Origin of the sequence: Variovorax raffinosi (genome assembly GCF_051216615.1) — a bacterium.
GTDB lineage: Bacteria > Pseudomonadota > Gammaproteobacteria > Burkholderiales > Burkholderiaceae_C > Variovorax.
Window position 1 is genome coordinate 169,008 of record NZ_JBPJZR010000001.1, and the last position, 56,350, is coordinate 225,357.

A 56,350-nucleotide genomic window follows, 5' to 3' on the forward strand; every position below is an offset into this window, starting at 1 on the left:
TTCGCTGCCCGCTGCGCTGGTGTTCATCGACCTGGATCACTTCAAGGCGGTCAACGACACCGCCGGCCATCTGTCGGGCGACGCGATGCTGCGCGCGGCGGCGGCGGCCATCATGTCGCGCGTGCGCTCGGGCGACCTGGCCGCGCGCATCGGCGGCGATGAATTCGCGCTGCTGCTGGAGCAGTGCGACCACGAGGCGGCGGTCGGCGTGGCCGAGGACATCGTGGCCTCGATCTCGGCGATTGCGCTGCCCTGGCTGTCGGGCAGCCTGCACATCGGCGCCAGCATCGGCGTGGCCTGCCTGACACCGGGGATCGACACCGTCGATGCCTGGGTCGATGCGGCCGACGCCGCGTGCTATGCGGCCAAGGCCGCGGGCCGTGGCGTGGTGCGCGTGGGCCGCGTGCCGCGCGCGCCGGTCGCACCTGCGGCACCTGTCGTACCTGCTGCGCCAGGTGCACCCGGCTCGCCGGACAGCATCGAAGACTGAGCACCACCGATTTCTTGCAGCCCTGCTGAATCCGGCGCGCGCCGCGCGTCGTATCCGCAGCATCGGCGCGCATGCGATCCGATGCTCGCGCGCGGGTCTTCCGAGCGAACCCGTCCCCGAATTCAGACAGTTCGAGCGCGATGCGTCATCGAAAAGTTCACATATGTTGTCAACCGTTAATTGATCCCACAAAATGCGTCGACATGGACAAAGCCGCGACGTTTATCGAGTACTACGAGAGGAAAGCGTGCAGCGCGCAATGGCTGGAATTCAATCGGGGCATGGCTACCGAATTGGGTACAGGATTGCCGCCTGAAGACCTGCGGCAGCTTTTCTTTCGCATCGGCCAGCGTCTTGCGCATGCCCTGCCGGTTGCGCCGTGCGACACGCTCGGCGATCTCCAGGCGCAGTTCAATGCGCGCTGGGACGGCATCGACTGGGGCTTCAGCACCTTGACCGAAGACGCGGACAGCGTCTTCATCACCCACGCATGCAGCCCGATCGCCACGGCCTTCGGGCCCGAGGCCACGAACTGGAGCGTCGGCTTCTTCGAAGGCGTCTACCAGGCCTGGTTCGATGCGCAGAACATGCCTTCGAGCCTGCGGGTGCAGGCGCTGCAGCCCGATGCGCATGCGGGCTCCCACATCGAGCTGCGCCTGTCGAAAGCGCTGCCATGACGCAGGACGACGACACCCCGGAAGACATCGCGGGCCTGTTCCGCAAGTTCGGCGGCGACGCCCACGGGTACAAGGAATTCGCGCCGCCGGAAGCCGAGGGCGAAGCGCCGAAGGCGTGGCCGCTGTTGTCGGGCGAGAAGATCGTGCGTGCGCCCGTTGCCGCGCCGGCACCGGTCGCGGCCCCCGCGCAGCCCGCTGCCGCCGTGCCGCCGGCCAGGGTCGAGCCCGTGCTGCGCCCACCGGCGCCGCTGGCCAGCGCCCTGCCCCCGCCCGCTCCGGCACCCGTGTTCGCACCAGCGCCAACACCGGCCCCCGCCTTCGTGCAACCGGCCCCGCTACCCGCAGCAGGCACCAGCCACCACGCGCCCACCCCGCTCGAACAACTGTTCGCTCGGCTGGCCGCGCCGCAGCCACCCGCCGCCGCGCCGGGCCCCATGTCGCGATGGCGAAGGCCGACGTGACGATGGTTGTCGTTCCCATCGTTTCATCCAAAGGCGGTGTCGGCAAGACAACGATCACCGCCAACCTGTGCGCCGAACTGGCACGCCGTGGCCGGCAAGTGCTGGCGATCGACCTCGATCCGCAGAATGCCCTGCGCTTTCACCTGGCCAACGATCCGGCCACCTGCGAAGCCGGGCTGGTCGAGGCCGCCACCGGCCTGATGCCCTGGGCGCGCGCGATGCAGCCCGCGCACGGCGGCGTGATCCTGCTGCCCTTTGGCACCGTCGACGATGAGCGCCAGGTCGCCTTCGAGCAGCAGTTGGCCCAGTACCCCGGCTGGCTCGGCGACACGCTGGCGCGCTTTGCGCTGCCGCCGGACACGCTGGTGCTGCTGGACACACCGCCTGGCCCGTCCGTCTACCTGCAGCAGGTCTTGCGCGCGGCGCATTTCAGCGTGGTCTCGGTGCTGTCCGATGCCGGCTCGTTCGCGACGCTGCCGATCATCGAGCGCATGGTCGACAAGTACTGCCGCCCGCGCGCCGACTACCTCGGCACCGGCTACGTGGTCAACCAGGTCGACCCCGGCAAGCGGCTGAACCATGACGTCTTCGAGATGCTGCGCACCCGGCTGCGCTCGGACCTGCTCGGCGTGCTGCACCTGGACCAGGCCGTGCCCGAAGCGCTGGCCTCGGCCGAGCCGGTGCAGCGCTATGCGCCGATGAGCCAGGCCACGCAAGATTTTTCTTCCTGTGCAGAGCGGCTGCTCGGCCGCATCGCGGCAGCGGGCCAGGCGCCATCTTCACCGCGGTCCTTGGAATTCACACGATGAACAGCGCTCCCTCCGGCCAGCAGCAGCAACAGCCCGCCGCGCAGCCCGCGCCGCCGCGCCCTGCGCCGGCCTTCCTGCGGCTGGCGCCGGTGCGCTTCATCGGCTGGATCCTGGCGCTGGCGATCCTGCCGGCCATCATCATCACGCCGATGACCTTCGAGCAACAGCTCGTGCTGTCGGTCGGCATCTTCGTCATTGCGCTGCTCACCAACCGCGTACGCGGGCGCTTCGCGAGCCTGGTGCTGATCTTCCTGTCGGTCGTGGTGTCTTCGCGCTACACCTACTGGCGCGTGACCGAGACCATGGTCATGGACAACGCGGTCGACCTGGTGCTGGGCGTCGGCTTGCTGATGGCCGAGCTGTACGCCTTCGTCGTGCTGCTGCTGGGCTACGTGCAGACCGCATGGCCGCTGGAGCGCAAGCCGGTGCCGCTGCCCGAAGACCCGGCCGAGTGGCCGACCATCGACCTTTTCATTCCGACCTACAACGAGGCGCTGTCGGTGGTGCGCTCCACCGTGCTGGCGGCGCAGTCGATCGACTGGCCGCGCGACAAGATCAAGATCTTCGTGCTCGACGACGGCCGGCGCGAAGAATTCCGCGTGTTCTGCGAAGAGATCGGCGTGGCCCACGTCACGCGCGACAACAACCGCCACGCCAAGGCCGGCAACATCAACGCCGCGCTGAAGAACACCACCGGCGAGTTCGTCGCCATCTTCGACTGCGACCACATTCCCACCCGCTCGTTCATGCAGATCGCCATGGGCTGGTTCGGGCGCGACGCCAAGCTGGGCATGGTGCAGCTGCCCCACTATTTCTTCTCGGCCGACCCGTTCGAGCGCAACCTCGACACCTTCGGCACCGTGCCCAATGAAGGCGAACTGTTCTACGGCCTGATCCAGGACGGCAACGACCTGTGGAACGCCACCTTCTTCTGCGGCTCCTGCGCGGTGCTGCGCCGGACCATCGTGGAAGAAGTCGGCGGCATCGCGGTCGAGACCGTGACCGAAGACGCCCACACCGCGCTGAAAATGCACCGCCGCGGCTACAACACCGCCTACCTCGCACTGCCGCAGGCGGCCGGCCTGGCCACCGAAAGCCTGTCGGGCCACGTGGGCCAGCGCATCCGCTGGGCGCGCGGCATGGCGCAGATCTTTCGCATCGACAACCCGCTGTTCGGGCGCGGCCTGCATTGGGCGCAGCGCCTGTGCTACGTCAACGCGATGCTGCACTTCCTGTACGGCCTGCCGCGCCTGATCTACCTGACGGCGCCGCTGGCCTACCTGTACTTCGGCGCGAGCGTGATCCACGCCTCGGCCTCGATGATCTTCGCCTTCGCGCTGCCGCACATCCTGCATGCCAACCTGACCAACAGCCGCATCCAGGGGCGCTTTCGCTACCTGCTGTGGAACGAGGTGTACGAGGCGGTGCTGGCCTGGTACATCTTCCGACCCACGCTGGTGGCGCTGATCAACCCCAAGCTGGGCAGCTTCAACGTGACGGCCAAGGGCGGGCTGATCCAGGAAGAGTATTTCGACAGCACCATCGCCAAGGCCAGCCTGGTGCTGCTGGCGCTCAACTTCCTGGGCGTGTGCCTGGGCATCTGGCGCCTGACCTGGGTGGACCCGCAGAACATCGCCACCGTGTGGCTGAACCTGGCGTGGACCATCTACAACCTGATGATCCTGGGCGCCTGCGTGGCGGCGGCCAACGAGTCGCGCCAGTTGCGCGGCTCGCACCGCGTGGCGCTCGAAGTGCCGGCCACGCTGTACTTTGCCGACGGCCGCTCGCTGCGTTGCAACACCTTCGACTTTTCCAGCGGCGGCCTGGGCGTGGAACTGCCCTCGGACATGGCGCTGCAGCCGGAAGAACCGGTCGAGGTGGCGCTGTACCGCAACGACACCGAATCGCGCTTTGCCGCCAACGTGCGCTTCAGCAACGGCCGGCGCATCGGCCTGAGCTTCGCGCCGATGAGCTTCGCGCAGGAACGCGCGCTGGTGCAGTGCACGACCGCGCGCGCCGACATCTGGGCCGCCCGCTGGGGCAACCACCCGCGCGTGCCGATCCACCGCGTGCTCGGCCACATCATCAGCATCAGCGGCACCGGGTTCCGCGACATGTTCAGCCATTACTACCGCGCAGCGACCTCCAGGCTGCGCCCCGCCAAAGCGAAGGAATCCACGTGACGATCTCCCTGTCCGCGCATCGTCGCGCCACGCCTTTTCCTTGCGGGTTGTCACCTGCGACCGCCGCCGTGCTGGCGATCGCGCTGGCCGCCGGCGGCGCATCGGCGCAGTCGCGACCGCCGGCGAGTCCGGCGTTGCCTGCAGCGGCGGCAGCCGCCTCCACTGCACCGGCCGCGCAAGCCCCGGCCGCCGGCGTGGTGCGCGAACTCAACCTCACGCAACTGGGCATCGACTACGCGGTGCAACTGCGCGGCATCAGCGGCACGGTCGGCATTCCGTTCAACGTGCGGGCCGACGAACTGGTCACGGCCGCTTCGCTCAAGCTGAACTACGCCTACTCGCCTTCGCTGATTCCCGAGCTGTCGCACCTGAAGATCACGGTCAACGACGTGCTGGTCGCCACCCTGCCGGTGCCGCATGCTGAAGCGGGCAAGCCGCAAAGCGTGGACATTCCGATCGACCGGCGCCTGATCACCGAGTTCAACCGCATCAACATCGAGCTGATCGGCCACTACACGCGCGACTGCGAAGACCCGATGCACACCAGCCTGTGGGCGCGCATCGACGCCTCCAGCACGCTGAAGCTGGCGGTGTCGCCACTCAAGCTGACGAACGACCTGGCGGCGCTGCCGCAGCCGTTCTTCGACCGCCGCGACGTGCGCCGCGCGCGCATTCCCTTCGTCTTCGGCAGCCCCGAGACGGCGCCGGTGCTCGAAGCGGCCGGCGTGGTGTCGTCGTGGTTCGGCGCGCTCGCGGACTACCGCGGCGCCACCTTCCCGGTCTCGCGCGGCGAGCTGCCGACGGGCCATGCGGTGGTGTTCGCCACGCCCGAATCGAGCATTCCCAACCTGCAGTTGCCGGCCATCCAGGGGCCGTCGCTGGCCGTGGTCGACAACCCGCAAGACCCCGCCGGCAAGCTGCTGCTGGTGATGGGCCGTACCCCCGACGAGCTGCGCACCGCCGCCGCCGCGCTGGCGCTGAACAGCAAGGCCCTGGCCGGCGCGCTGGCCTCGGTCACGGCCTTCCAGGAGCCGCCGGTGCGCAAGCCCTACGACGCGCCGCGCTGGGTGCCGAGTGACCGCCCGCTGCAGCTCGGCGAGCTGACGACGGCCACCGACCTGTCGGTGTCGGGCTACAACCCCGACGTGGTGCGCGTCAACCTGCAGTTGCCGCCCGACCTCTTTACCTGGCGCAGCCGTGGCTTTCCTCTGGACCTGCAATACCGCTACACGCCGCGCGTGCGGCCCGACCAGTCGACGCTGAACGTCAACGTCAACGACAACTTCGTCGGTGCCCTGCCGCTGCGCGCCGCCAACCCGGCCGGCGACAAGTGGTGGAACCCGCTGGCCGTGAAGCTGATGCCCGACGGCACGCTGGTCGAGCGCAAGGAAATCATCCTGCCGCCGCTGGCCATGGGCCCGCGCAGCCAGTTGCGGCTGCACTACTACTTCGAGCCCTTCGGCGGGCGCTGCATTCCGCAACTGGACAACGTGCGCGGCTCGATCGATCCGACCTCGAAGATCGACCTGTCGGGCTTTCCGCACTTCATCGCGATGCCCGAGCTGGCCGCCTATGCCAACGGCGGCTTTCCGTTCTCGCGCATGGCCGACCTGTCTGAAACCGCGGTCATCCTGCCGGACCAGGCCGACGGCACCGACACCGAAACCTACCTGGGCCTGCTGGGCCAGATCGGCCACGCCACCGGCTACCCCGCGCTGCGCGTGAAGGTCGGCCGCTCGGCCGAAGTGGCGCAATGGGCCGACAAGGACCTGCTGGTGATCGGCAACCTGCAGAACCAGCCGCTGTTCACCCAGTGGGCCGACAAGATGCCGCTCAAGCGCAACGGCACCTCGCCCGAGATCAAGCTCAACAGCTGGATCGACAACGCCATCGACTTCGTGATCGGCGCGCGCAAGCGCGAAGACCTGCCCGGCTCGATGCAGATCGCGGTGAGCAGCGACGGGCAGGATGCCGCGCTGGCCGGCTTCGAGTCGCCGCTGCGCAGCGGCCGCAGCGTGGTGGCCGCCATCACCAACCCGGCCTCGAAGGAAGCGCTGCTCAATGCGCTGATGACGCCCGACCTGCTCAAGCGCGTGCAGGGCAGCATGACCATCGTGCGCGACACGCAGGTCAACAGCGTGCTGGGCGGCGACACCTACTACGTCGGCCGCCTGCCGCCGATGGCCTGGCTGCAATGGAACCTGTCGCGCAGCCCGCTGATGCTGGCCGGGCTGATCGTGGTGCTGGCCCTGCTGGGCGCGGCCATCTCGTATGCGGGCCTCCAGCTGCGGGCGCGCCGCCGCCTGTCGGTCAAATAACCTGCCCATGCGACGCTCTTCGACTTCATCTCCCACCGACCTGCTGGCAGGCCGGCGCGCCTTGCTGGCGGCCACCGGACTGGCCTTCGCGATGCCCCGGCTGGCGGGCGCCGCATCGGCCTCGCCGTCGGCGCTGGCCGCGGCGGCCACGGTTGCGGCAGCGCCGCCCAAGTGCCATCCGGCGACCGACTGGACGGCCTTTGCGGCGCGCCACATCCAGCCCGACGGCCGGGTGATCGACTTCAACACGCCGCAGCAGCAGTCCACCTCCGAGGGGCAGTCCTACGGCCTGTTCTTCGCGCTGGTCCACAACGACCGCGATATCTTCGCGCGCGTGCTGGCCTGGACCGAAGCCAACCTCTCGGGCGGCAGCCTGGCCAAGCAACTGCCGGCCTGGCAATGGGGCCGCAAGCCCGAAGGCGGCTGGGGCGTGCTCGACCCCAACGCCGCGTCGGACGCCGACCTGTGGATCGCCTATGCATTGATGGAAGCCGGCCGCCTGTGGAACGACGCACGCTACCGCACGCTCGGGCGCAGCGTGCTCGCGCTGGTGGTGCGCGACGAAGTGGTCGCGCTGCCCGGCCTGGGCCGCATGCTGCTGCCCTGGCCCAAGTCGGTGGCGACCGCGCCGCTGTGGCGGCTCAACCCGAGCTATATGCCACTGCAGTTGCTGCGCTACTTCCAGCAGGCCGACCCGACCGGGCCCTGGCAGGAGGTGACCGACAACACGCTGCGCATGTTCGGCGCCGTCACGCCGCGCGGCTTTGCGCCCGACTGGTGCGCCTGGTCGCAGGACGCGCGCGCCTTCGTGGCCGATCCGCTCAAGGGCAACACGGGCAGCTATGACGCGATCCGCGTCTACCTCTGGGCGGGCATGCTGTCCGACAAGGACCCGGCCCGCAAGATGCTGCTGCTGGCCCTGCGCGGCCCGCGCCAGTTGCTGGCCGACCGCCAGCCGGTGCCCGAATCGGTCGACACCGCCAGCGGCGCGGTGCGCGGCATGGGGCCGGTCGGTTTTTCGGGCGCGATGTTGCCGTACCTGAAGGCGCTGGGCGACACCGATGCGCTGGCCACGCAAGTGGCACGCGTGCCCGGCGGCGGCGCCAACAACACCCCGACACCCCCGGCAACGCCCGCACCCGCGCCCTTGCCCTACTACGAACAGTGCCTGTTGGTCTTCGGCCAGGCATGGCTCGACGGCCGCTATGAATTCGGTCGCAACGGCCAGTTGCAAACCTCATGGAGAACGCTATGCCGTCCCAATCGACCGGCTTGAAGCCGAAGCGTCCCTCTTCCGTCTCTTTGCCCCGCGCCTCTCATTCCCAGCAATGGATCGCCTGCCTGGGCATGCTCGCCGCGCTGTGCACCAGCGGACAGGTGCATGCGCAGGCCGATGCCAGCGCCGCGCTGGTCGAGCAAGGCAACTACTGGCAGGCGCAAGGGCGCGCCGACCTGGCTGAAGAAAGCTGGAAGAAGCTGCTGCGCGTCGATCCGCAATCGGCCGACGCGATGTACGGCATGGCGCAGGTCGAGCTGTCGCGCGGCAATGCCGAGCCCGCGCGAAGCTGGGTGGCGCGGCTGCGAACCGCCCACCCCAACGACAGCCGTCTGGCCCGCCTGCAACAACAGGCGCAGCAACCCGGCCAGGGCAGCACCCTGCAGCGCGCACGGGCGGCGGCACGCGCCGGCCGCGCGGCCGAAGCGGTCGAGCTGTACCGGGCCCAGTTCGACAACAAGCCGCCACCCGAAGCGCTGGCGCTGGAGTACTACCAGGTGCTCGCCAGCACGCCGCAAGGCGCGGACGAAGGCCGCAAGGGTCTCGAACAACTGGTGAAAGACCGGCCGGACAACACCGGCTACCGCCTGGCATTGGCACAGCAGAAGACCTACAGCGAACCCACGCGCCGCGCGGGCATCCGCGAGCTGGTCGACCTGTCGAAGCAGCCCGCCGTGGCGACTGCCGCGCGGGCCGCATGGCGCCAGGCGCTGATCTGGCTTGATGCGCGCGCGCCCGACATTCCGCTGTACCAGGACTTTTTGGCCACCAACGGCGCGGACACCGCCGTGGCCGCGCGGCTGGAAACACTCACCACCGGCAAGACCGCCGCAGCCTCGGGGCCCGACGTGCCGACCGGCGAAGGCTTCAAGGCGCTGGACCGTGGCGACTCGGCCACCGCCGAGCAGCGCTTCCAGGCGGCCCTGCGCACCAAGGCCGACGACACCGAGGCGCTGGGCGGCCTGGGCCTCGTGCGGCTGCGCCAGGAGCGCTTCGGCGAAGCACAGGAGCTGCTGGAGCGCGCCGTGCGCGGCGGCGGCAGCAAATGGAATTCGGCGCTGCAAAGCGCCAACTACTGGGTGCTGGTCGGGCAGGCGCGGGCCGCGCAAAGCCGGAACGACCTGCGCAACGCGCAGTCGCTGTATGAGCGCGCCGTGCGCATCGACGGGCGCGAGCCTGTGGGCCAGATCGCGCTGGCCGACCTGCGCGCCGCCGCCGGCGACTATGCGCAGGCCGAGCAGGGCTACAAGCGCGTGCTCGAGGGCAAGCCGTCGAACGCGCAGGCGCTGCGCGGGCTGATCTCGGTGTACGGCCAGACCGGCCGCGCGGACGAAGCCTCCGAACTTGCCAAGCGGCTCACGCCCGAGCAGGCCGCGCAACTCGGCGGCCTGCGCAACATGCAGGTCGAGCAGGCGCGCAACCGCGCCCGTCAGCAGGCCGATGCCGGCGACGCAGCCGGCGCGCAACGCACGCTCGAAGACGCGATGCTCGCGGCACCCGACAGCCCGTGGGTGCGCCTGGACCTCGCCAACATCTACCGCAAGCAGGGCATGGTGTCCGAGGCGCGCGGCGTGATGGAAGGGCTGCTGATGTCGCAGCCCGACATGCCCGATGCGCTGTACGCCAGCGCCCTGCTCGCCTCCGAGACCGGCGACGCGGCCAGCGGCATCCAGTACCTCGAACGCATTCCCGCCGCATCGCGCACGCGCGACATGGCCGCGCTGCAACGCCGCCTGTGGGCGCAGTCGCAGGCCGCACGCGCGCTGGCGCTGGCGCGGCAAGGCCAGGTCGATGCCGCACGCGGCGTGCTGGCGCAGGCCGAGTCGTCGCTCAGCACCGACATGCCGGCCGAACTGTGGGGCCAACTGGCAGGCGCCTATGCCGAGATCGGCGATGCACCGCGCGCCTTGGCCATGAGCCGCCAGTTGCTCGCGCGCACGCCCAACCCGGGCATCGGCGACCGGCTGCTGTACGCATCGGTGCTGCTCAAGACCAAGCAGGACATCGAGCTGTCGGCCGTGCTGCGACAGCTTGCCGGCGTCAACATGACGGCCAGCCAGCGCAATGATTTCGACAGCCTGCGCATTGCCTTCGCGCTGCGCCAGACCGACGCGCTGCGCGAAGCCGGCAACCTCGAAGCCGCCTACAACGCGATGGCGCCGGTGCTGGCCGAGCGGCCGAACGATCCGCAGGCGATGGCCGCGCTGGCACGCCTGTATTCGGCCGCCCGCGACGAAGCCCAGGCGCTGGCGCTCTACCAGCGCATCCTGCAGCGCAGCCCGACCGACCTGGACACCTTGCTGGCCGCAGCCGCCAGCGCCAGCGCACAGCGCGAACACAGCGAGGCCGAGAACTACGTGATGGCCGCGCTGAAGCAGGCGCCCGACCAGTCGCGTGTGCTCGCCGCCGCGGGCCGTGTCTACCGCAATGCGGGCGACAGCCGCAAGGCCGAGCAGTACCTGCGCGCCGCCGTCGAAGCCGACCGGCAGGTGGCCACGGGCGGCGGTTTCGCGCCGGGTGGCGTGCCGTCGCAGATGCCCAATGCCAACCCCTTCGCCGGCATGACGGGCGGCGCGGCCAGTGCAGCCGTTCCCGCAGGCTACCCGCCGGCCAACGGCAACCCCTTTGCGCAGGCGCGCATGCAGCCGGTGGCTTATCCGGCGGCCCCCGCGTACCCGCCTGCGGCCTATCCGGTGAACCAGGCGTATCCCGCGAATCCAGCTTATCCGGCGTACCCGGTGGCTGCCGCGCCGAACGGCTATCCGCCAGGCGCCTTGCCCTGGGCCTCGAACGCGCCGGTCGCTGGATCGAACGCCAAGGGCCGCAAGGCGACGGCCGCCAATGCGTCGCGCACGGCACGCAACAACAGCAACAACAACGCGCCGCAGGCTGCGGCCTACATGGCGCCGTCGATGCAGCCGTATCCCGTGGCCGGCGCACAGCCGGTCTACATCCCGCAGGCGCAGCCTGCCGGCTATCCGCCACCGGGCTATCCGCAAGCCAATGCGGCTTATGCGCAGGCCAACACGCCGCTGCCGCGCCCCGGCGCGGAGCCGAGCTGGAACACGCCGCCACGCAGTGCGCCGGCCAATCCGCTGGTGTCGGAACTGCAGGAGCTGGAATCGCAACGCGCGATCAGCCTGACCGCAGGCACCGTCTACCGCAACCGCGCGGGCGAGGCCGGCCTGAGCCGGCTCAGCGACTTCCAGTTGCCGATCCAGGCGCGCTTTCCGGCCGGTGAAGGCAAGATCGTCGTGGGCGTCACGCCCACGGTGCTCGACGCCGGCTCGCCGGCCCTGAACTACTCGGCCCAGAGCCGTTTTGGCGGCGGCCCCGAGGCCGTGGCCCAGTCGCTGTTGATCAACAAGGAACCCGGCCAGCAGAACGCCTCCGGCGTCGGGCTGAACGTGGGCTACGAAGGCAAGAACTTCGAGGCCGGCATCGGCACCACGCCGTTGGGCTTTCCCACCACCAACGTGGTCGGCAACGTCACGTTCAAGGGCAGTTTCGGCGACTCGTGGAACTACAAGGCCGACATCTCCCGCCGCTCGGTGACCGACAGCGTGCTGTCGTTCGCCGGCGCGAAGGACGCGCGCACCGACGACCGCTGGGGCGGCGTGGTCGCCACCGGCGTGCGCGGCGACATCGGCTACGACGACGGCACCTACGGCGTGTACAGCTACCTGTCGGCGCACGGGCTCACCGGCAAGAACGTGGCCAGCAACTCGCGCCTGGAAACCGGCGGCGGCGCCTACCTGCACCTGATCAACAGCCCCGGCTCCAAGCTGACGCTCGGCATGAACCTCGGGCTCATGGGCTACGAGAAGAACCTGAGCTACTACACCTTCGGGCAAGGCGGCTACTTCAGCCCGCAGAGCTTCGTGAGCATCGCCTTCCCGGTCGACTGGACCGGCCGCGCCGACCGGCTGGCCTGGCGCGTGAACGCGTCGCTGGGCGTGCAGTCGTTCACCCAGAAATCGTCGCCCTACTTCCCCACCGACCCGTCGCGCAATGGCGGCGCGTCGGCGGCGGCGAACCTGGCAGCGCAACTGGGCTTCAGCAGCGGCGTGTACAACAACATGTACCCGAAGATGTCGAAGACCGGCCTGTCGTACAACTTCGGCGCGGTGATCGAATACCAGATGGCACCCCGCATGTTCCTGGGCGGTGCGCTGGCGCTGAACAACGCGCAGAACTACCGCCAGTTCACGGGCAGCCTGTACCTGCGCTATGTGTTCGGTGGCTCCAACAGCCTCGGCGTGCCGGGCTATGGCGTGGGCAGCGGGACTTCGTTGAGCCCGATGGTGTCGCCCTACACGCCGCTGTTGTAGGCGGCGCGGCCTTCGCAGGAAGGCTCAAAGGCTCGAATGTTCAGGCAGCAGGCGGTGGCGGGAGCGCCACGCCGGCTGCCGCGTCGCGGCCCCACAAGGGCGCCTTCTCGAATTCGGCCACCCACTTGAGCACGTCCTTGGCGGCCATCGGCATCGCGATGCCGTAGCCCTGCGCCAGCGTGCAGCCCAGGGCGAGCAGCGCCTCGCCCTGCCCCAGCGTTTCAACGCCCTCGGCCACGGCCGTGAGCCCGAGCGCCTGCAACAGCGCCAGGATGCCCTGCACGATCGCGCGGTCCTGTGCGTTGTCGAGCATGCCGCGCACGAAGGACTGGTCGATCTTCACCGCCGACACCGGCAGTTGCCGCAGATAGGTCAGCGACGAATAGCCGGTGCCGAAGTCGTCGATGGTCACGCCCACGCCGAGCGCCTTGCAGGCCTCCACGAAAAGCGCCACGTTGGCGAACTGGCTGATGGCCGTGGTCTCCAGGATTTCAAGCTCCAGCATGCCGGCGCCCAGGTTCGGAAACTGGGACAGGTGCCGTGCCAGCCGGTCGACGAAGTCCCACCGCATCATGTGGCGCGGCGCAACGTTCACGCTGACCGAAATCTGCAGGCCCGCCAGCCGCCACTGGTGCGCCTGCCAGAGCGCCGTGCCGATGGCCCAATCGCCGATCTGCTCGACCAGCACGTCGTCTTCGATCAGCGGCACGAACTGCACGGGCGGCAGCAGGCCGCGCTCGGGGTGCTGCCAGCGGATCAGCGCCTCGACGCCGACCACCACACCGCGCTGCATGTCGACCTTGGGCTGGTAGACCAGGAAGAACTCGTCACGCACCAGCCCTTCTTGGATGCGCTGGCGCTCGCGCACCACCTGCTCGTCGGCGCGGGCCTGCGGTGCATCGAAGTAATGGACCTTGCCGTCGGAAGCACGCTTGGCGAAGAAGGCCGCGTGCTGCGCCTGGCGCAATGCGGTCTCGGGCGGCGGGCCGTTGCTGTCGAGCAGCATCGCGCCGATGCTGGCATCGAGGCTGATGACCTGGTCGCGCCAGGTCCACGGCGCGGACAGCGCGGTCTGGATGCTTTCGAGCACCTGCGCGCATTGCGAGGTGCCCAGGCCGGCGAACACGGCCGCGAATTCGTCGCCGCCGACACGGGCCATCACGCTTTCGCGCGGCAACTGGGCCTGGATGCGCCGGCCCACCTCTTCGAGCGCGGCATTGCCGGCAACCATGCCCAGGCGGTCGTTGAGGTCGCGAAAGTGGTCGATGTCCAGGTAGCACACGGCCGCCAGGCGCTTGCCCCCTCGGGCCCAGTCGGCCATCAGCGGGCGCAACACCTCATCCGGCGGGAGGCGTGCCGAACCGTCGTAGTGCGACGGAAGTGAGGTGAGAGGTTGCTTGGTCGACAAAGAAAAGTGGCTCCGGAAAGTCGCGGACTATTGTTCTCCCAATTCAGGGCTTTCTGCGTTTTGCAACGTGGATTTGTTACAGGCGCGGTTTACGCACAACACTTGTGCATTGAATATGGCCTAACCGTGTAGCCGTGCGGGCTAACCGCAATACGCGCCGACGATGCGGCCGCTGGGTTCGACCTGCACATTGAGCCGCGTCGCATCCTGTGCCGGGTCCGGTGCGTCGGTCGACAGCACGGTGCGGCCCTGCCGGGCGCCGGCGCGCTGGCGCATCTCCTCCAGCAATTGCGGCGTGGCGCGAAGCCCCAGCCCGAAGCGCACAGCGGTGGCCATGCAGGTCTCGGGCGGCGGCGCAAAGCTCGGCGGCTCCGGCACTTCGGAGGTCAGCGGCCGGTCTTTGGGCGGCGACTGGCAGCCGGCGAGCACAAGGGTCAGGGCGAAAAGGCAAATCAGGTCCCGGCCATTCGTCGTCATGCGCATCCTTTCTTCCCCCTTTGAAATTGGGTCGAAGCTTATCCGAGGGGTATGCTGGACGCGAAGCGTTACTCGGGCGCACGCGCCTCATCTTTCATGACACAGCCTGCAAGCACCGTTTTCCTGATCGACGTCGACAACACGCTGCTCGACAACGACCGCGTCGTGGCCGACCTGCACACGCACCTCGACGAAGCCTTCGGCCCGGAAAGCGCCAGCCGCTACTGGGTGGCGCTCGAAGCGTTGCGCAAGGAGCTGGGCTATGTCGACTACCTGGGTGCGCTGCAGCGCTACCGCGCCGAGGAAAGCCAGCGCGGCATGAGCGATTCGCGCCTGCTGCTGATGTCGGGCTTTCTCATCGACTACCCCTTTGCCGACCGGCTGTATCCGGGCGCGCTGGCGGCGCTGCAGCATCTGCGCCGCCACGGGCCCACGGTGATCCTGTCGGACGGCGACGTGGTGTTCCAGCCGCGCAAGGTACAGCGCTCGGGCCTGTGGGACGCCACCGAAGGCCGCGTGCTGATCTACGTGCACAAGGAGCAGATGCTCGACGCCGTCGCACAGTGCCACCCGGCCGCGCACTACGTGATGGTCGACGACAAGCTGCGCATTCTCTCGGCCATGAAGGCCATCTGGGGCCCGCGCCTCACCACCGTCTTTGTGCGGCAGGGCCACTACGCGCTCGACACGCAGGCCATTGCCGCCTACGCGCCCGCCGACATCACCATCGAACGCATCGGCGATCTGGTCAACCTCGATTTTTCTTCGACATGAGCCAAGCAACCAATCCTCTCGCGGGCCAGCCCGCACCGCTCGACCTGCTGGTCAATGTGCCGCGCCTGATTTCGGCCTACTACACCGGGCAGCCCGATCCGACCGTGCCGGCCCAGCGCGTGGCCTTCGGCACCTCGGGCCATCGCGGCTCGTCGTTCGACAACGCCTTCAACGAATGGCATGTGCTGGCGATCAGCCAGGCCATCTGCGATTACCGCAAGCAGAAAGGCATCGACGGGCCGCTGTTCTTGGGCATCGACACGCATGCGCTGTCGACGCCCGCGTTCAACAGCGCGGTCGAGGTGCTGGCGGCCAACGGCGTCGAGCTGATGCTGTCGAAGGACGACGAATACACGCCGACACCGGCCGTGTCACATGCGATCCTGGTCTACAACCGCGGGCGCACGAGTGGGTTGGCCGATGGCATCGTCATCACGCCCTCGCACAACCCGCCCGAAAGCGGCGGCTTCAAGTACAACCCGCCCAACGGTGGCCCGGCCGGCACCGACATCACCTCCGCCGTCGAGGCCGCCGCCAACAGGATGCTGGCGAGCAAGCTCGACGGCGTGAAGCGCATGCCGCTCGCGCAGGCGCTGCGCGCCGCCACCACGCACCGGCACGACTACCTGAACACCTATGTCGAAGACCTGGCCCAGGTGCTCGACATGGACGCGATTCGCGGCGTGACGATCGACCTTGGCGTCGATCCGCTGGGCGGCGCGGGCGTGCATTACTGGCCGGCCATTGCCGAGCGCTACAAGCTCAAGCGCCTGGCCGTGCTCAACCAGGAGGTCGATCCGACCTTCCGCTTCATGTCGCTGGACTGGGACGGCCGCATCCGCATGGACCCGTCGTCGCCCGATGCGATGCACAAGCTGATCGCGCTGAAAGACCGCTTCGGCATCGCCTTTGCCTGCGACACCGATCATGACCGCCACGGCATCGTCACGCGCAGCGCGGGGCTGATGCAGCCCAACAGCTACCTCGCGGTGATGGTCGATTACCTCTACACGCACCGCCCGCAGTGGCCGACTCAGGCAGCCGTCGGCAAGACGGTGGTGAGCAGCCAGATGATCGACCGCGTCACCGCGCGGCTGGGCCGCAAGCTGTACGAGGTGCCTGTCGGCTTCAAGTGGTTCGTTGACGGACTGGTCGATGGCTCACTGGGCTTTGGCGGCGAAGAAAGCGCGGGCGCGACCTTCCTTCGGCTGGACGGATCGACCTGGACCACGGACAAGGACGGCCTTGTGCCCGCCCTGCTCTCCGCCGAGATCGCCGCGCGCACCGGGCGCGATCCTGGCGAGCGCTATGCCGAGCTGACGCAGGCGCTGGGCAAGCCTGTGTCCGACCGCGTGGATGCGGCGGCCACGGTCGAGCAGAAGAAACGGCTGTCGAGCCTGTCTCCGGAGCAGGTGCGCTCGACCGATCTCGCGGGCGAGAAGATCGTCAACGTGCTGAGCCATGCGCCGGGCAATGGCGCGGCGATTGGCGGCGTGAAGGTCATGACCGAGAACGGCTGGTTCGCCGCGCGGCCTTCGGGCACGGAGAACATCTACAAGATCTACGGCGAGAGCTTCCTGGGCAAGGAGCATTTGGCGCGCATCCTTGAAGAGGCGCAGCACGTGGTGGATGGCGCGCTCTCGGGCGCCTGAGCGCACGCGCACGACATGCAAACGACAGTGCTGCGATTGAACCCAGGCGACGACCTTCGGGCCGCACTCGACCTTGCGCTGAAGCAGAACGACGGCGAGGCCGCATTCGTGGTGTCGGGCATCGGCAGCCTCGCCGGCGCGAGCGTCCGTTTCGCGGGTGCCGAGGCACCGACACGGATCGAAGGCGCACTGGAAATCCTCACGCTCGCGGGCTCGCTGTCGCCGGATGGATCGCACCTGCACATCAGCGTGTCGGATGCCGAGGGGCGCGTCTTCGGCGGCCATGCGGCGCCGGGGTGCGTGGTGCGCACCACCGCCGAGATCCTCATCGCGCAGTTGCCCGAATGGCAGTTCTCGCGCGAGACGGACGCGGCTACCGGCTACGCCGAACTGGTGCCGCGCCGCCTGAGCTGAGCCTCAGGTTGTGCCGCTTTCAGTGCGGCTTGTCGTTCAGGTCGTATTTCATGATCCGGCCGTGGCGCCCTTCAAGGTCGCGCTCGACGGCGTACACGTCGCCGCTGGGCGCATTGCGCTGCGACAGCACCGCATCCAGCGCCCCAAGGTCAGCCGCGTCGAGCTGCAGGTCGAGCACCTTCAGGTGATCCGCAAGATGATCGCCGCGCCGCACGCCGACGATGACGGCCGCGACGGCCGGCTGCTGCAGCACCCAGCGCATGGCCACCGTCGGGATCGACACGCCATGCCGTTGCGCGACCTGCTTCAACTGCACCAGCAGTTGCTGGAACAGGTCCCAGCCGCCGAAATCGTCGATGACGAGCTTGTACTTGACCAGCGAGCGGTTCTCGAAGGCCTGGCCCGGATCGCTCTTGCCCAGCCAGCGCTCCGACAGGAAGCCACCGGCCACGCTGCCGTAGCACAGCAACTTCATGCCCGACTGCGCGCAGTACGGCGTCATCAGCGGCAAGGGCCGCTGGTCGAGCAGCGAGTACTGCACCTGCATGCTGAACAAGGGCACGCCCGCTTCTGCCAGCTCACGCGCATGCGGCGTGTCGAAATTGGTGCCGCCCACGCGGTCGATCTTGCCGGCGCGCTGCAACTCGGTGAGCCAGTGCGCGACTTCGAGGTAGCGCGGCACGCTGTAGTCCCACCAGTGGAACTGCACGAGGTCGAGCCGCTCCATGCGCAGCCGCTTGAGCGAGCGGTCGATGGTCTGCTCGACCTGGCGCTTGTCGATGGTCGGCAGGATCGCGAGGTCGGGCACGAACTTGGTGTGCACCCGCAGTTGCGAAAGGCTGTCGCTGCCGTGGCGCTGCAGATGGTCGGCGCGGAACTCGCCGATCATTTCCTCGACGCCCGTGTAGATGTCGGCGCAATCGAAGGTGGTGATGCCGGCGTTGTAGTAAGCCGCCATGTCGGCAATGGCGCTTGCGCGGTCGACGTCGCCATGGCCGCCGGCCAGTTGCCAGCCGCCTTTGAGCAAGCGGGAGATCGAGTAGCCGGGCGCGAGTTCGATGCGGTGCTGAGAGGAGGAAGAAGTCATGAGGGCTCGTTCGAAGGATGGACAACCGCCGTGGTGTCGGCGTGGAGAAAGGTGCGCGTCCCGATGCGGGTGATGCGAAAGCGCGACGGGCAATGCGGATCGGGGCACGCCACCTCGGCATCGGTGCTCATCCAGTCGTTCGCATCGGTGGGCCGCTGCTTGGCGGCCAACAGTGGGAGCAGCGCGCCGAGTGAGTAGATCGAAAAGCCCTGCCCTTCAGGCAGATGCAGCATCTCGCCGCGCAACTCGAAGAAGTCGCCGACCTTCGCGCCGCAATAGAGCCTGGCGCCTTCGGGGGCGACGACCTCGACGCGCAGGTCATGGAGCGTGAAACGGGTGTCGGTGGTCATCGGGGGCCTTGCGGGTTCAGGGGTTGGGCGGCGTCACCGACAGGATGATTTCGGTCGGCGCCTGCGACTGGTTCATGTAGCGGTGCGGCAGCCGCGAATCGAACGAGATGCTCTCGCCGGCCAGCACCGGGTAGTCGACGCCCGCGATCTGCGCCACCAGCACGCCGCCGACGACGTACACGCACTCCGTCGAGGCATGGCCGCGCGGCTCGTCCGCCGACACCTGCCCCGGTTGCAGCACGGCGCGCAGCACTTCGAGCTGTCCGTTGCCGGCCGTGAGGCGTTCGTAGCCGACCTGCCCTTTGGGCGCGGTGAGCAGCGAGCGTTCGCCCGGGCGGCTGATCCACACCGAGGGCGGCGCCGGCGCGGAAAACAGCGAGGACACCGATTCGCCGAACACGCCGGCCAGCCGGCGCATGGTTTCGAGGCTGGGGTCGGTGACCGAGCGCTCGATCTGGCTGAGCAAGGTGGCCGACACGCCCGCCTGGGTCGCCAGCTCGCGCAGCGACAGGCCGCGCACGGTGCGCAACTCCTTCAGTCGTTCACCGATCATGCGGGCATCCTGGTTTTGTGCAGTGTGGCTTCATTGGATGGCGATGGTATGTGCTGTGCAACTGCACGTCAACGGTGCGTATGCCCGAACCCGGTGCGCTATGGAAAATCCTCTTTATTAGGTTGGGTAGACCGAAAAATAGCGGAATACCATCTTGCGTTTTACGGCAACCTGGTTGCACACTCCGTCGAGTTTTGTGCAGTATCACTTTACAGGAGCAAAGATGGTCGACGCCCCCACCGCGCGCAACAGCAAGCCACGCCGCCTCGGCCATCGATGGCTGCTGGTCTTTCCCTTCGTCTGGCAAGCCTGCCTGGCGCCGGCAGTGAACGACATCGCCGCCACGCCCTTCGGGCTGCCCTTTCCGATGTTCTGGCAGATGGCCGGCATCGTGCTCACGAGCGTGGTGATTGCGCTCGTCTTCAGGCTCGACGCGCGGGCCGGCGTGGAAGCCGAAGAAGCCGAGTTCCTCGCAAGAAGCCTGCAGGCCGACAACGCAGGCAAGGAAGGCGCGCCATGAAGCTCGCGATCGTTCTCGCCATATTGCTGGCCACGGTTGCGGGCGCCATCGCCTACGGTCGCCGCACCCGCCACGGCAAGAGCTTTGCCGACTGGGCCGTCGGTGGCCGCAGCCTGGGCACGCTGGTGTTCTGGTTCATGAATGCGGGCGAGGTCTACACGACCTTCGCGGTGCTCGGCATCTCCGGCTACGCGTGGGCGCTGGGCGCACCCGCCTACCTCGCGTTCTGCTCGGTGTCGATGAGCTATGCGGTGGGCTACTGGCTCATGCCGAAGATCTGGCGCGCGGGCCGGCTCGGGCGACTGCTCACGCAGTCGGACTTTTTTGCCGCGCGCTACGACGCGCCCTGGCTCGGCGTGCTCACCGGCGTGGTGGGCATCGCCTCGCTGGTCGTGTACGTGCAGATCCAGTTGGTGAGCCTCGGGCTGATCGTGCAGCTCACGCTGGGCAGCAGCATCTCGAGCGAGGCCGCGACGATGGGCGCGGGCCTGCTGATGGTGGCCTTCGTCTTCGCGGCGGGCGTGCGTTCGGCCGCCTTCGCGGCCGGCGTGAAAGACGTGCTGATGGTCGTCGTCGTGGTGCTGCTGAGCGCGACGGTGGCCAGCAAGGTCGGCGCGGCTTCGCTGCTCGACCTGTTCTCGATGGCAGAGGCACAGCACCCGGGCATCGGCAAGTTCCCCGGCCTGGATGCCACTTCGCCGACCACCGCGATCTGGCTCATGACATCGGCCATCAACATCGCGCTGGGCAACTGGGTCTTTCCGCACTTGTTCCAGATGTCGTACACGGCGCACAGCGCAACGGCGATTCGCCGCAATGCGATCTGGCAGCCGCTGTATTCGCTGGCTTACTTCTTCATCATCCTGCTGGGCTTCGCGGCGCTGCTGGCCCACACGCAGCCGCCGGGCGGCAACCTGAACGCGGCGTTGCTTCAGTTCGTGTCTGACCGTTATCCGGCGTGGACGGTGGGCCTTCTCGCGGGCACGGGCTTCCTGCTGGCGCTCGCGCCGGGCTCGCTGTTGTTGCTGACGGCCGGCTCGATCTTCACGCGCAACGTGGTGCGGCCGTTCCGGCCCGGGCTGGGCGAGCGCGGGTCGCTGGCGCTGTCGCGCGGCTCGCTGGTGGTGTTCGCGGCCATCGCGGTGTGGCTGTCGGTCAGCCAGAAGGGCTCGCTGGTGAAGATCCTGCTCGACGCCTATTCGGCCATCGGCATGCTCGCGCCCGGCGTGTTCCTCGGCTTCTTGTGGAAGCGCACGAGCGCGATCGGCGTGCTGGCCGGGCTGGTGGCGGGGTTCGTCGCCCTGCTGGCGCCTTTCGCGGCGAAGTTCTGGGCCACCGCTGTGCCGCAGTGGGAGGCCGGGCTGATCGCGATGGCGATCAATGCGGCGGTGGTTGTTGTCGTCAGCCTGGCCACTGCAGCGCCGCGTCGCGAGGCGATCGCGTTGGGGCTGCACGATGAGCCGCTGCCCGATGCCGGCGCACCGGAGCTGCGCGCACGGACGGTCTGACGCGCTGGGGGCGTGTTCAGGCCTCCAGCGCTTCCACACGCAGCGTCACCACCGGGCCGGCCACTTCCGCCCTCGCCTGCAGCGCATGCACCGCCAAGTCCACCGTGCCCTGCAGCGCAGGCCCGGTCAGCACCAGCACCTGCGGACCGACACCGGGCCGCTCAGCCGCCAGCGCCACCTGCCGAACCGGTACGCGCTGCTCGGCGAGGCAGGCCGTCACCGCCTGGATCTGGCCGACCGAGTGCACCGGCACCCGCAGGTAATGCGCCGTATGCACGGCCGCGCGCGGCAGCACCGGCAACGCATTCGTCGCGTGGGCATGCACGCCCAGATGCGGCACGTGGTTCGCGGCATGGACCCCATCGAGCCGCGCCACGTCGACCAGGTCGGCAATCACGGCCGATGCGGTCTGCTCCGAGCCGGCACCCGCGCCGTAGTACATCGTCAGGCCGGCGGCATCGCTCTTGACCATGACCGCGTTCATCGACCCGTTCACATGCGCCATCAGGTGCTCGGCCGGCACCAGCGCGGGCTGCACGCGAAGCTCCACGCCGGTTGCCTGCCGGCGCGCCACGCCGAGCAGCTTGATGCGGTAGCCCAGTTGCTCTGCACAGGCCACGTCCAACCCTTGCAAGGCGGTGATGCCCTCCACCTGCGCATCGACAAAGCGCAGCGGCATGCCGAAGGCATTGGCAGCCAATAGCGTCAGCTTGTGGGCGGCATCGATGCCCTCGATGTCGAAGGTCGGGTCGGCTTCCGCGTAGCCGAGCGACTGGGCCTGCGCGAGTGCGCTCGCGAAGTCCAGCCCTTCGTCGCGCATCTTGCTCAGGATGAAGTTGGTGGTGCCGTTGATGATGCCGGCCACCCATTCGATGCGATTGGCCGCAAGGCCTTCGCGCAGCGCCTTGATGATGGGGATGCTCACGGCCACCGCGCCTTCGTAGGCGACGACCACGCCCTTCTCCCGCGCGGCGGCGAAGATTTCGGTGCCGTGCACCGCCAGCAAGGCCTTGTTGGCCGTGACCACGTGCTTGCCGTGCGCGATGGCGGCCAGCACCCAGTCGCGCGCGGGGCCGGTGCCGCCGGCGACTTCGACCACCACGTCGACGTCGGGGTGCGTGGCCACGTGCAGCGGGTCGGCGGTGAGCGGCACGCTGCCTTGAACGATCGTCGCCGCCCGTTCGAGATTGCGGGCCGCCACGATCACCAGCTCGATCGCCCTGCCAGCACGGGCGGCGATGTCGGTCCGGTTGCGGGCCAGCACGCGAAAGGTGCCTGAGCCCACGGTGCCGATGCCGATCATCCCCACGCGCAGGGGACGAATGGCCGCCCGATCGGTGTTCAGGCTGTGCAGGGGCTCGAGGGATTCAACGGGTTCGCGGTACATGGACATCTCCAGACGAAAAAACAAAACCCAGCTGCCAGAGCTGGGTTGATTCGTTCGGGGAGAGAGCGATACACCAGGTGGCTGCCGGAACGGCCACCTGTGCGTGCTCAGGTGGCCGCGGTGGTAATGGTGGTAATCATTCGAGCAACAACCATCGCCTGCACGGAGGCAGGCGGCATCATGCGAGCCATGGAGGCTGCGTTGGATGCGGGGGTGAAGTTGTGGCTCGACATGAGGGGCGGAGTGTACAGCAGGCTTTTGGGCTGACCGGATCAACCGGATCAGGGCGCGGCCGACAGGCGCTTTTCGAGCCACACGCTGTAGCGCGAGAGCCCGAAGCACAGTACCCAGTACACCGCCGCGATGAACAGGTAACCCTCGAGGTAGAACGGCCGCCAGGTCGGATCGCCACCAAGCGCAAGGCCCAGCGCGCCGGTCAACTCGAACAGGCCGACCACGGTGACCAGCGAGGTGTCTTTCAGCGTGCCGACCACGCTGTTGGTCAGCGCCGGCACCACGAGGCGCAGCGCCTGCGGCAGCACGATGTCGCGCTGCACCGGCCAGCGCCCGAAGCCGAGCGCCATCGCGACCTCGGTCTGCTCGCGCGGCACGGCCTGCAGGCCGCCACGGATGATCTCGGCCAGATAGGCCGCCACGAACAGCGTGAGGCCCGCGAGCACACGCACCAGCACATCGGGCTGCCAGCCCGCCGGCCACAGCAGCGGCAACAGGAAGGACGCCATGAACAGCACAGAGATCAACGGCACGCCGCGCACCAGCTCGATGTAGCTCGCGCTCAGCGTGCGCACCACGGGCCAGCCCGAGCGGCGCCCCAATGCCAGCAGCAGCGCGAGCGGAAAGGCCAGCGCCAGCCCGACCACGGCCAGCCCGATGGTCAGCGGCAAGCCGCCCCAGCGACTCGTCGGCACATGGCTCAGGCCGGCGACACCGCCACGCATCAGCAGCACGAACAGCAGCAGCGCACCGATCCACAGCGGCACCAGCCACCAGCGCCAGCTGCGCGGCCACGCACTGAGCACGGTGATGGCCGACAACACGACCACCGCGATGGCAGGACGCCATTGCTCTTCATAGGGAAAGCGGCCGAACAGCATCGGCCGCCACTTCTCGGCCACCACGCCCCAGCAGGCGCCGTGCTGCACTGCGCGGCAGGCTTCGGCATCGGGACGGAACACGGCGTGCACCACGCCCCACTCGACCACATGGAAACCACCCCACACGAGCAACGCAATCAACAGCACGGTCGCCAACGCGCGCAGCGGCGAACCCCAGAGTTCACTGCGCCACGCGATCGGGCCTTGCGCGACGTTCCTCATCGCCAGCCTCGCAGCGCGACACGCGCGTTGTAGCGGTTCATGCCGAAGGAGATCAGCAGCGACAGCAACAGGTAGACCGCCATGATGATCGCGATGCACTCGAAGGCTCGGCCATTCGAGCCGATGGTGGTGTTGGCCACCGACACCAATTCCGGGTAGCCCACGGCCACGGCGAGCGACGAATTCTTGGTGAGGCTCAGCAACTGGTTGGTGAGCGACGGCACGATCACCCGCAGCGCCTGCGGCAGGATCACGATGCGCAACTGCTGTACCGACGACAGCCCCAGCGCCTGCCCGGCGAGCACCTGCCCCTGCGAGACCGACAGGATGCCGGCGCGCACGATCTCGGCCACGAAAGCCGCCGAGTAGAAAGACAGCCCCGCCACGATGGTCACGTACTCGGGGCTCAGCGCGGCGCCACCGCTCACGCCGAAATCGCCGCGCTCGGGCCACTCGAAATGCGTGGGCCACCAACCGCCCTCACCCGCCACGGGCCAGGGCACGCTGAGTCCGCCCTTGCTGAGCCACACGCCGGGCATCAGGTGCACGGGCTCGGTCGGATCGGGCAACAGGTTGGCCATCGCGAAGGCCAGCATCAGCAACTGCACCAGCAGCGGCACGTTGCGCAGAAGCTCGACGTACGCGGTGCAGATGCCGCGCAGCAGCACGTGCGGCGCCAGCCGGCCGATGCCGATCAGCGTGCCGAGCACCACGGAAAAGATGGCCGCCGGCACCGCCGCGCGCACCGTGTTGATCAGGCCCGCGAGGAAGGCGCGCCAGAAAGGCTGGCTCGCGTCGAAGTCGAGCCAGCCTTCGCTGATCGAGAAGCCCGCAGGCTCGGTGAGAAAGTCGAAGCCGGAGCGCACGCCGCGCGCGCGCAGCACTTCGAGCGCGTGGTGCACCACCCAGACCGCGCCGGCCACGACGGCCAGCACCAGCAGCGCCTGGACGGCCCACGCCAGCCAGGCGCCGCGGCGCGAGGCCTCCCGGTTCATCGAACCGGTGGTGCGTAGATCAGGCCGCCCTTACTCCAGAGATTGTTGGAGCCGCGCGGCAGCTTCAGAACCGACTTCGGTCCGACGTTGCGCTCGAACATCTCGCCGTAATTGCCCACGGCCTTGATCGCGCGGAACGACCAGTCCTTGTCGAGGCCCAGCAGCTTGCCGAGGTCTTCACCGGTGCCGACCAGACGCTGCTGCGCCGGGTCCTTGCTGTTGGCCTTGAGTTCGTCGGCATTGGCCTGCGTGACGCCGAATTCCTCTGCTTCGATGAGCGCGTTGGGCACCCATTTGGCAATGGCGAACCACTCGTCGTCGCCACGGCGCACCAGCGGCGCGAGCGGTTCCTTGGAGATCAGCTCGGGCAGGATGATGTAGTCGTCGGGGTTCGGCGCTTCCTTGTTGCGCAGGCCGGCCAGCGCCGAGGCGTCGGTGGTGAAGGCCTGGCAGCGGCCCGAGAAGAAGGCCTTGAACGAAGCCTCGAAGCTCTCGAACACGACGGTCTTGACCGGGATGTTCTGCGCGCGGAAGTAGTCCGACACGTTCTTCTCGTTGGTGGTGCCCGACTGCGTGCAGATGGTGGCGTTCTTGAGCTGCTTGGCGCTGGTCACCTTGAGCTTCTTCGGCACCAGGAAGCCCTGGCCGTCGTAGTAGGTGATGGTGGTGAAGTTGAAGCCGAGCGACGCATCGCGCGTGAGCGTCCAGGTGGTGTTGCGCGCCAGGATGTCGATTTCACCGGCCTGCAGGGCCGAGAAGCGCTGCTGCGAGTTGAGCGGCACGAAGTCGACCTTCTTGCCGTCGCCGAGCACGGCGGCCGCGATGGCGCGGCAGGTGTCGACGTCCAGGCCCGACCAGTTGCCCTGGGTGTCGGGGGCGGAGAAGCCCGCCACGCCGTTGGTCACGCCGCACTTGACGGTGCCGCGCTGCTTGACCGCGTCGAGCGTCTTGCCGGCGAAGGCCGGGGCCGCAGAGGCAAAGGCCACGACGGACGCAGCAGCAAGCAGGGCCGGACGGAATCCGGCGAATCGGTTCTTCATCATTGGTGTTCTCCTCAACAGTAAGCAAAAGGCAGTGTACGGGGCGACACCGCACTCTGCCAAAGAACTCCGGGTTGGATGCATATGGGCCCGCACGCCGCGCAATCGGCCTCCCGCAAGCGCCGCCGGTTCACTACCATACGGCCCTCGAATCACTCTCAACTGGAAACAACACAATGGTCAAATCCGACGACACCGGCAAGTTCATCCTGCGCGTTTCGCTTGGCGTCCTGATCCTGCTGCACGGCATTGCCAAGCTGCAGGGCGGCGTCGGCTTCATCTCGGGCATGCTGGCCCAGCATGGGCTGCCGGGCGCGCTGGCCTACCTGGTCTACATCGGTGAAGTGGTCGCGCCCGTGCTGCTGATCATCGGGCTCTACACGCGGCCTGCTGCATGGATCGTCGCGATCAACATGCTGGTGGCCTTTGCGCTGGTCCACATGAAGGACCTGACGGCGCTCGGCAAGCAAGGCGGCTGGGCACTGGAACTGCAGGGCATGTTCCTGTTCGCGGCGCTCGCCCTCGCGTTCATGGGTGGCGGCCGCTTCGCCCTGAGCAGCAAGTACAACTGAGCCGAATCAGTCAGTCGTCATCGGCCGCATCGAGGCCTGGAAACAGGACCTCGGTGTAGCCGAAGCGGGAGAAATCGCGCACCCGCATCGGGTAGAGCTTGCCCAGCAGGTGGTCGACTTCGTGCTGCACCACGCGCGCATGAAAACCGCTCGCGACCCGGTCGATCGGGTCACCGTACAGGTCGAAGCCGGTATAGCGGACGTTGGCAAAGCGCGGCACCACGCCGCGCAGGCCCGGCACCGAAAGACATCCCTCCCAGCCCTCTTCCTCTTCATCGCCCAGCGGGGTGATGACGGGGTTGAGCAGCACCGTGCGGGGCACCGGCGGCGCATCTGGATAACGGGGGTTGACGATGTCGGTGCCGAAGATCACCAGTTGCTGGTCGACACCGATCTGCGGCGCCGCAAGGCCCGCGCCGTTGACGGCATGCATGGTCTCGAACATGTCGCGCACCAGCAGGTGCAGCTCGTCGGTGTCGAAGGCGGCGACCGGCTGCGCAATGCGCAGCAGCCGGGGGTCGCCCATCTTGAGGATTTCGCGGATGGCCATGGCGCGATTATCGCGGGGCTCCGCAGCCCTGACGGCCTCATGGCACCGTCAGGCCACGACGGTCACTGGTCGCGCGGCGGGTTCGTCGTGCTGCGGATCGGCGTACCCGGCACATTGGGCAGCTGCGGCGGCCGGCCGATCCCCTGCACGGGCAGAGGCGGATGAACCGCGACGCCCGGAGGACGCGGGTAGTTGCCCGGCCGCACGCCCGGATAGGGATACGCCGGCCTGTTGTTGTAGTAGGGGCGGCGATCGTAGTAAGGACGGTCGTAGTAGGGGCGCCCGCCGTAGTAGCCGCCCCCGTTGATATAGACCGGCGCCGGCTGCACCACCACTGGCGCGGGATCGGTGTAGTAGCCGCCCGAGGAATAACCTCCGCCAGCGTAGCCCCCGCCGTAATAGGGATCGCCTGGAACGGCGCAACCGGTCAGCAGCACGAGGCCGCCGAGGGCGATGGTGGCACCAAGAAAACGAATTTTTTGCATGAGGGGCTCTCCTTATTGGCCTTCAGTTTGCTTTCAACGCCAGGTTGTAGACCCTGTTGACTGCGGTTGGATGAAGTCGCGTAACGGCCGGTAAAGAGAGCCTGCCGCTACGGCTTCATTTTTCCGGAATACCGTTGGCCAGTATTTCCAGCATACGCGCCTCGTCGATCACCTCGACCCCGATGTCACGGGCCTTGTCGAGCTTGCTGCCGGCTTCTTCGCCGGCCACGAGGTAGTGGGTCTTCTTGCTGACGGAACCGGCGACCTTTGCACCGGCTGCCTCCAATTTATCCTTCGCTTCGTCGCGGCCCAGCGTAGGAAGGGTGCCGGTGATGACGAAGGTCAGGCCCGCCAAAGGCTTGGGCGCACGGGCGGCGGGCTCGCCCTCTTCCCATGTCAGGCCGCAGGCGCGCAACTGTTCGACCACCTCCCGGTTATGCGGCTGGTCGAAGAAGGTGCGCAGGCTCTGCGCCACCACCGGGCCCACGTCGTTGACTTCGAGCAGTTGCTCTTCGGTCGCGTCCATGATCGCGTCGAGCTTGCCGAAATGCTTGGCCAGGTCCTTCGCGGTGCTCTCGCCGACGTGCCGGATGCCGAGGCCGAACAGGAAGCGCGGCAGCGTGGTCTTCTTCGAGGCTTCGAGCGCATCGACGAGGTTCTTGGCCGACTTCTCGGCCATGCGGTCCAGCCCCGCCAGCGTGGTGAATCCGAGCTTGTAGAGATCGGGCAAGGTGCGGATGAGGTTGGCGTCGACCAGTTGCTCGACCAGCTTGTCGCCCAGCCCGTCCACATCGACCGCGCGCCGCGCCGCGAAGTGCAGGATCGCCTCCTTGCGCTGCGCCGCGCAGAACAGGCCGCCGGTGCAGCGGTAGTCGACCTCGTCCTCTTCGCGCACGGCCTCCGAGCCGCACACGGGGCACTGGTGCGGCATGGTGAACACCGGACCGCGCTGCTCGTCGGGCTTGGCGAGGCTCTCGGGCACCACGCCGACCACTTCGGGAATCACGTCGCCCGCGCGGCGCACGATGACCGTGTCGCCCACGCGCACATCCTTGCGGCGGGCCTCGTCCTCGTTGTGCAGCGTGGCGTTGGTCACCGTGACGCCGCCGACGAACACCGGCGCGAGCTTGGCCACCGGCGTGAGCTTGCCGGTGCGCCCGACCTGGATCTCGATGCCGAGCACCTCGGTCAGTTGCTCCTGCGCGGGGTACTTGTGCGCCACGGCCCAGCGCGGCTCGCGCGAGACAAAGCCCAGTTGCCGCTGCAGCTCCACGCTGTCGACCTTGTAGACCACGCCGTCGATGTCGTACGGCAAGGCATCGCGCTGGCGGCCGATGTTCTCGTGGAACGCTATGATTTCAATAGCACCCTTCGCACGTGCAGTCTGCGTTGCGACGGGAAATCCCCATGCATGAAACTGCTGCAGCCAATCGAACTGCGTCGAACAGTCAGGGCCGCCTTCGCTGGCCGGCGTCACTTCACCGAGCCCATAGGCAAAGAAGCTGAGCGGCCGCGCCGCCGCGATCGCCGGATCGAGCTGACGCACCGCGCCAGCGGCCGCATTGCGCGGATTGACGAACACCTTCTCGTTCTTCTGTCCCGCGGCGATCTTCTGGCGCTGGCGCTCGTTGAGCGCATCGAAATCGGCGCGCTTCATGTAGACCTCGCCGCGCACCTCGACCACGGGCGGCGCCTTGCCGGCGAGCTTCAGCGGAATCTCGCGCACGGTGCGGATGTTCTGCGTGACCTCTTCACCCACTTCGCCGTCGCCGCGCGTGGCCGCCCGCACCAGCACGCCGTGCTCGTAGCGCAGGTTCATGGCCAGGCCGTCGAACTTGAGTTCGCAGACGTATTCAACCTGCGGCCCGTCTTCGGCCAGGCCGAGCTCCTTGCGCACGCGTGCATCGAAGGCGCTGGCGCCGGCGGGAGTGATGTCGGTCTCGGTACGGATCGACAGCATCGGCACCTTGTGGCGCACCTTGGTGAAACCGTCGAGCACCTTGCCGCCCACGCGCTGCGTCGGCGAATCGGGCGTGCGCAGGTCGGGAAACTCCGTCTCCAGCGCCTGCAGGCGCTGGAACAGCTTGTCGTACTCGGCGTCGGGCAGTGCAGGCGCGTCGAGCACGTAGTAAAGATGGGCGTGCTTGTGAAGCTGTTCGCTCAGTGCGGCGGCTTCGCGAGCCGCTTCGTCGCGCGTCGTCATGGGGTTGTCTCCCGAAAGAATCGGATCAGCTGAAAAGGCGACGGGCCAACGGCGAGCCGGCCGCCAGGTCGCGCGCATCGAGCGTGTCGTAGAGCTGTTCGAGGTCGATGCCGATCACGTCCATCGTCTCGTCGCGCAGCAGTTGGCCGTCGCTGTCGGTCACCACGCCGTCCATTTCGCGGGCGAGCGTGGCGGCGGCTTCGCGCATGCGGCGGAACGGCTCTTCGCCGCGATCGACTTGCGGCACATCCAGGCTCAGGCTCAGCTCGCGGATGGCCGATTGGGCCGGATCGTCGGCCAGCGCGGCCTGGGTATCGAAAGCCAGCCCGAGGATCGGCGGCAGCCCGACTTCACCCGTCGGCAGCACCATGCGCCCCGGGATGATGCCGGCCACGAAACCAAGGCGCGCGGCGTTCTGCTGCACATAGCCCGGGCTCCAGGCTGCATGCAACGCGCGCAACACGAAGCCCAGTTGCGCATCGTGCGCGCTGGCGAACTGGTCGAGCTCGCGGGCACGCGCCACTTCGTCGAGCATCTCGGGAAACTCGGGCGAACCGTTGACCGAGTCAGCAAAGGCCTGCGCCTTCACCACGAACTCGGAGTACTCGATTTCATTGAGCGCGCCGGTGCGGTTGGCCAATTGCACACCCACCTGGAACGCGCTGTAGCGCTGGCCGGGCACGGGCGGCTCCCACTGGCCGTTGCGCTCGTTCAGGCCTTCGATGGCCACCGGCTTGCTGCCCGCGCGCCGCGTCGGCGGCATGGCGGCAATGGCGGCGTCGCCCGAGGCCAAGCCGTCCAGCGAGATCGGCGCGATCACGTCGATCAGCGGATCGAGCCCGCCGCGACGCTCGCCGGTCGCCACGGGCACACCGCTGGGCGCCGGCAGGTCGGGGTCGAACAGCGGCTCGTGGCGATCGGCGGTGCCCGACACCTGATGCGGGTCGACATGCAGCACCGGCTCCACGTCATCACCTGAAGACGACAGCGCGCGCTCGGCGTCGGCCAGCGCGGTGTCGACCGCATCGGGTTGGCGCGGCGCATTGCGGCGCGACATCATGGTTTCGTAGCCGACGACAGCCGCGAGAACGAGGCCACCGAAGATGGCCAGTGCAAGAGTGAGATTGCTCATGGGGCCGCCCGGTTCAAGCGGCTTCGACCATCGAGGCGGCCGATTCCATGTCGACCGCGACGATCCGCGACACGCCCTGTTCCTGCATCGTGACGCCGATCAGTTGCTCGGCCATTTCCATGGCGATCTTGTTGTGGCTGATGAAGAGGAACTGGGTTTCGCGGCTCATGGCGGTCACGAGTTTGGCATAGCGCTCGGTGTTCGCGTCGTCCAGCGGCGCGTCCACTTCGTCCAGCAGGCAGAAAGGCGCCGGGTTGAGCTGGAAGATCGCAAACACCAGCGCAATGGCCGTGAGCGCCTTCTCGCCGCCCGACAGCAGGTGGATGGTCTGGTTCTTCTTGCCGGGTGGCTGTGCCAGCACCTGCACGCCGGCATCGAGGATTTCGTCGCCCGTCATCACCAGCCGTGCATTGCCGCCGCCGAACAGCTCGGGGAACATGCGGCTGAAGTGCTCGTTGACGATCTTGAAGGTGCCGCCCAGCAGATCGCGGGTTTCGGCGTCGATCTTGCGGATGGCGTCTTCGAGCGTGCCGATGGCTTCGTTCAGGTCGGCCGACTGGGCATCGAGGAAGGTCTTGCGCTCGCTCGCAATGGCGAGTTCGTCGAGCGCGGCCAGGTTCACCGCACCCAGCGCGACGACTTCGCGGTTCAGGCGGTCGATTTCGCTTTGCAGGCCGGTCAGGCGCACCTTGTCGGTTTCGATCGACAGCGCCACGGCTTCGAGGTCGGCGCCGGCGTCGTCCAGCAGTTGCTGGTACTGCTCGACGCCCAGGCGCGCGGCCTGTTCCTTGAGCTGAAATTCGGTGATGCGTTGGCGCAGCGGATCGAGTTCGCGTTCGAGCTGCAGGCGGCGTTCGTCGCTCGCGCGCAGCTTGAGCGTGAGGTCGTCGTACTGGCTGCGCGAGGCCCCCAGCGAGGTTTCGCGTTCGAGCTTGAGCGACAGGGCGTCCTGCAGCCCGGCTTGCGCGGCGGCATCGGACAGGCGGCTCAGTTCGGCGCGGGCGCGCTCGTCTTCGTCGGTGAGCGCCACGACCTGTTGCGAGGCGGTTTCGATGGCGCGGTTGAGTTCGCCGCGGCGGGCTTCGAGCGTGCGTTGCGAGAAGGTGGCCTCTTGCGCCTGGCGTTCGAGGCTGCGGTGCTGCTCGCGGCTGGCCGTCAGCGCACGGCCGGCGTCGATCACGCGTTCGTCGAGCTGGGCATGCCGCTCCTGGCTATCGGCCAGTTGCATGTCGAGTTCTTCGAAGCGGCCTTCGGCGGCGATGCGCTTTTCTTGCAGCTCTTCGAGTTGCGCGTCGACTTCGCCGAGGTCGGTGGCCAGTTGCTCGCTGCGCGCACGGGTCTGCTCGGCGAGCTGCGTCATGCGCAGCGTCTCGACCTGCTGTTCATGAGCGCGCGACTGGGTGTCGGCCGCTTCGCGCCGCGCCGTCACCAGTCGCGAGGCGGCATCGCCATAGGCGGCTTCAGCACGAATGAGCGCGGTGCGCGCTTCTTCGTTGATGAGCGTCTGGGCTCGAAGCTGGCGCTCCAGGTTTTCCATTTCCTGCTGGCGGGCCAGCAGGCCGGCCTGTTCAGAATCGGGCGCGTAGAAATTGACGCTGTGCGAGGACACGGCATGGCCGCTCTGCACATAGATGACTTCGCCGGGCTGCAGCGTGGCGCGCTGGGCCAGTGCCTCTTCGAAACTGGCCGCGGTGTAGCAACCATGGAGCCAGTCATTCAGCAAGGCTTGCTGGCCGGCATCGTTCAGGCGCAAGAGGCTCGACAGGCGCGGCAGCGTGGCCGAACCCTGTGGCGCACCGGCGGCCGGCGGGCTGTAGAAGGCGAGCTTGGCGGGCGGCGCGTCGTTGCCGAAGGCGCGCACCATGTCGAGCCGGCTGACTTCGAGCGCACCCAGGCGCTCGCGCAATGCGGCTTCGAGCGCGCTTTCCCAGCCCTGCTCGATGTGGATGCGGCTCCACAGCCCTTGCAGGCCATCGAGCCCGTGCTTGGCGAGCCACGGGGCCAGCTTGCCGTCGGTCTTGACCTTTTCCTGCAAGGCGCGCAGCGCTTCAAGCCGGGCCGAGTACTCGGCGTGGCGCGCACCTTCGGTGTTCACCGCCTGCTGTTTCGTGCGGCGGTCGTCGTCGAGCTGCGGAACGGCTTCCTGCAGTTCCTGCAGGCGTGCATCGGCCTCGCTGGCAACTTCCTGGGCGGCGGCCAATTGCTCCTGCATTTCGAGCAGGCGGGCTTCGTCGGGCGCGGCCAATGCGTTCTGGTCGGCGCGCAGGCGTTCGCTGCGCTGCGTGAGCTGGCGGCTCTGGTCTTCGATGTTGCGCTGGTCGGCGGCCAGCACCTGGATCTGCTGCTGCACCTGCGACACGGTCGTGCGCTGGGTGTTGGCCTCGTCCTGCGCGCGCTGCACGGCTTCTTCGAGCTCGGGCATGCGCGCGTCGTGCTCTTCGAGCTGCGCGGCCAGCAGGATGGCCTGCTCTTCGGCATCGACGCCCTGCCCGGCCAGCGTTTCGATCTCGGCTTCGGCATCGGTGCGGCGGGTGCCCCACTGGCCCATCTGCTCGCGCAACTGCACCAGGCGCTGCTCGACGCGCTGGCGGCCTTCGACCACGAAGCGGATCTCGCCTTCGAGCCGGCCGACTTCGGCACTGGCTTCGTACAGCTTGCCCTGCGCCTGGTTGACCTGGTCGCCGGCCGCGTAATGGGCCTGGCGCACAGTTTCGAGTTCGGCTTCGATGCGGCGCAGGTCGGCGGTGCGCGATTCGAGGTCGTTGATGGCCTTTTCGGAATCGGCCTTGATCTTGGCCTGGTCGGCATCGCTCTCGCTGCGCTTGAGAAACCACAGCTGGTGCTGCTTCTTCGTGGCTTCGCCCTGCAGCATGTTGTAGCGCGCGGCCACCTCGGCCTGCTTCTCCAGCTTTTCAAGGTTGGCGTTGAGTTCGCGAAGAATGTCTTCGACCCGCACGAGGTTTTCGCGCGTGTCGCCCAGGCGGTTCTCGGTCTCGCGGCGGCGCTCCTTGTACTTGGAGACACCAGCGGCCTCTTCGAGGAACAGGCGCAGTTCTTCGGGCTTGGATTCGATGATCCGGCTGATCGTGCCCTGGCCGATGATGGCGTAGGCGCGCGGGCCCAGGCCGGTGCCCAGGAACACGTCCTGCACGTCGCGGCGGCGCACCGGCTGGTTGTTGATGTAGTAGCTGCTGGTGCCGTCGCGCGTGAGCACGCGCCGCACGGCGATTTCGCCGAACTGGTTCCACTGGCCGCCGGCGCGGTGGTCGGCGTTGTCGAACACCAGTTCCACGCTCGAGCGGCTGGCCTGCTTGCGGGTGGTCGTGCCGTTGAAGATCACGTCCTGCATCGACTCGCCGCGCAACTCCGATGCACGCGACTCGCCGAGCACCCAGCGCACCGCATCCATGATGTTCGACTTGCCGCAACCGTTGGGACCGACCACGCCGACCAGTTGACCCGGCAGCAGGAAGTTGGTGGGTTCGGCGAACGACTTGAAGCCCGAAAGCTTGATGGAATTAAGACGCACGACTTGTCGGCCTGCCTCGACGTAGCGCCAAGGTATTGATTTGTAAGGAAAATTGCACGGGCCTGCAGCTTGCAGCAGACCGCCGCCCCAGCCGTGGATGATAACGTCAGGGCATGAGCGATTCCCCGGTTTCACCCCCCCCTGCCGCACGACGCATCTGCCTGCTGGCAGGCACCGCCGCCCTGCTCGGTCTGGCCGGCTGCTCGTCGGTCCGTACCACCGATCGCGCCGAGCCCTACGCCGGCCAGGAATGGCTGCAGTCCGGCACCAACCGCATTGCCAACCTGTCGCTGCGCGACAACCTGCAATCGATCCGGCGCGTGCAGAACACCTTGTACCGGCGCAACCCGCGCGAATGGCGCAAATCGGCGCCCAGCATGGACGAAGCCACCCAGCGCACCTGGGATGCCGCACTGAAAGACGGCACGCTGCCCGAATTGCATGGCGCCACCGGCATCGATGCCGTCCGGCTGGCCTTCGAGACCGGACCGCAGGCCTACCAGGGCGATCGCGTCGCGGCGCTGGTCTACGGCTGGGTCACGATGCTCAAGCAGGCCAACGGCAACACATGGGACCAGACCATGATCGACGGCATCGACGCCGAAAACAGCTACCGGGTCGCCCGCAATTTCGACATCTCGCTCTGGCTGATCTCTTCCAAGACCGGCCCCGACGGCCAGCCGCTGCTGCTGGCCACCGAGATCAGCGACCGTGGCCGCAACCTCGTGGCCGACCGCGAACTGTCCAAGGTGATCGCGCGGCTCGACCTGCTGGCCGCGCAGGCCGACGAAAAGTACCGCCGGGCGGCACTCGACTTCGGCCAGAACTGGATCATGGGCGTGGTCATGCCGCTCTTCACGCTGGTGCCCAAGTAAGTCAGCAGACAAAACGGCCCCCTAGAATGAATCCGCCCTTCACCCCTCAACCCATTCGAGGCTGCAGCAACTCATGAGCTCCATCAATTTCATCGGCGGCGAAAAAGGCGGAGTCGGCAAGTCGGTCACGGCGCGCGTGCTGGCGCAGTACTTCATCGACCACAGCCGTCCGTTCACGGGCTTCGACACCGACCGCTCGCACAGCTCGTTCACCCGCTTCTACGAAGGCTTTGCCTCGCCCGTGGTGGTCGACAGCTTCGAAGGGCTCGACACGGTCGTGAACGGCTTCGAGACCAACCCGCAGCAAAGCGTGATCGTCGACCTCGCGGCCCAAACGCTGGCGCCGCTGTCGCGCTGGATCAAGGAATCGGACCTGTTCGACGTGTTCGCCGAGATCGGCGTCACGGTCAACTTCTGGCATGTGCTGGACGACGGCAAGGACTCGACCGACCTGCTCGGCTCGCTGATCGACACCTTCGGCAACCGGCCCAACTACATCGTGGTGCAGAACTACGGACGCGGCAGCGACTTCGGCATGCTGCTGGCTTCGCAGTCGCTCTCCAAGGCGACCGCCAATGGCGCCCGCGTGATTGCGTTGCCGCGTTTGCATGAAGCCAGCATGCGAAAGATCGATGCGCAGAACACCAGCTTCTGGAAGGCCGTTCATGACCGAGAAGGCGTGCATGCCCTGGGGCTGCTGGAGCGCCAGCGCGTGAAGTCGTGGCTGGCCACGGTCTATGCCGCGTTCGACACCTTGCCTTTGTAGTTCCTGAGGGGTGCACGCCGCTACGGAACGACGGCGCCCCCACCCAACGCCTTGTAGAGCGTCATCGTCGCGTTGAGCTGGTTCAATCGATTCTGGGCCAGCGACACCTCGGCGGTGCGGCGCCTGTCCTTGGCGTCGAGCACTGGTTGCAGCGCCGTCGCGCCAGCCTTGTAGCGCACTTCAGACAGCCTCTCTGCACGCTGCGCCTGCTGCAGCGCCAGCACCAGTTTTTCGCTCTCATCGCGCAATTGCGTGCGCGACGACAGTGCGTTCTCCACTTCGGACAACGACGTGTAGAGCGACTGGCGAAAGCCGAGCACCGCTTCTTCGTATTGCGTCTGCGAAACGGCTACGGTCATCCGCGCCGTGTTCCATTGCAGGAACGGCAACACCAACCCCGCGCCGAGCGTGCCGACCGGGTTCTTCAGCAGTTCCCCCAATGCAGTGCTCGACGTGCCCAGCGAGCCGGTAAGACTCAGCGTCGGATAGAAGCCGGTTCGGGTCGCATCGACATTCACCAGCGATCCGCGCAAACGCTGCTCGGCTGCCCGCAGGTCGGGGCGACGGCCCAACAGGCTTGCCGGCAGGCCAGCGTCGATGACCGGAAGCTCAAGGGTCGGCAACTGCGACGGCTCCACCGCCATCACCTCGGGCGGCTGATCGAACAGGATCGCCAGCGCATTGCGCGCTTCGACGCGCTGCTGCAGCAGTTGGGTGTGCGCCGCTTCCTGGCTCGCCAGGTTCTGGCCTGCCTGCGCCACGTCCAGCCCCGAAACCGCCCCGGCGGCGTACTTCACGCGCACCAGCGCAAGAATGCGCCGGCCGTCCTCGATGCCGGCTTCGCTCAACGCGATGCGCTGGTTCAGGTACCCCGTCTGCCAATAGAGCCCTGCCGTGGTGCCCACGAGCGCAAGCGCCGCGGCCTGCCGGTCGGACTCGGTGGCCTTCAGCTCCCAATCGGCTGCGCTGCGCAATGCAGAAAGCCGGCCCCACAGATCCAGCTCGTAGCTGAGCGTCACCACCGAGCTTGATGTGGAGGCGGCCGCGCCACCGCGCTTCAGGTCGTAGCTGCGGTTCGTATTGGCCTGCCCCACCACGCCGGGCGTGAGGTTCGTGTTGGCCAGGCCTGCCTGCAACTGCGCGCGCTGCACGAGAATGCCCGCTGCGGCAAGGTTGCTGTTGGTGCGCAGCGCGCTGTCGATCAAGGTGTCCAGCTGCGGGTCGTTGAAGGCGCTCCACCAACGGGTCGCCGGCATCGCAGCGGCATCCACCGCTGCGGACTGCGCCTGTTGTTGCTGCTGCCACGCCTGCGGCATCTCAATCGGCCGCTGCTCCCGCCGCTCCGGCTGGAACGCGGTGCACCCGCCGAGCGCCAACACCACGGCGACCGCGCTCAGTCGAAGGCAAAGACGCGCCCTACTCACGAGCCAGCGCCTCGATCGGGTCCAGCCGCGCTGCATTGCGTGCCGGCAGGTAGCCGAACAACACGCCGATCAGCGTCGCGCACAAGAAGGCCGACACCACGGCGCCTATCGAAAAGATCATTTGCCATTGCTTCACGAAAAGCGAAAACACAAAACTGATGCCGTAGGACAGCGTCACGCCGATGAACCCACCCACGAGGCACACCAGCACCGCCTCGGTCAGAAACTGCTGCAGCACGTCGCTCTGGCGCGCGCCCACGGCCATGCGAATGCCGATCTCGCGGGTGCGCTCGGTCACCGACACCAGCATGATGTTCATCACGCCGATGCCGCCCACCACCAGCGAGATCACCGCGATCAGCGACAGCAGCAGCGTGAGCGACTGGCTCGTGCGCTCGGCCGTCTTCACGATGCTGTCCATGTTGAAGGTGAAGAAATCCTTGCTGCCGTGCCGCATGGTGAGCAGCTTGACGATGCTGTCTTCCGCCGCCTTGGTCGGCTGGTCGTCGCGGATGCGCACGGTGATGTTGTCGAAGTACTGCTGCCCGAACAGCCGGCTGGCGCCCGTGCTGTAGGGCAGCCAGATGTTGAGCGACTTGTTCTCGCTGAACATGCTCTTCTTTTCCTGCGACACGCCGATCACCGTGCACGGCAGGCTGCCGACCAGGATGACCTTGCCGACCGGGTCGGTGCCGTCCGGGAACAGCTTGCGCCGCGTGTTCTGGTCGATCACCACCACCTGGGCCTGCTGCCGCACGTCGTTTGCGTTGAAGGCCGCGCCGCTGGCCATCTGGATGTCGCGCACGCGAAAGAAGCTGTCGCTGACGCCGTTCACGCTGCCGTTGATGTCGATGTTGCGGTAGCGCAGGCGCAGGCTGCGCGTGGTCGCAGGCGTCACGCTGTGCACATAGGGTTGCGCCGCAATCGCCTGCAGGTCGGTCGGCAGCAGCGTCCGGATGCTGGACGCCTTGTCGTCGCCGAAATCGTGGCCGGGGTAGATGTCCAGCGTGTTGGTGCCGATGGCCTTGATGTCCGACAGCACGAAGCGCTTGGCGCCCTCCCCGATGGCCACGATCGACACCACCGAGGTGATGCCGATGACGATGCCCAGCATGGTCAGCGCGGTGCGCATGCGGTGCGCCATCATCGAGCGCCATGCCATGCGGAAGGCCTCGGCAAAACGGGCCCAGCCCGTGCTGAAGCGCGCGATGCCCAGCTTGGGCGGGCTCACGGCGGGTGTTACCGCATCGGTCTCCACGGCCTGCGCGGGTGCCGCGACAGTGGGCACATTCGGCCGGTCGCCCACGATCACGCCGTCGGCAATCTCGATGATGCGTTCAGTGCAGCTCGCCACCTGCATGTCGTGCGTCACGATGATGATGGTGTGGCCCTGCGCATGCAGCTCGCGCAGGATGGCGATGACCTCTTGCCCGCTCTTGCTGTCGAGCGCGCCGGTCGGCTCGTCGGCAAGGATGACCTGGCCACCGTTCATCAGCGCGCGTGCAATGCTCACCCGCTGCTGCTGGCCGCCCGAGAGCTGGCTCGGCCGGTGCTCGGTGCGGTCGCCAAGGCCCAGCCGCGCCAGCAGTTGGCGGGCACGCGTCTCGCGCGCTTCGCCGTCGGTGCCGGCATAGACGGCGGGCACCTCGACATTGCCCGTGGCCGTCAGGTGCTGCATCAGGTGGTAGCGCTGGAAGATGAAGCCGAAGTGCTCGCGCCGCAGCTCGGCCAGCGCGTCGCTGTCGAGCGTGCCGACGTCCTTGCCCGACACGGTGTAGGTGCCGGTGCTGGGCCGGTCGAGGCAGCCGAGGATGTTCATCAGCGTCGATTTGCCCGAGCCCGAGGCGCCGACGATGGCCAGCATTTCGCCGTTGCCGATGTCCAGGTCGACGTCTTTCAGCACCTGCACTTCCTGCTCGCCCGAAGGAAAGCTGCGGCCGATGCCGCGCAGCGTCAGCAGGGGCCGGTTCGCCTGCGGCTGCGTCACTGGCGCTTACCTCTGCCGCCGTTGCCGCCGCCGTCGTCCGACTTCTCCAATGTCGAGGGATCGCCGGTGATGACGTTGTCGCCTTCTTTCAAACCTTCGAGCACCTGGGCCTGGAAGTTGTTGGTGATGCCGACGCGCACGAGCCGCTTTTCAACGCTCTGGTCGGCCTTGAGCACGCGCACTTCCTGGCGGCCGTCCTTGTCGCGCGCGCCGAGCGCGGTCAGCGGCACGGTCAGTGCCTGCTTGGCTTCGCCCAGCATGATCGCGACCTGCGCCGTCATGTCGACGCGCAGCGTGCGGTCAGGGTTGGGCACGTCGAACAGCGCGTTGAAGAACACCGCGTTGTTGATCTTCTCGGGCGAAGGCTGCACCGCGCGCAGCGTGCCGTGGTAGCGCTTGTCGGGGTCGCCGAGGATGGTGAAGTACACCGGCTGCCCCGGCTTCACGCGCACCACGTCGGCTTCGGACACTTGCGCCTTGACCGTCATGGTCGACAGATCGGCCAGCTTCATCAGCGTGGGCACCTGGAACGAGGCCACCACCGTCTGGCCTTCGAGCGTACTGATGGACACCACGTCACCATCGATGGGCGCCACGATGCGCGTGTACGAAAGGTTGGTCTGCGCCGAGGCCAGCGCCAGTTTCTGCTGGCGGATCTGCGCGTCCAGCGACACCGCATCGGCGCGCAGCGCGCGAAGCTCGGCATCAGCGCTTTCCATGTCCTGCCGCGCGGCGGCGTCCTGCGCGAGCATTTCGCGCTGGCGTGCCCAAGAGAGTTCGGCCTGCTTGACGCGCACTTCCTTCGCCAGCTTCTGCGCCTGCAGGTTCTCCAGCTTGGCCTGTTCCTGAGCGAGCGAATTCTGCGAGATGACCGGATCGATCTCGGCCAGCCAGTCGCCCTTCTTCACGGTCTGGCCGAGCACGACCTTGAGCGACTTGAGCTGGCCGCTGACTTGCGCACCGATTTCAACCTGCCTGAGCGCCTGCAGCACGCCGGTGGCGAGCACCGCGTTCTCGAGGTCGGCGCGCTGCACTGGGGCGGTGAGGTATTCGGTCTTCTTGGCCGGGCTCAACAAGAAGAAGGCGGCGATGGCGACAACAACAAGGGCGGTGATACCGACAAGGAGCTTGCGCGATCGCCGCGGTGGGGTGTTGGGCATGCAATGAGATGAGAGAGTGAAACACGCTGCTGGAGCGGATCGATCCTATCCTTGCTTACTTAAGGCCTGCTAAAGGGGCAATGCCGCCAGGGGACTTTTGCCCGATCCGGCAAAGGAAAAGCCTCGCCGACTCTTGCGAGTCTGCGAGGCCCATCGGATTCCATTGAATGCAGCCGCTACCGGCCACCGCTTGTTCAGCGCGCGCGGCGCGAGCGAACCAGCAAGGTGATCAGCAGCAACGAAAGCACCGTGAACGCAACGAACGACCAGTTCGCCAGCGTCAGGCCGAACAGCGTCCAATCGATCTTGGAGCAGTCGCCGCCGCCACGGAAAATCATCGGCAGTGCGCGCTTGAGCGGGAAGGTCTCGATCATTCCGTAGAGGTCGCGCCCGCAGGACACGACTTCGGGCGGATACCACTGCAGCCAGCTCTGCGAGGCCGCCGTATAGGCGCCGCCGATGGCCGAGACCAGGGCCAGCAGGCCGCCAGTGATCTGCAAACCCCTGTTGCGCAGCGCACCGGCCAGCCCCGTGAAGAGCGCCACCAGCACCAGCGCATAGCGCTGCACGATGCACATCGGGCAGGGTTCGAGCCCGACCACGTGCTGAAGGTAGAGCCCGAAGGCCAGCATCAGGACACAGGCCAGGCAGATCAGCCCATACGCGCGGCGCGGCGCGCCGAAGTACCAATCGATCAAGGAGATACCCATTCTTCTTCGACGAACACCCTGGCCTTGCGTGGATTGGCAACGACGGTGTCGCCTTCCTTCAAGCCCAGGTCGCGGAACTGTTGCGCAGGGAGTTGCGCTTCGATGATGGTTCCGGAGCCCGGATTATCTGGATTCGATTCGGTGGGCTCAAGTTCCAGCCTTGCGATGGGTCCGACAACAATCGCGCGCGACAGTGTGGCGACGATGCCGGTGGCGCCGGTCACGTAGCGTGTCACATCCAGGTCATGTGGCCGCACGTAGGCCAGCGCCTTGGCGTCGCGCGCGCCGCTGTGCTCGGGCGAATCCAGGCGCATGCCGTCGAGCTGCACCGCGCCGTTGTCCGCGCGGCCATGGAACAGGTTCACATCGCCGAGAAAGCCGTACACGAAAGGGCTCGCGGGCTTGTCCCACACGTCCTGCGGCGAGCCGACCTGTTCGATCTGGCCCTTGTTGATGACCACCACACGGTCGGCCACTTCGAGCGCTTCTTCCTGGTCGTGCGTGACGAAGATCGAGGTGACGTGCAGCTCGTCGTGCAGCCGGCGCAGCCAGCGGCGCAGTTCCTTGCGCACCTTGGCGTCGAGCGCGCCGAAGGGCTCGTCGAGCAGCAGCACCTTGGGTTCCACTGCCAGCGCACGGGCCAGCGCGATGCGCTGGCGCTGGCCGCCGGACAGTTGCGACGGGTAGCGGTCGGCCAGCCAGTCGAGCTGCACCAGCTTGAGCAGGTCGGTCACCTTGGCCTTGATCTGCGCGTCGCTTGGGCGCTCCTTGCGCGGCTTCACGCGCAGGCCGAAGGCCACGTTCTCGAACACGGTCATGTGGCGGAACAGCGCGTAATGCTGGAACACGAAGCCCACCTGCCGCTCGCGCACATGCACGTCGGTGGTGTCTTCGCCCGAGAACAGAATGCTGCCGGTGTCGGCCGTTTCCAGCCCCGCGATGATGCGCAGCAGCGTGGTCTTGCCACAGCCCGAGGGGCCGAGCAGCGCGACAAGCTCGCCCGACTCCACGTCGAGGTTCACGTCACGCAGGGCGCGGAAGTCGCCGAACTGCTTGCTGATGTTGCGGATTTCGATGCTCATGATCTTGTTCTTTCTCTCTCAGGCTGCCGTGGGCTCGGGCGGGCGTTCCGGCGGCAGCTCGGCAATGGCCTTCATTTCGCGCTCATGGCGCCATTCGATGACCGACTTGATCACCAGCGTGACCAGCGCCAGGATCGCCAGCAGCGAAGCTACGGCGAAAGCGGCCACCGACTGGTATTCGTTGTAGAGCACTTCCACGTGCAGCGGCATGGTGTTGGTCTGGCCGCGGATATGGCCCGACACCACCGACACCGCGCCGAACTCGCCCATGGCGCGCGCGTTGCACAGGATCACGCCGTACAGCAGGCCCCACTTGATGTTGGGCAGCGTCACGCGCCAGAAGGTCTGCCAGCCGGTCGCGCCCAGCACGATGGCGGCTTGTTCTTCGTCGGTGCCCTGCGCCTGCATCAGCGGAATGAGTTCGCGCGCGATGAACGGGAAGGTCACGAACACGGTGGCCAGCACGATGCCGGGAACGGCAAAGATGATCTTGATGTCGTGCTCGGCAAGCCACGGGCCGATCCAGCCCTGTGCGCCGAACACCAACACATAGATCAGGCCGGCGACCACAGGCGACACCGCGAACGGCAGGTCGATCAGCGTGGTGAGCAAGGCCTTGCCGCGAAACTCGAACTTGGCGACGGCCCAGGCCGCGGCCACGCCGAACACGAGGTTCAGCGGCACCGTGATGGCGGCCGTGATCAGCGTGAGGCGAATCGCGCTCCAGGCGTCGGGCTCCTTCAGCGCGTCGAGATAGGCGCCGACGCCCTTGCGCAATGCCTCGGTTGCCACGGCTGCAAGCGGCAGCACGAGGAACAGGAACATGAACGCGAGCGCAATGCCGATCAGCAGCCAGCGCACCCACGGTGCTTCGGTGGTGCCGGCCTGTGCGCGGCGAATGACTTTGGAAGGTGCGCTCATGTCAGGCTCCTGCGCGGCGGCGTTGCCATGCTTGCAGGCCGTTGATGACCAGCAGCAGCACGAAGGAAATGACCAGCATCACTAGAGCGACAGCAGTGGCGCCCGCATAGTCGTACTGCTCGAGCTTGCCGATGATGATGAGCGGCGTGATCTCCGAAATCATCGGCATGTTGCCGGCGATGAAGATCACCGAGCCGTACTCGCCGATGGCACGCGCAAAAGCCATGGCAAAGCCGGTGAGCAGCGCGGGTGCGATCGACGGGAAGATCACCCGCGTGAAAGTCTGCAGCCGCGTCGCGCCGAGCGAGGTCGCGGCTTCTTCAAGCTCTTTCTCCGCGTCTTCCAACACCGGCTGCACCGTGCGCACCACGAAGGGCAACCCGATGAAGATCAACGCAATCACAATGCCCGCCGGCGTGAAGGCCAGCTTGATGCCATGCGGCTCCAGCAGTTGCCCGATCCAGCCATTGCCCGCGAGCAGCGCGGTCAGCGAAATGCCGGCCACGGCAGTCGGCAACGCGAACGGCAGGTCGACCAGCGCGTCGACGATGCGCTTGCCCGGAAACTTGTAGCGCACCAGCACCCAGGCCACGAGCAGGCCGAACACCGCATTCACCACGGCCGCGATCAACGAGGCGCCGAAGGTCAGCCGGTACGACGCCATCACGCGCGGCGCGGTCACGGCCACCCAGAACTGCTCCCAGCTCAGCGTGAAGGTCCTGAAGACCAGCGCCGACAGCGGGATCAGCACGATCAGGCAGAGATAGAAGATCGAGAAGCCGAGCGTGATGTGAAAACCGGGCAGCACGCGCTTGGCGCCCCCTGCCCGATTGGCACGCGAAAAAGGCGCTCCCGCGGACGGGAGCGCCGACGAAACAGCGCCGCTCATTTACTTCGCGCCAGGCGTGTAGAGCTTGTCGAACTGGCCGCCGTCGTTGAAGTGCACCTTCTGCGCTTCGCCGAGGCTGCCGAACAGTTCTTGCACCGTGAAGAGCTGCAGCGGTTTGAAGGTCGATGCGTACTTCTTGAGCACGGCTTGCGAACGCGGACGCAGCGCGTGCTTGGCGGCGATTTCCTGTGCTTCTTCGGAGTAGAGCCAGTCGAGGTAGGCCTTGGCCAGTTCGCCCGTGCCCTTCTTGTTGACGGTGCGTTCGACCACGGCCACCGGGTTCTCGGCCACGATGCTGATCGACGGATAGACCGAATCGACCTTGCCGGTGCCGAATTCACGGTCGATCGAGACCACTTCCGATTCGAAGGTGATCAGCGCATCGCCGATGTTGCGTTGCAGGAAGGCGGTGGTCGCGTCGCGGCCGCCGCGTGCCAGCACCGGCACGTTCTTGAACAGCTTGCCGACGAACTCGGCGGCCTGCGCATCGGTGCCGCCCTTCTTCTTGATGTAGCCCCAGGCCGCGAGGTAGGCGTAGCGCCCGTTGCCGCCGGTCTTGGGGTTGACGATCACGACCTGCACGCCCGGCTTGACGAGATCGTCCCAGTCCTTGATGCCCTTGGGGTTGCCGTTGCGCACGAGGAACAGCATGGTCGACGTGGTCGGCGATGCGTTGTCGGGGAATTTCTTAGTCCAGTCCTTCGCGACCACGCCGGTGTTGGCCAGGAAGTCGATGTCGGTCGAGGTGTTCATGGTCACCACGTCGGCATCGAGGCCGTCGGCCACGGCGCGTGCCTGGGCGCTGGAACCACCGTGCGACTGGTCGATCTTGACGTCCTTGCCGGTGGCCTTCTTGTAGTGCGCCACGAAGGCTGCGTTGTAGTCCTTGTAGAACTCGCGCGCCACGTCGTAGGAGGCGTTCAGCAGCGATGTGCCTTGGGCAAAAGCTGTGCTGCCGGCGAATGCGGAGGACGCCAGCGCGAGCACGGCGACGAAGGTCTTGATTCTGGAAGTCATGTAGTTGCCAGGTTTTCTGAAAATTCACGCCCCGCCGACCAGGCGGCGGGTTCGTCGGTCAACGATTGCAGCAGCGCCAGGCCGAGCGGCCAGTCTCCGTGCCCCGAATCGATGTTGATGTGGCCCGCATTCTGCATGCGCACGAACTCGCTGCCCCAGGCGCGGGAATAGGCTCCCGCCAGCCGGATGGGGCAATAAGGGTCGTTGCTGCTGGCCACCACGATGCTGCGATAGGGCAGCGCCGCGTAGGGCACGGGCGCGAAATCCGACAGCACCGCGCGGCGCTCGGGGTCGGCCGGTGCCACCAGCAGTGCGCCTTGAATGCGGGCAGCCGCCGCCGCCGGCAGGTGTGCCGTGGCGATGCAGCCCAGGCTGTGCGCCACGATCACCACCGGGCCGGTGGTCTCGAGCACCAGCTTGGCCAGCGTCGACACCCAGGCGTCGCGCTTGGGCGAAGCCCAGTCGTCCTGCGCCACCCGCGCAGCGCCCGGAATGCGCGCTTCCCACAGGCTCTGCCAGTGGCCGGGCCCGGAGTCGCGCCAGCCCGGCACGATGATCACGCGAGTCTGCATGACGGATGCGGCCCGCGGCTTACTTGTTGGGCTGCGGCGTGATGCGCAGGTAAGGCTTGACGGCCTTGAAGCCCTTGGGGAAGCGCTCCGCCAGCTCGGCCGGGTCCTGGATGCTCGGCACGATGACCACGTCGTCGCCGTCCTTCCAGTTCACGGGCGTTGCCACCTTGTGGCTGTCGGTGAGCTGCAGCGAGTCGATCACGCGGATGATTTCGTCGAAGTTGCGGCCGGTCGATGCCGGGTAGGTGATGGTGGTGCGGATCACCTTCTTCGGATCGATGATGAACACGCTGCGAACGGTGGCGGTGGCCGAGGCGTTCGGGTGGATCAGGTCGTACAGGTCGGCCACCTTGCGGTCGGCGTCCGCAATGATCGGGAAGTTGACGGTGGTGTTCTGCGTCTCGTTGATGTCCGAGATCCACTCCTTGTGCTTGGTGGCCGGATCGACGCTCAGCGCGATGGGCTTGACGCCGCGCTTGGCGAATTCGCCCGACAGCGCCGCGGTCTTGCCCAGTTCGGTGGTGCACACGGGCGTGAAGTCGGCCGGGTGCGAGAAGAACACGACCCACGAATCGCCGGCCCACTGGTAGAAGTCGAGGGGGCCTTCGCTGGAATCCTGGGTGAAATTGGGGGCGGTGTCGCCGAGTCGCAAAGTAGCCATGGTCGCTCCTGAATGGATGGGAGCCTTGGATTGTGCGAAGCCCGGCAAGGATGACAAACGAATATCTACTTGTTTGGTTATGGCGTTTTCCGCATATCGGCGTGCAGATCGCAGGGTTCCCCGTCCGGCCTGAGCAAAGGCGCGCCCTCGACGCCCTGCAGGTGCTCGAAGAGGAAATCGATCAGCCGGCGCACCGCCGGCACCAGCGCCCGCCGTGGCGGGAACACCATGTGCGCGACGGCCTCCTCCGGCCCCCAGTCGCACAGCAGCTTCACCAGCCGGCCCGCCTCGATGTCGGCGGCGCACATGTAGCCCGGCAGCAGCGTGGCGCCGATGCCGGCGACGGCGGCGAGCTGCAGCGTCGCGATGTCGTCCGCCACGTAGCGCGGCGTGTGCACATGCACGTGGCTCGCCCCGTTCGGCCCCTTGAGCCGCCATTCGCTGCGGCCCTCGCCGTTGACCGACATCGCCAGGGTGTCCAGCCGCGCGAGGTCGGCCAGCGTTGCCACCGGCCCCTGTCGCTGCAACACCGCCGGACTGGCCACCAGCACCCCGCGGCCGGTGCCCAGGATCTTCGCCACCAGCGTCGCACTTTCCTCCACGACGGGCCGCACCCGCAAGGCGATGTCGAAGCCTTCCTCGATCAGGTCCACCGGACGGTTGATGACCCGCACGTCGACCCGCACCGCCGGATAGCGCTCCATGAACATCGGCAGCAACTGCGACACCCCGCTGTACGCCATGGTGATCGGAACGCTCAGCCGCACCAGCCCGCTCGGCTCGTTCTGCACCTGCGCCACCGACTCGGCCGCGGCCTGCGCCGCATCGCGCATGGCGGCTGCGTGCCGAAGGTAGATCTCGCCCGCCGGCGTGAGCGACAGGCGCCGGGTGCTGCGCTGCATCAGCTGCACGCCCAAGCGCTCCTCCAGCTCCGCCACGCGGCGCGACAGGCGCGACTTGGGAATGCCCAGTGCCCGGCTGGCGGCGGCGAACCCGCCGCGCTCGGCCACTTCGGCGAAGAAAACCATATCGTTGAGGTCTTGCATGGCGTCGATTGTCCTGCAATCAGGACGATCTATGCAAATTTTGGCTACTTATCAATCACTCGACTCAAAAATAGAATTCTCCCAACGCCGGCCACTTTGAGCGCCGACACCATCCACACGAAAGTGATTGATATGAAGCTGCTCCACGTCGACTCCAGCATCCTGGGTGCCTATTCGACCTCCCGCCTCCTGACCGCGGAAACCGTGGCCGCCTGGAAGGCCGCCCACCCCGACACCACCGTCGAGTACCTCGACCTCACCGTTGACGCCCCGTCGCATTTCAGCGCCGACGCCATCGCCATCAAGACCGGCCCGCAGGCCGAGCCGACCGAAGCCCAGAAACGCGAAAACGCGCTGTCGGAAAAGCTGGTGAGCCAGTTCCTGGCGGCCGACGTGGTCGTCATCGGCGCACCGCTGTACAACTTCTCGATCCCGACCCAGCTCAAGGCCTGGATCGACCGCCTCGGGCAAGTCGGCCGCACCTTCAAGTACACCGAAACCGGCCCCGTGGGCCTGGCCGGCGGTAAGACGGTGATCGTGGCTTCGAGCCGCGGCGGCGTCTACTCGACCAGCGACTGGGGCCAGGGTGCCGAGCACCAGGAGAGCTACCTGAAGGTGGTCTTCGGCTTCTTCGGCATCACCGACGTGCGCATCGTGCGCGCCGAAGGCGTGGCGATGGGCGACGAGCCCAAGGCGAACGCACTGGCTGCCGCGCGCTCCGACATCCTGGTAGCGACGGCCGAAGCCGCGAACCAGAAGGACGTCGCCCAGGTCGCCTGAGCCCAGGCCTGCGCCAAAAACAAAGCCGCCCTTCGAGGGCGGCTTTTTCATGGGGCGATCGCCCGGAAGTTCGTCAGGCGGCCGAGTGGCTCTTGATCCAGGCCACGTACTTGTCCATCCAGCCCTGCAGGAATTTCTTCGAGCCTTCGTTGCCGATGTGGCCCTTGTCGTCGAACAGGTCGTCCTTGGTCTGCAGGAACACTTCGGGCGCGCCGAGCGTGGGCACGTCGAGGTAGGCCAGGATGTTGCGCAGATGCTGCTGCGCCAGCGCGGTGCCGATGGCACCCACCGAGATGCCCACCACGCCGGCCGGCTTGCCGCCCCAGGCGTTCTGGCCGTAAGGACGCGAGGCATGGTCGATGGCGTTCTTCAGCACGCCGGGAATCGAGCGGTTGTATTCGGGCGTCACGAACAGCAGGCCCTGTGCCGCCGCGATTTCGCTCTTGAGCCGCTTGACCGCCGGCGCCTGGTTGCCGTCTTCGTCCTGGTTGTAGAGCGGCAGGTCGTCGATGCGCAGGTGCTCGAAGGTGAAGTCCGACGGCGCCAGGTGCGCGAGCGCCAGAGCCAGCTTCTGGTTGTAGGAATCCTTGCGAAGGCTGCCGACGATGACGGCGATCCGGGTTTGGGCCATGGGGGAAACTCCTTGAAATGAAGAGGTCGAAATGACGAACGCGATTATGCGAAGCGCTCAAGACCTTTTCCCGAAAAGTTCTTGCGTTCTGGAACACTTCGTTGTGCGCGACGCGCAAGCGCGTTCGCCAGGCGATCAAGCCCGGTGCACAGCAGCCAGTAGATGGCGCCCACCAGCATGAAGATTTCCGCCGGGAACACCATCGTTCGCGCGTTCACCTGCGAGGCCACGAACGATAGCTCACCCACGCCGACGATGTAGGCCAGCGAACTGTCCTTCACCAGCGTCACCCACTGGTTGATGAACGACGGCAGCATCATCCGCAGCGCCTGTGGCAGCACGATGAAGCGCAAGGTGCTCCATCGCGTGAGGCCGAGCGACAGCCCCGCCGCCCACTGCCCCGCACCGATGCCGCGAATGCCCGCGTGCACCGCATGCGCCAGGTAGGCGCCGCCCACCAGCGACAGCGCGCACATCACCGACAGCACGCCCGGCACGCTGATGCCCAGCGCGAACGGCAGCAGGAAGTAGGTCCAGAAGATCAGCATCAGCACCGGGATCGCGCGGAAGAACCCGAGCACCAGCGTGAGCGCGGTCTTCAGCCAACCCCGTGCGGTCGCCAGCCCGATGCCCCACGCCAACCCCAGCACCGCCGAGGCGATGCCCGACCCGGCACTGAGCAGCACCGTGAGCGCCGCGCCACCAAGCTGCCCGTTCGGGAACGCGCCCCACAGCAGGTACGGCAGGCTGTCCCACAGCGTCTCGATCACTGTTGTCATGCCGCCCTCCCCGACGCCGGTGCCTGCCGCCGCGCCGCCCAAGCGGCCAGCACCTCGATCGCGCCGATGGTCACGATGTAAAGCAGCGTCGCGAAGCCGAAAGCCTGGAAGGTCTTGAAGGTCTCGGCCTCCACCTGCCGCGACGCATACGACAGCTCGACCAGCCCCACCGCCATCGCGAGCGAGGTGTTCTTGACGATGTTCATGTACTGCCCCAGCAGTGGCGGCAAGGCGATGCGCAGTGCCTGCGGCAGCACCACATTCGCCAGCACCTGCGCACGCGTGAAGCCAAGGGCGGATGCTGCGAGCGTCTGCCCCACAGGCACCCCGCGAATGCCCGAGCGGATGTCTTCACCGACATAGGCGGCCGCATACAGCGTCAGCCCGACAAGCGCCGACAGCAGCTCGAACGACAGCACATGCCCCGCATAGAGCCATTCGCGCACGGCTTCAGGCAGCACGCTCGGCGCGCCGAAGTACCAGAAGAAAAGCTGCACCAGCAGCGGCGTGTTGCGAAACAGCGAGACATACGCGCCCGTCGCGCGCAGCAGCGCGGGACTGCTCGACGAACGACCCGCCGCGATGACAACGCCGAGCGCCGTGGCGCCCGCCGACACCAGCAGCGAGGTCCACAGCGTCGTCAGCCAGCCGTCGAGCAGCCAGCCCAGGTAGCGAGGCGCGAGCAGTTGCTCGCGCAGCAGATCGATCAAGGCCGCATCGACTTCAGTTGGCGGCAGCGACGCGCTGGTCGCCGATCTTCAGCAGGCGCGGCAGCGGCGCCTTGCTGTTCGGGCCGAACCAGGTGTCGTAGATGGCCAGCGCGCGGCCGTTCTTCTCGCTGTCGACCAGCCAGGTGTTCAGCGCTTCAAGCAGTCGCGTCTCGCCCTTGGGCACGGCCGCGCCAAGGTATTCCTTCGACACGGTGATCGCCGGGATCTCGTACTTTTCCTTGTCGGGAATCGCATTCCACTGCGCCGTGAGCTTCACGCCGTCGTTGGTGATGGCCTGCACATTGCCGTTGCGCAATGCAGCCAGCGCAAAGGGTGAATCGTCGTACAGCACGACCTTGGCGTCGGGGTAGTTCTTGCGCAGGTTGGCTTCCATCGTCGTGCCCTTCTCGGTGCCGATGCGGATGTCCTTGATCTGCGCGGCATCTTTCAGCACGCCCTTCTTTGCCAGGAACTGCTGGCCGACCAGGAAGTAAGGCGTGGTGAAGTCGACCGCCTTGGCGCGCTCGTCGGTGATGGTGAAGCTCGCGAACACCACGTCGACCTTGCCCGAGGTCAGCAGCGGAATGCGGTTGGCGGGGTTGGTCGGCACCAGCTCGATCTTCACGCCCAGGCTCTTGGCGAATTCGGTTGCCAGGTCGATGTCGTGGCCCACCTGCTTCTTGCTGGTCGCATCGATGTAGCCGAAGGGCGGGTTGCCGTCGAAGGCGGCCACGCGCAATACGCCAGCCTTCTTGATGTCGTCGAGCTTGTCGGCCCATGCGGTGCCGCCGAAGGAAAGAAAGCCGGCGGCCAGCGCCAGGCTTGAAACGATGAATGTGCTGCGGGTCATGTGCCTGCTCTTCAAAATGGAAAGCCGCGACTCTAGGCAGCGCGTGCACTGGCACCAACGAAGCAAATCCCGCTTGCATATGAACCCGTGACTTGCGCATGAGCAAATGCAAAAAGCTTCGTGGTGCGATGGCGTAGGAACTTCTACATTCGCCGGCCTCTCGCCAACTCTTTCTTCAAGTCCGCGCGCCTGCGCGGCAGTTTCATGAATCCCATTCATTCGTTCACGCCCGCCCTGTCGCGGCGCCTGCTGCTTCGCGCCGGTGTCGGCGCCGCAGCCACTGCCGCCGTCGCGCCGCTCTTCGCGCAATCGCGCGCCAAGACCTTGCGCATCGGCTACCAGAAGTTCAACACGCTCAACATCCTCAAGGGCACCGGGCAGCTCGAGAAGGCGCTCGAGGCCGCCGGCGTGAAAGTGGAGTGGGCCGAGTTCCTCGGCGGCAGCCAGTTGTCGGAAGCACTGGCCGCCGGTGCCATCGACTTCGGCCATGCCTCCGACGGCATCGGCGTGTTCCAGCAGGCCAGCGGCAAGGGCCTCGTGTACCTCGCGGCGGAAAGCCCCTACCCCGGCGGCGTCGGCTTCCTGGTGCCGCGCGATTCGCCGATCCGCAGCGTGCGCGACCTGAAGGGCAAGCGCGTCGTCACCGGCCGCGGCTACAACACGCAGTACGTGCTGATCCGCGCGCTCGAAGCCGCGGGCCTGCGCTACGAAGACATCGAGCCGGTCTACATCACCACCGCCTCCGACACGGTGGCCGCCTACCAGTCGGGCAGCGTCGCGGCCATTGGCCTGTGGGACCCGTTCCTTGCCGGCGCGCAGGTCGCGACCGATTCGCGCCTGCTGTTCGACGGCACCGGCCTGAGCGGCAACCGCACCTACCATTTTGCGCAACCCGGCTATGCACGTGCCAACCAGGAGATCCTGCGCACCGTGTTCACCGAATTGCGCATGGCCAACGAATGGGCGCAGGCGCATCCGGGCGAAGTGGTGTCCACGCTGTCGCCGCAGCTCAAGGTCGAGCCCAAGGTGCTGGCGCTTGCGACCGAACGGCGTCAATATGGCGTAGTCGCGCTCACGCCCGCCATTGCCAGGGAACAGCAAGGCTTGGCCGATGTGTTCGCGCAACTCAAGCTCATTCCCAAACCCATCGAGGTGAAGGACGCCTTCCTGGACCTGAACCTCGTCTGAAACGCCTGCTCACGTGACCACGTCTTCCCACTACGACGTCATCGTCGTCGGCCTCGGCGCCCTCGGCGCAGCCACCCTCTACCAACTCTCGCAGCGCGGCGTGCGCGTGCTGGGCATCGACCAGTTCGCGCCGCCGCACGACCAGGGCTCTTCGCATGGCGACTCGCGCATCACGCGGCTGGCCGTGGGCGAAGGCGACGACTACGTGCCCTTCGTGCAGCGCTCGCACGCGATCTGGCGCGAACTCGAAGCCCGCACCGGCAAGCCACTGATGACCACCACGGGCGGCCTGATCCTGGCGCCGCGCGACCGCGTGGCCGAGCACCACGGCAAATCTGATTTCGTACGCCGCACCATCGCCTGCGCCGAGCGCTTCGGCATCGCGCACGACGTGCTCGACGCGGCCGGCATCCACGCGCGCTTTCCGCAGTTCAAGCTGCAGGGCAACGAGATCGCCTACCACGAGCACGACGCCGGCTTCGTGCGGCCCGAGGACGCCATCGGCGCCCAGCTCGCCGTGGCCCGCGCCTCGGGCGCGCAGACCCGCACCGGCGAGCGCGTGCAGTCGGTCGAGCCCGTGGGCAATGGCGACACGGTGCGGGTTCGCACCGACACGGCCAGCTTCACGGCCGATCGCGTCGTGGTCGCGGCCGGTGCATGGCTGCCCGAATTCCTCGGCCGGCAGGCCCGTGCCGACTGGCAGGCGAACTTCTCGGTGCACCGGCAGGTCATGCACTGGTTCGACGCAGGCAGCGCCGCCGCCGACTTCGCGCCCGGCCGCTTTCCCATCTTCATCTGGATGTTCGGCGACGGGCAGGAAGACTACATGTATGGCTTCCCGGCTTCCGACCCATCGCAGCCGGCGCTCAAGGTCGCGACCGAGCAGTACGTCGAAAGCACCACGCCAGACACCATCGACCGCACCGTGAGCCCGGAAGAAACCGCCGCCATGTACCGCGACCGCGTGGCCGGTCGCTTTCCGCAGATCGATGGCCGCGCGCTCAAGGCACGCGCCTGCATGTACACCGTGACGCCCGACCGCAGCTTCGTGATCGATGCGCTCGACGGCCTGCCCCGCGTGCTCATCGCCTCGGCCTGTTCGGGCCACGGCTTCAAGCACTCGGCCGGTCTGGGCGAAGCCATTGCCGAGCATGTGCTGGGCCGCACCAGCTCGCACGGATTCGACCTGAGGCCTTTTGCCCGACAGCGGTTGCTGGGGAAGGAAACAACCTAGAGCAGCCGCGCCCGTTCCCGGGCATCATCGCTCCCGATCTTTGTTTGTTTCGGTTTCAGGAGCGATGCGCGATGAGATTTCTGGTGGTGGGTGCGGGCGCACTCGGTGGCTATTTCGGCGGTCGACTGCTGGAGGCGGGGCGCGATGTCACCTTCCTGCTGCGCCCGCGCCGCGCGGCGCAGCTCGCCAAGACCGGGCTGGTCGTGCAGAGCCCTTTCGGCAACCTGCAACTGCCCGCGCCGGCGCATGTGCTGGCCGAGGACATCAAGGCGCCTTTCGACGTGGTCGTGGTCGGCAGCAAGGCCTATGACCTGGAGGCGACCATGGATTCGTTCGCGCCCGCTGTCGGCCCGAACACCGTCATCCTTCCGCTGCTCAACGGCATGAAGCACATCGACCGGCTGGCCGAGCGCTTCGGTGCCGAGTGCGTGCTGGGCGGCCTGTGCATGATCTCCGCCACGCTGGACGACGAAGGCCGCGTGCTGCACCTGAACGACATGCACGGCCTGAGTTATGGCGAACGCGCCGGTGGCCCTTCGGCCCGCATCGATGCCATCGCGGCGCAGTTCGCGGGCGCGAAGTTCGATGCCACCGCCAGCGAAACCATCATGCAGGACATGTGGGAGAAGTGGGTCTTCATCGCCTCGGCGGCGGGGCTCACGAGCCTGATGCGCGCGTCCATCGGCGACATCGTGGCGGCCGGCGGGCAAGACGTGGCACTGTCGATCTTCAACGAGTGCTGCGCCATCGCCGCGCACAACGGCTTTGCCCCCCGCCCCACGGCGCTCCAGCGCGGCCGCGCGGTGGTGACCACGGCAGGCTCGCCGATGACCGCGTCGATGTACAAGGACATCGTGCGTGGCGCACAGGTCGAGGCCGACCACATCGTCGGTGACCTGCTGGGCCGCGCACCGCGCGTGGATGCGGCAGTGCCATCCGTGCTGCGCACCGCCTACGTCCACCTCAAGGCCTACGAGGCCAGGCGCGCCCGCGAGGCGGCCTGAAGGAAGTCATGGGCGACACGCTCGCGTTCCTCCACACGGCACAGGTGCATGTGCAGACCTTCGCGAGCCTCGCGCGCGAGATCGCGCCCGAACTGAACATCCAGCACCTGGTGATGGAAGAGTTGCTGGCCGATGCCCGTACGCTCGGCGTCGACAACGCCGGCCTGGTCGCGCGCGTGCACGAGGCCATGCGCGAAGCCGCGTCGGACGGTGCACTGGTGGTCGTGTGCACCTGCTCGACCATTGGCGGCATTGCGGAAAAGACGGCCACCGGCGGCGCCTTCACCGCACTGCGCATCGACCGGGCCATGGCCGACCGCGCGGTGCGCAGCGGGCCCCGCGTGCTGATCGTGGGTGCGGTCGAAAGCACGCTGGACCCGACGCGGTCCCTCGTTCTTTCGGCGGCCACGCAGGCCGGCGTCGGCATTCGCGCGAGCACGCTGCTGGTCGAAGAAGCCTGGGTGCATTTCCAGGCCGGCGACATCGCACGCTATGTGCAGACGCTGGCCGAATCGATCCGCGCGGCTGCCGGTGCCTGCGACGTGATCGTGCTGGCGCAGGCCTCGATGGCGCCGGTGACGGCCCTGCTCGGGGACCTCGGCATCGAGGTGCTCAGCAGCCCCGGGCTGGGCACCGCGCACGCGGTGGCCACGCTGCGCGCCTCGCGCACCGCGTGGAACCTCAGTCCGACTTGAGGATCGTCTCGCCCTTCAACGCACCCATGTCGCGGGTGTTGAAGCGGTGCCGCTTCCAGCCGGCCCAGGTGCGGCGGAAGTTGGCGATCGAGATGCCGTAGTACAGCACCTTGAACATGCGCAGCGCGCCCCACATCGGCGTGCCCTTGTAGATGTCGCCGGCCAGCAGCGACATCAACGCTTCCTTCACCCGGAACGGATTGCCCGGGTGCATGAACATGTCGCGGATGGTCGGGTTGGTCACGCGGTAGATGAACCACGAGTACTCGCTCGGGCCCTTGCGCATCATGGCCTCGAAGGCCTGGCGCGTCGCGGGCATTTCCGCCGGCCGGTCGAGCGCGGTGGCCACGAGGTCGGCACCGTCGAAGGCACTGTGCATCGCCAGGTACACGCCCGACGAGAACATCGGGTCGATGAAGGTGAAGGCATCGCCCAGCAGCAGGTAGCGGTCGCCGGTGGCGTGCGTGCTCGAGTACGAGAAATTGCCGGTGGCATGCACCGCGTCGTCGACCAGTGTGGCGTTCTTCAGGCGGTCCACCAGCACTGGGCAGGTGGCGATGGTGTCGTAGAAGAACTCCTTCAGCGGCTTGTCGCGCGTCTTCAGGTAGTAGGGCCAGCAGACCGCGCCCACGCTGGTGGTGCCATCGGCCAACGGAATGAACCAGAACCAGCCGTGCGGGAACCAGCAGATGCTGATGTTGCCTTCCTTCTTGCCTTCGAGCCGCTCGGCGTTCGTGAAGTGGCCGAACAGCGCGGTGCTGTTGTGGTCGGGGTTCTTTTCCTTGCAGCGGAATTTGTTGGCGAGCAGCGTGTCGCGCCCGGTGGCATCGACCACGAAGCGGGTGCGCCAG

The 56,350-nt window shown here is 67.1% G+C and carries 51 protein-coding genes (2 of these 51 only partly in view); 21 read left to right on the plus strand and 30 right to left on the minus strand.

The genetic code is table 11. From position 1 onward, the window contains the following. The 8 genes from ACSFB7_RS00740 to ACSFB7_RS00775 all read left to right on the plus strand — a co-directional run. On the plus strand, window positions 1-490 hold the 3' portion of the coding sequence (locus tag ACSFB7_RS00740) for a sensor domain-containing diguanylate cyclase (protein WP_435466127.1). It extends 1,592 nt beyond the left edge of the window; only the last 490 of its 2,082 coding nucleotides appear in the window; the start codon falls outside the window, past its left edge; it ends in the stop codon at window positions 488-490. Between the two features lie 281 nt (window positions 491-771). Beyond that, on the plus strand, window positions 772-1,167 hold the full coding sequence (bcsD, locus tag ACSFB7_RS00745; RefSeq protein WP_435466129.1) for a cellulose biosynthesis protein BcsD: 396 nt from the start codon (window positions 772-774) through the stop codon (window positions 1,165-1,167). Then, the gene (bcsR, locus tag ACSFB7_RS00750; protein WP_435466131.1) at window positions 1,164-1,628 is read left to right on the plus strand and encodes a BcsR/BcsP family cellulose biosynthesis protein; all 465 of its coding nucleotides are present in this window, start codon (window positions 1,164-1,166) and stop codon (window positions 1,626-1,628) included. Before bcsD ends, bcsR begins: the two co-directional genes overlap by 4 nt. Window positions 1,629-1,630: 2 nt before the next feature. Further along, window positions 1,631-2,437 carry a cellulose biosynthesis protein BcsQ gene (gene bcsQ / locus ACSFB7_RS00755; protein WP_435466133.1) on the plus strand — a complete coding sequence of 269 codons (807 nt, stop codon included), beginning with the start codon at window positions 1,631-1,633 and terminating at the stop codon, window positions 2,435-2,437. Further along, entirely contained in the window at window positions 2,434-4,620 is a 2,187-nt protein-coding gene (bcsA, locus tag ACSFB7_RS00760) for a UDP-forming cellulose synthase catalytic subunit (RefSeq protein WP_435466135.1), read from the plus strand. The genes bcsQ and bcsA overlap by 4 nt, the downstream gene beginning before the upstream one ends. Further along, entirely contained in the window at window positions 4,617-6,938 is a 2,322-nt protein-coding gene (gene bcsB / locus ACSFB7_RS00765) for a cellulose biosynthesis cyclic di-GMP-binding regulatory protein BcsB (RefSeq protein ID WP_435466137.1), read from the plus strand. Before bcsA ends, bcsB begins: the two co-directional genes overlap by 4 nt. A 7-nt stretch (window positions 6,939-6,945) precedes the next feature. Continuing rightward, window positions 6,946-8,214 (plus strand): cellulose synthase complex periplasmic endoglucanase BcsZ, encoded by a 1,269-nt coding sequence (gene bcsZ / locus ACSFB7_RS00770; protein ID WP_435466138.1) that lies wholly within the window; start codon window positions 6,946-6,948, stop codon window positions 8,212-8,214. Further along, window positions 8,190-12,545: a cellulose biosynthesis protein BcsC gene (locus tag ACSFB7_RS00775; RefSeq protein ID WP_435466140.1), complete on the plus strand. Its 4,356-nt coding sequence runs from the start codon at window positions 8,190-8,192 to the stop codon at window positions 12,543-12,545. The genes bcsZ and ACSFB7_RS00775 overlap by 25 nt, the downstream gene beginning before the upstream one ends. Before the next feature lie 40 nt (window positions 12,546-12,585). On the opposite strand, the gene ACSFB7_RS00780 is transcribed toward ACSFB7_RS00775, so the two are convergent. Further along, a complete protein-coding gene (locus ACSFB7_RS00780; protein WP_435466142.1) occupies window positions 12,586-13,953 on the minus strand; it encodes a putative bifunctional diguanylate cyclase/phosphodiesterase in 1,368 nt (455 codons plus the stop codon). A 141-nt stretch (window positions 13,954-14,094) separates the two neighbouring features. Then, entirely contained in the window at window positions 14,095-14,430 is a 336-nt protein-coding gene (locus ACSFB7_RS00785) for a hypothetical protein (protein ID WP_435466144.1), read from the minus strand. A gap of 96 nt (window positions 14,431-14,526) precedes the next feature. Between ACSFB7_RS00785 and ACSFB7_RS00790 the strand changes: the two genes are divergently transcribed. The 3 genes from ACSFB7_RS00790 to ACSFB7_RS00800 are packed head-to-tail and all read left to right on the plus strand — an operon-like array spanning window position 14,527 to window position 17,270. Continuing rightward, the gene (locus ACSFB7_RS00790; RefSeq protein ID WP_435466146.1) at window positions 14,527-15,204 is read left to right on the plus strand and encodes an HAD family hydrolase; all 678 of its coding nucleotides are present in this window, start codon (window positions 14,527-14,529) and stop codon (window positions 15,202-15,204) included. Next, on the plus strand, window positions 15,201-16,856 hold the full coding sequence (gene pgm / locus ACSFB7_RS00795) for a phosphoglucomutase (alpha-D-glucose-1,6-bisphosphate-dependent) (protein ID WP_435466148.1): 1,656 nt from the start codon (window positions 15,201-15,203) through the stop codon (window positions 16,854-16,856). The genes ACSFB7_RS00790 and pgm overlap by 4 nt, the downstream gene beginning before the upstream one ends. 15 nt (window positions 16,857-16,871) lie before the next feature. Next, the gene (locus ACSFB7_RS00800; RefSeq protein ID WP_435466150.1) at window positions 16,872-17,270 is read left to right on the plus strand and encodes a PPC domain-containing DNA-binding protein; all 399 of its coding nucleotides are present in this window, start codon (window positions 16,872-16,874) and stop codon (window positions 17,268-17,270) included. A 19-nt stretch (window positions 17,271-17,289) separates the two neighbouring features. Here the strand turns inward: ACSFB7_RS00800 and ACSFB7_RS00805 are convergent, their stop codons facing one another. The 3 genes from ACSFB7_RS00805 to ACSFB7_RS00815 are packed head-to-tail and all read right to left on the minus strand — an operon-like array spanning window position 17,290 to window position 19,260. Then, entirely contained in the window at window positions 17,290-18,357 is a 1,068-nt protein-coding gene (locus ACSFB7_RS00805) for an aldo/keto reductase (RefSeq protein WP_435466152.1), read from the minus strand. Then, a complete protein-coding gene (locus ACSFB7_RS00810) occupies window positions 18,354-18,707 on the minus strand; it encodes a TIGR04076 family protein (protein WP_435466154.1) in 354 nt (117 codons plus the stop codon). Before ACSFB7_RS00810 ends, ACSFB7_RS00805 begins: the two co-directional genes overlap by 4 nt. 16 nt (window positions 18,708-18,723) lie before the next feature. Beyond that, on the minus strand, window positions 18,724-19,260 hold the full coding sequence (locus tag ACSFB7_RS00815; protein WP_435466156.1) for a cupin domain-containing protein: 537 nt from the start codon (window positions 19,258-19,260) through the stop codon (window positions 18,724-18,726). 223 nt (window positions 19,261-19,483) lie between these two features. On the opposite strand from ACSFB7_RS00815, the gene ACSFB7_RS00820 reads away from it, so the two are divergent. Both ACSFB7_RS00820 and ACSFB7_RS00825 read left to right on the plus strand, forming a co-directional pair. Beyond that, on the plus strand, window positions 19,484-19,780 hold the full coding sequence (locus ACSFB7_RS00820) for a DUF3311 domain-containing protein (RefSeq protein ID WP_435466158.1): 297 nt from the start codon (window positions 19,484-19,486) through the stop codon (window positions 19,778-19,780). Then, window positions 19,777-21,288, plus strand: coding sequence for a sodium:solute symporter family protein (locus tag ACSFB7_RS00825; RefSeq protein WP_435466160.1), 1,512 nt, complete (start codon window positions 19,777-19,779; stop codon window positions 21,286-21,288). Before ACSFB7_RS00820 ends, ACSFB7_RS00825 begins: the two co-directional genes overlap by 4 nt. A 16-nt stretch (window positions 21,289-21,304) precedes the next feature. On the opposite strand, the gene ACSFB7_RS00830 is transcribed toward ACSFB7_RS00825, so the two are convergent. From ACSFB7_RS00830 to ACSFB7_RS00845, 4 genes are all read right to left on the minus strand, one after another. Then, window positions 21,305-22,675: a homoserine dehydrogenase gene (locus tag ACSFB7_RS00830; protein ID WP_435466162.1), complete on the minus strand. Its 1,371-nt coding sequence runs from the start codon at window positions 22,673-22,675 to the stop codon at window positions 21,305-21,307. A 281-nt stretch (window positions 22,676-22,956) separates the two neighbouring features. Next, on the minus strand, window positions 22,957-24,012 hold the full coding sequence (locus tag ACSFB7_RS00835) for an amino acid ABC transporter permease (protein ID WP_435466164.1): 1,056 nt from the start codon (window positions 24,010-24,012) through the stop codon (window positions 22,957-22,959). Continuing rightward, entirely contained in the window at window positions 24,009-25,007 is a 999-nt protein-coding gene (locus tag ACSFB7_RS00840; protein WP_435466165.1) for an amino acid ABC transporter permease, read from the minus strand. Before ACSFB7_RS00840 ends, ACSFB7_RS00835 begins: the two co-directional genes overlap by 4 nt. Continuing rightward, window positions 25,004-26,047, minus strand: coding sequence for an amino acid ABC transporter substrate-binding protein (locus tag ACSFB7_RS00845; RefSeq protein ID WP_435468038.1), 1,044 nt, complete (start codon window positions 26,045-26,047; stop codon window positions 25,004-25,006). The genes ACSFB7_RS00840 and ACSFB7_RS00845 overlap by 4 nt, the downstream gene beginning before the upstream one ends. Window positions 26,048-26,223: 176 nt before the next feature. Here ACSFB7_RS00845 and ACSFB7_RS00850 point away from each other — a divergent pair, with 176 nt between their 5' ends. Continuing rightward, the gene (locus ACSFB7_RS00850; RefSeq protein WP_093240394.1) at window positions 26,224-26,619 is read left to right on the plus strand and encodes a DoxX family protein; all 396 of its coding nucleotides are present in this window, start codon (window positions 26,224-26,226) and stop codon (window positions 26,617-26,619) included. Between the two features lie 10 nt (window positions 26,620-26,629). Here the strand turns inward: ACSFB7_RS00850 and def are convergent, their stop codons facing one another. From def to smc, 5 genes are all read right to left on the minus strand, one after another. Next, window positions 26,630-27,169, minus strand: a complete 540-nt coding sequence (gene def, locus ACSFB7_RS00855) for a peptide deformylase (RefSeq protein WP_435466168.1) — start codon at window positions 27,167-27,169, stop codon at window positions 26,630-26,632. A gap of 62 nt (window positions 27,170-27,231) precedes the next feature. Continuing rightward, window positions 27,232-27,654, minus strand: coding sequence for a hypothetical protein (locus ACSFB7_RS00860; protein ID WP_435466170.1), 423 nt, complete (start codon window positions 27,652-27,654; stop codon window positions 27,232-27,234). Between the two features lie 115 nt (window positions 27,655-27,769). Next, window positions 27,770-29,857 (minus strand): NAD-dependent DNA ligase LigA, encoded by a 2,088-nt coding sequence (gene ligA / locus ACSFB7_RS00865; RefSeq protein ID WP_435466172.1) that lies wholly within the window; start codon window positions 29,855-29,857, stop codon window positions 27,770-27,772. A 25-nt stretch (window positions 29,858-29,882) separates the two neighbouring features. Continuing rightward, the gene (locus ACSFB7_RS00870; protein ID WP_435466174.1) at window positions 29,883-30,989 is read right to left on the minus strand and encodes a cell division protein ZipA C-terminal FtsZ-binding domain-containing protein; all 1,107 of its coding nucleotides are present in this window, start codon (window positions 30,987-30,989) and stop codon (window positions 29,883-29,885) included. Between the two features lie 13 nt (window positions 30,990-31,002). After that, window positions 31,003-34,518, minus strand: a complete 3,516-nt coding sequence (gene smc, locus ACSFB7_RS00875) for a chromosome segregation protein SMC (protein WP_435466176.1) — start codon at window positions 34,516-34,518, stop codon at window positions 31,003-31,005. Window positions 34,519-34,631: 113 nt separating this feature from the next. On the opposite strand from smc, the gene ACSFB7_RS00880 reads away from it, so the two are divergent. Beyond that, window positions 34,632-35,393: a hypothetical protein gene (locus ACSFB7_RS00880; RefSeq protein ID WP_435466178.1), complete on the plus strand. Its 762-nt coding sequence runs from the start codon at window positions 34,632-34,634 to the stop codon at window positions 35,391-35,393. 73 nt (window positions 35,394-35,466) lie between these two features. Continuing rightward, entirely contained in the window at window positions 35,467-36,159 is a 693-nt protein-coding gene (locus ACSFB7_RS00885; RefSeq protein ID WP_435466180.1) for a P-loop NTPase family protein, read from the plus strand. Window positions 36,160-36,179: 20 nt separating this feature from the next. On the opposite strand, the gene ACSFB7_RS00890 is transcribed toward ACSFB7_RS00885, so the two are convergent. From ACSFB7_RS00890 to ACSFB7_RS00940, 11 genes are all read right to left on the minus strand, one after another. Further along, window positions 36,180-37,583, minus strand: a complete 1,404-nt coding sequence (locus tag ACSFB7_RS00890; protein WP_475545391.1) for an efflux transporter outer membrane subunit — start codon at window positions 37,581-37,583, stop codon at window positions 36,180-36,182. Further along, window positions 37,576-39,570 carry a macrolide ABC transporter ATP-binding protein/permease MacB gene (macB, locus tag ACSFB7_RS00895; protein ID WP_435466184.1) on the minus strand — a complete coding sequence of 665 codons (1,995 nt, stop codon included), beginning with the start codon at window positions 39,568-39,570 and terminating at the stop codon, window positions 37,576-37,578. Before macB ends, ACSFB7_RS00890 begins: the two co-directional genes overlap by 8 nt. After that, window positions 39,567-40,730, minus strand: coding sequence for a macrolide transporter subunit MacA (gene macA, locus ACSFB7_RS00900; protein ID WP_435466186.1), 1,164 nt, complete (start codon window positions 40,728-40,730; stop codon window positions 39,567-39,569). The genes macB and macA overlap by 4 nt, the downstream gene beginning before the upstream one ends. A gap of 194 nt (window positions 40,731-40,924) precedes the next feature. Then, the gene (locus ACSFB7_RS00905) at window positions 40,925-41,440 is read right to left on the minus strand and encodes a disulfide bond formation protein B (protein WP_435466188.1); all 516 of its coding nucleotides are present in this window, start codon (window positions 41,438-41,440) and stop codon (window positions 40,925-40,927) included. Beyond that, the gene (locus ACSFB7_RS00910) at window positions 41,425-42,522 is read right to left on the minus strand and encodes a sulfate/molybdate ABC transporter ATP-binding protein (protein WP_435466190.1); all 1,098 of its coding nucleotides are present in this window, start codon (window positions 42,520-42,522) and stop codon (window positions 41,425-41,427) included. Before ACSFB7_RS00910 ends, ACSFB7_RS00905 begins: the two co-directional genes overlap by 16 nt. Window positions 42,523-42,540: 18 nt before the next feature. Next, window positions 42,541-43,443 (minus strand): sulfate ABC transporter permease subunit CysW, encoded by a 903-nt coding sequence (gene cysW / locus ACSFB7_RS00915; RefSeq protein WP_435466192.1) that lies wholly within the window; start codon window positions 43,441-43,443, stop codon window positions 42,541-42,543. Window position 43,444: 1 nt separating this feature from the next. After that, window positions 43,445-44,332: a sulfate ABC transporter permease subunit CysT gene (gene cysT, locus ACSFB7_RS00920; RefSeq protein WP_435466194.1), complete on the minus strand. Its 888-nt coding sequence runs from the start codon at window positions 44,330-44,332 to the stop codon at window positions 43,445-43,447. Continuing rightward, entirely contained in the window at window positions 44,333-45,349 is a 1,017-nt protein-coding gene (locus tag ACSFB7_RS00925; RefSeq protein ID WP_435466196.1) for a sulfate ABC transporter substrate-binding protein, read from the minus strand. Then, window positions 45,346-45,921, minus strand: coding sequence for an RBBP9/YdeN family alpha/beta hydrolase (locus ACSFB7_RS00930; RefSeq protein WP_435466197.1), 576 nt, complete (start codon window positions 45,919-45,921; stop codon window positions 45,346-45,348). Before ACSFB7_RS00930 ends, ACSFB7_RS00925 begins: the two co-directional genes overlap by 4 nt. Window positions 45,922-45,940: 19 nt before the next feature. After that, window positions 45,941-46,582: a peroxiredoxin gene (locus ACSFB7_RS00935; protein WP_116907531.1), complete on the minus strand. Its 642-nt coding sequence runs from the start codon at window positions 46,580-46,582 to the stop codon at window positions 45,941-45,943. A 77-nt stretch (window positions 46,583-46,659) separates the two neighbouring features. Further along, window positions 46,660-47,628, minus strand: a complete 969-nt coding sequence (locus ACSFB7_RS00940) for a LysR family transcriptional regulator (protein ID WP_435466199.1) — start codon at window positions 47,626-47,628, stop codon at window positions 46,660-46,662. Between the two features lie 132 nt (window positions 47,629-47,760). Here ACSFB7_RS00940 and ACSFB7_RS00945 point away from each other — a divergent pair, with 132 nt between their 5' ends. Continuing rightward, window positions 47,761-48,408, plus strand: coding sequence for an FMN-dependent NADH-azoreductase (locus tag ACSFB7_RS00945; RefSeq protein ID WP_435466201.1), 648 nt, complete (start codon window positions 47,761-47,763; stop codon window positions 48,406-48,408). Window positions 48,409-48,481: 73 nt separating this feature from the next. On the opposite strand, the gene ACSFB7_RS00950 is transcribed toward ACSFB7_RS00945, so the two are convergent. The 4 genes from ACSFB7_RS00950 to ACSFB7_RS00965 are packed head-to-tail and all read right to left on the minus strand — an operon-like array spanning window position 48,482 to window position 51,378. Then, window positions 48,482-49,039: an NADPH-dependent FMN reductase gene (locus ACSFB7_RS00950; RefSeq protein ID WP_435466203.1), complete on the minus strand. Its 558-nt coding sequence runs from the start codon at window positions 49,037-49,039 to the stop codon at window positions 48,482-48,484. A 44-nt stretch (window positions 49,040-49,083) separates the two neighbouring features. Next, a complete protein-coding gene (locus tag ACSFB7_RS00955; protein WP_435466205.1) occupies window positions 49,084-49,818 on the minus strand; it encodes an amino acid ABC transporter permease in 735 nt (244 codons plus the stop codon). After that, window positions 49,815-50,519 carry an amino acid ABC transporter permease gene (locus tag ACSFB7_RS00960; protein WP_435468040.1) on the minus strand — a complete coding sequence of 235 codons (705 nt, stop codon included), beginning with the start codon at window positions 50,517-50,519 and terminating at the stop codon, window positions 49,815-49,817. Before ACSFB7_RS00960 ends, ACSFB7_RS00955 begins: the two co-directional genes overlap by 4 nt. Window positions 50,520-50,541: 22 nt before the next feature. Continuing rightward, on the minus strand, window positions 50,542-51,378 hold the full coding sequence (locus ACSFB7_RS00965) for an ABC transporter substrate-binding protein (RefSeq protein ID WP_435466207.1): 837 nt from the start codon (window positions 51,376-51,378) through the stop codon (window positions 50,542-50,544). 204 nt (window positions 51,379-51,582) lie between these two features. Between ACSFB7_RS00965 and ACSFB7_RS00970 the strand changes: the two genes are divergently transcribed. The 4 genes from ACSFB7_RS00970 (at window position 51,583) to ACSFB7_RS00985 (ending at window position 55,499) form a co-directional block, all read left to right on the plus strand. After that, window positions 51,583-52,566 carry an aliphatic sulfonate ABC transporter substrate-binding protein gene (locus ACSFB7_RS00970; RefSeq protein ID WP_435466209.1) on the plus strand — a complete coding sequence of 328 codons (984 nt, stop codon included), beginning with the start codon at window positions 51,583-51,585 and terminating at the stop codon, window positions 52,564-52,566. Window positions 52,567-52,579: 13 nt separating this feature from the next. Further along, entirely contained in the window at window positions 52,580-53,800 is a 1,221-nt protein-coding gene (gene solA, locus ACSFB7_RS00975) for an N-methyl-L-tryptophan oxidase (protein ID WP_435466211.1), read from the plus strand. Window positions 53,801-53,871: 71 nt separating this feature from the next. Continuing rightward, the gene (gene panE, locus ACSFB7_RS00980; protein WP_435466213.1) at window positions 53,872-54,804 is read left to right on the plus strand and encodes a 2-dehydropantoate 2-reductase; all 933 of its coding nucleotides are present in this window, start codon (window positions 53,872-53,874) and stop codon (window positions 54,802-54,804) included. 8 nt (window positions 54,805-54,812) lie between these two features. Continuing rightward, window positions 54,813-55,499: an Asp/Glu/hydantoin racemase gene (locus tag ACSFB7_RS00985; protein ID WP_435466215.1), complete on the plus strand. Its 687-nt coding sequence runs from the start codon at window positions 54,813-54,815 to the stop codon at window positions 55,497-55,499. Here the strand turns inward: ACSFB7_RS00985 and ACSFB7_RS00990 are convergent. After that, window positions 55,486-56,350, minus strand: partial view of an NAD(P)/FAD-dependent oxidoreductase gene (locus ACSFB7_RS00990; protein WP_435466217.1) — the 3' portion only. It continues 491 nt past the right edge of the window; 865 of the gene's 1,356 nt are visible here — the last part of the coding sequence; the start codon falls outside the window, past its right edge; its stop codon occupies window positions 55,486-55,488. The two genes, ACSFB7_RS00985 and ACSFB7_RS00990, sit on opposite strands and share 14 nt — an antisense overlap.

Excerpts from the sequence above, each read along its gene's own strand:
- bcsD (WP_435466129.1), top strand. The coding sequence starts at position 772 with ATGGCTACCGAATTGGGTACAGGATTGCCGCCTGAAGACCTGCGGCAG.
- bcsR (WP_435466131.1), top strand. The coding sequence starts at position 1,164 with ATGACGCAGGACGACGACACCCCGGAAGACATCGCGGGCCTGTTCCGC.
- bcsQ (WP_435466133.1), top strand. The coding sequence starts at position 1,631 with ATGGTTGTCGTTCCCATCGTTTCATCCAAAGGCGGTGTCGGCAAGACA.
- bcsA (WP_435466135.1), top strand. The coding sequence starts at position 2,434 with ATGAACAGCGCTCCCTCCGGCCAGCAGCAGCAACAGCCCGCCGCGCAG.
- bcsZ (WP_435466138.1), top strand. The coding sequence starts at position 6,946 with ATGCGACGCTCTTCGACTTCATCTCCCACCGACCTGCTGGCAGGCCGG.
- ACSFB7_RS00775 (WP_435466140.1), top strand. The coding sequence starts at position 8,190 with ATGCCGTCCCAATCGACCGGCTTGAAGCCGAAGCGTCCCTCTTCCGTC.
- ACSFB7_RS00785 (WP_435466144.1), bottom strand. The coding sequence starts at position 14,430 with ATGACGACGAATGGCCGGGACCTGATTTGCCTTTTCGCCCTGACCCTT.
- ACSFB7_RS00790 (WP_435466146.1), top strand. The coding sequence starts at position 14,527 with ATGACACAGCCTGCAAGCACCGTTTTCCTGATCGACGTCGACAACACG.
- pgm (WP_435466148.1), top strand. The coding sequence starts at position 15,201 with ATGAGCCAAGCAACCAATCCTCTCGCGGGCCAGCCCGCACCGCTCGAC.
- ACSFB7_RS00800 (WP_435466150.1), top strand. The coding sequence starts at position 16,872 with ATGCAAACGACAGTGCTGCGATTGAACCCAGGCGACGACCTTCGGGCC.
- ACSFB7_RS00805 (WP_435466152.1), bottom strand. The coding sequence starts at position 18,357 with ATGACTTCTTCCTCCTCTCAGCACCGCATCGAACTCGCGCCCGGCTAC.
- ACSFB7_RS00810 (WP_435466154.1), bottom strand. The coding sequence starts at position 18,707 with ATGACCACCGACACCCGTTTCACGCTCCATGACCTGCGCGTCGAGGTC.
- ACSFB7_RS00815 (WP_435466156.1), bottom strand. The coding sequence starts at position 19,260 with ATGATCGGTGAACGACTGAAGGAGTTGCGCACCGTGCGCGGCCTGTCG.
- ACSFB7_RS00820 (WP_435466158.1), top strand. The coding sequence starts at position 19,484 with ATGGTCGACGCCCCCACCGCGCGCAACAGCAAGCCACGCCGCCTCGGC.
- ACSFB7_RS00825 (WP_435466160.1), top strand. The coding sequence starts at position 19,777 with ATGAAGCTCGCGATCGTTCTCGCCATATTGCTGGCCACGGTTGCGGGC.
- ACSFB7_RS00830 (WP_435466162.1), bottom strand. The coding sequence starts at position 22,675 with ATGTACCGCGAACCCGTTGAATCCCTCGAGCCCCTGCACAGCCTGAAC.
- ACSFB7_RS00835 (WP_435466164.1), bottom strand. The coding sequence starts at position 24,012 with ATGAGGAACGTCGCGCAAGGCCCGATCGCGTGGCGCAGTGAACTCTGG.
- ACSFB7_RS00840 (WP_435466165.1), bottom strand. The coding sequence starts at position 25,007 with ATGAACCGGGAGGCCTCGCGCCGCGGCGCCTGGCTGGCGTGGGCCGTC.
- ACSFB7_RS00845 (WP_435468038.1), bottom strand. The coding sequence starts at position 26,047 with ATGAAGAACCGATTCGCCGGATTCCGTCCGGCCCTGCTTGCTGCTGCG.
- ACSFB7_RS00850 (WP_093240394.1), top strand. The coding sequence starts at position 26,224 with ATGGTCAAATCCGACGACACCGGCAAGTTCATCCTGCGCGTTTCGCTT.
- def (WP_435466168.1), bottom strand. The coding sequence starts at position 27,169 with ATGGCCATCCGCGAAATCCTCAAGATGGGCGACCCCCGGCTGCTGCGC.
- ACSFB7_RS00860 (WP_435466170.1), bottom strand. The coding sequence starts at position 27,654 with ATGCAAAAAATTCGTTTTCTTGGTGCCACCATCGCCCTCGGCGGCCTC.
- ligA (WP_435466172.1), bottom strand. The coding sequence starts at position 29,857 with ATGACGACGCGCGACGAAGCGGCTCGCGAAGCCGCCGCACTGAGCGAA.
- ACSFB7_RS00870 (WP_435466174.1), bottom strand. The coding sequence starts at position 30,989 with ATGAGCAATCTCACTCTTGCACTGGCCATCTTCGGTGGCCTCGTTCTC.
- ACSFB7_RS00880 (WP_435466178.1), top strand. The coding sequence starts at position 34,632 with ATGAGCGATTCCCCGGTTTCACCCCCCCCTGCCGCACGACGCATCTGC.
- ACSFB7_RS00885 (WP_435466180.1), top strand. The coding sequence starts at position 35,467 with ATGAGCTCCATCAATTTCATCGGCGGCGAAAAAGGCGGAGTCGGCAAG.
- macA (WP_435466186.1), bottom strand. The coding sequence starts at position 40,730 with ATGCCCAACACCCCACCGCGGCGATCGCGCAAGCTCCTTGTCGGTATC.
- ACSFB7_RS00905 (WP_435466188.1), bottom strand. The coding sequence starts at position 41,440 with ATGGGTATCTCCTTGATCGATTGGTACTTCGGCGCGCCGCGCCGCGCG.
- ACSFB7_RS00910 (WP_435466190.1), bottom strand. The coding sequence starts at position 42,522 with ATGAGCATCGAAATCCGCAACATCAGCAAGCAGTTCGGCGACTTCCGC.
- cysW (WP_435466192.1), bottom strand. The coding sequence starts at position 43,443 with ATGAGCGCACCTTCCAAAGTCATTCGCCGCGCACAGGCCGGCACCACC.
- cysT (WP_435466194.1), bottom strand. The coding sequence starts at position 44,332 with ATGAGCGGCGCTGTTTCGTCGGCGCTCCCGTCCGCGGGAGCGCCTTTT.
- ACSFB7_RS00925 (WP_435466196.1), bottom strand. The coding sequence starts at position 45,349 with ATGACTTCCAGAATCAAGACCTTCGTCGCCGTGCTCGCGCTGGCGTCC.
- ACSFB7_RS00930 (WP_435466197.1), bottom strand. The coding sequence starts at position 45,921 with ATGCAGACTCGCGTGATCATCGTGCCGGGCTGGCGCGACTCCGGGCCC.
- ACSFB7_RS00935 (WP_116907531.1), bottom strand. The coding sequence starts at position 46,582 with ATGGCTACTTTGCGACTCGGCGACACCGCCCCCAATTTCACCCAGGAT.
- ACSFB7_RS00940 (WP_435466199.1), bottom strand. The coding sequence starts at position 47,628 with ATGCAAGACCTCAACGATATGGTTTTCTTCGCCGAAGTGGCCGAGCGC.
- ACSFB7_RS00945 (WP_435466201.1), top strand. The coding sequence starts at position 47,761 with ATGAAGCTGCTCCACGTCGACTCCAGCATCCTGGGTGCCTATTCGACC.
- ACSFB7_RS00950 (WP_435466203.1), bottom strand. The coding sequence starts at position 49,039 with ATGGCCCAAACCCGGATCGCCGTCATCGTCGGCAGCCTTCGCAAGGAT.
- ACSFB7_RS00955 (WP_435466205.1), bottom strand. The coding sequence starts at position 49,818 with ATGACAACAGTGATCGAGACGCTGTGGGACAGCCTGCCGTACCTGCTG.
- ACSFB7_RS00965 (WP_435466207.1), bottom strand. The coding sequence starts at position 51,378 with ATGACCCGCAGCACATTCATCGTTTCAAGCCTGGCGCTGGCCGCCGGC.
- ACSFB7_RS00970 (WP_435466209.1), top strand. The coding sequence starts at position 51,583 with ATGAATCCCATTCATTCGTTCACGCCCGCCCTGTCGCGGCGCCTGCTG.
- panE (WP_435466213.1), top strand. The coding sequence starts at position 53,872 with ATGAGATTTCTGGTGGTGGGTGCGGGCGCACTCGGTGGCTATTTCGGC.
- ACSFB7_RS00985 (WP_435466215.1), top strand. The coding sequence starts at position 54,813 with ATGGGCGACACGCTCGCGTTCCTCCACACGGCACAGGTGCATGTGCAG.